General features: G+C 65.6%; 67 protein-coding genes and 1 tRNA gene (2 of these 68 running past the window's edge). 24 read left to right on the forward strand and 44 right to left on the reverse strand.

Annotation, left to right across the window (positions count from 1 at the left end):
* The 32 genes from SMAL_RS12670 to SMAL_RS20860 all read right to left on the reverse strand — a co-directional run.
* Positions 1-3692, reverse strand: partial view of a tape measure protein gene (locus tag SMAL_RS12670; RefSeq protein ID WP_012511471.1) — the 5' portion only. The gene continues 892 nt to the left of window position 1, outside the view; the window shows 3692 of its 4584 coding nt (coding positions 1-3692); the start codon lies at positions 3690-3692; its stop codon lies off the left edge, out of view.
* 418 nt (positions 3693-4110) lie between these two features.
* Complete coding sequence (locus SMAL_RS12675; protein ID WP_012511472.1) at positions 4111-4854, reverse strand: hypothetical protein; 744 nt, start codon at positions 4852-4854, stop codon at positions 4111-4113.
* Positions 4855-4876: 22 nt separating this feature from the next.
* A complete protein-coding gene (locus SMAL_RS12680; protein WP_012511473.1) occupies positions 4877-6844 on the reverse strand; it encodes an SPRY domain-containing protein in 1968 nt (655 codons plus the stop codon).
* Positions 6845-6846: 2 nt separating this feature from the next.
* On the reverse strand, positions 6847-7062 hold the full coding sequence (locus SMAL_RS12685) for a hypothetical protein (RefSeq protein ID WP_012511474.1): 216 nt from the start codon (positions 7060-7062) through the stop codon (positions 6847-6849).
* Between the two features lie 77 nt (positions 7063-7139).
* Positions 7140-7514 (reverse strand): hypothetical protein, encoded by a 375-nt coding sequence (locus SMAL_RS12690; RefSeq protein ID WP_012511475.1) that lies wholly within the window; start codon positions 7512-7514, stop codon positions 7140-7142.
* A 121-nt stretch (positions 7515-7635) separates the two neighbouring features.
* The gene (locus SMAL_RS12695; RefSeq protein WP_012511476.1) at positions 7636-8109 is read right to left on the reverse strand and encodes a phage tail tube protein; all 474 of its coding nucleotides are present in this window, start codon (positions 8107-8109) and stop codon (positions 7636-7638) included.
* Positions 8110-8187: 78 nt separating this feature from the next.
* Positions 8188-8550: a tail completion protein gp17 gene (gene gp17 / locus SMAL_RS12700; RefSeq protein ID WP_012511477.1), complete on the reverse strand. Its 363-nt coding sequence runs from the start codon at positions 8548-8550 to the stop codon at positions 8188-8190.
* The gene (locus tag SMAL_RS12705) at positions 8547-9050 is read right to left on the reverse strand and encodes an HK97-gp10 family putative phage morphogenesis protein (protein WP_012511478.1); all 504 of its coding nucleotides are present in this window, start codon (positions 9048-9050) and stop codon (positions 8547-8549) included. The genes gp17 and SMAL_RS12705 overlap by 4 nt, the downstream gene beginning before the upstream one ends.
* A complete protein-coding gene (locus SMAL_RS12710) occupies positions 9043-9378 on the reverse strand; it encodes a phage head closure protein (RefSeq protein WP_012511479.1) in 336 nt (111 codons plus the stop codon). Before SMAL_RS12710 ends, SMAL_RS12705 begins: the two co-directional genes overlap by 8 nt.
* Complete coding sequence (locus tag SMAL_RS12715) at positions 9375-9854, reverse strand: head-tail connector protein (protein ID WP_012511480.1); 480 nt, start codon at positions 9852-9854, stop codon at positions 9375-9377. The genes SMAL_RS12710 and SMAL_RS12715 overlap by 4 nt, the downstream gene beginning before the upstream one ends.
* A gap of 1 nt (position 9855) precedes the next feature.
* On the reverse strand, positions 9856-10326 hold the full coding sequence (locus SMAL_RS12720) for a hypothetical protein (protein WP_012511481.1): 471 nt from the start codon (positions 10324-10326) through the stop codon (positions 9856-9858).
* Between the two features lie 61 nt (positions 10327-10387).
* Positions 10388-11638, reverse strand: a complete 1251-nt coding sequence (locus tag SMAL_RS12725; protein WP_012511482.1) for a phage major capsid protein — start codon at positions 11636-11638, stop codon at positions 10388-10390.
* A gap of 11 nt (positions 11639-11649) precedes the next feature.
* Positions 11650-12492 carry a head maturation protease, ClpP-related gene (locus SMAL_RS12730; protein WP_012511483.1) on the reverse strand — a complete coding sequence of 281 codons (843 nt, stop codon included), beginning with the start codon at positions 12490-12492 and terminating at the stop codon, positions 11650-11652.
* Positions 12470-13732 (reverse strand): phage portal protein, encoded by a 1263-nt coding sequence (locus tag SMAL_RS12735; protein ID WP_012511484.1) that lies wholly within the window; start codon positions 13730-13732, stop codon positions 12470-12472. The genes SMAL_RS12730 and SMAL_RS12735 overlap by 23 nt, the downstream gene beginning before the upstream one ends.
* A gap of 8 nt (positions 13733-13740) precedes the next feature.
* Positions 13741-15531, reverse strand: a complete 1791-nt coding sequence (locus SMAL_RS12740) for a terminase large subunit (RefSeq protein WP_232273987.1) — start codon at positions 15529-15531, stop codon at positions 13741-13743.
* A 46-nt stretch (positions 15532-15577) separates the two neighbouring features.
* The gene (locus SMAL_RS12745) at positions 15578-15955 is read right to left on the reverse strand and encodes a hypothetical protein (protein ID WP_157628470.1); all 378 of its coding nucleotides are present in this window, start codon (positions 15953-15955) and stop codon (positions 15578-15580) included.
* A gap of 151 nt (positions 15956-16106) precedes the next feature.
* Positions 16107-16430 (reverse strand): HNH endonuclease, encoded by a 324-nt coding sequence (locus SMAL_RS21340; protein WP_012511487.1) that lies wholly within the window; start codon positions 16428-16430, stop codon positions 16107-16109.
* On the reverse strand, positions 16430-16720 hold the full coding sequence (locus SMAL_RS12755) for a hypothetical protein (protein WP_012511488.1): 291 nt from the start codon (positions 16718-16720) through the stop codon (positions 16430-16432). Before SMAL_RS12755 ends, SMAL_RS21340 begins: the two co-directional genes overlap by 1 nt.
* Positions 16721-16882: 162 nt before the next feature.
* A complete protein-coding gene (locus tag SMAL_RS12760; RefSeq protein WP_157628471.1) occupies positions 16883-17215 on the reverse strand; it encodes a DUF1064 domain-containing protein in 333 nt (110 codons plus the stop codon).
* A gap of 132 nt (positions 17216-17347) precedes the next feature.
* Complete coding sequence (locus SMAL_RS12765) at positions 17348-17944, reverse strand: hypothetical protein (protein WP_012511490.1); 597 nt, start codon at positions 17942-17944, stop codon at positions 17348-17350.
* 156 nt (positions 17945-18100) lie between these two features.
* Positions 18101-18559 carry a lysis system i-spanin subunit Rz gene (locus SMAL_RS20980; protein ID WP_041864553.1) on the reverse strand — a complete coding sequence of 153 codons (459 nt, stop codon included), beginning with the start codon at positions 18557-18559 and terminating at the stop codon, positions 18101-18103.
* On the reverse strand, positions 18556-18870 hold the full coding sequence (locus SMAL_RS12775; RefSeq protein WP_012511492.1) for a hypothetical protein: 315 nt from the start codon (positions 18868-18870) through the stop codon (positions 18556-18558). The genes SMAL_RS20980 and SMAL_RS12775 overlap by 4 nt, the downstream gene beginning before the upstream one ends.
* On the reverse strand, positions 18867-19355 hold the full coding sequence (locus SMAL_RS12780; protein ID WP_012511493.1) for a glycoside hydrolase family 24 protein: 489 nt from the start codon (positions 19353-19355) through the stop codon (positions 18867-18869). Before SMAL_RS12780 ends, SMAL_RS12775 begins: the two co-directional genes overlap by 4 nt.
* Before the next feature lie 96 nt (positions 19356-19451).
* Positions 19452-20156, reverse strand: coding sequence for a M24 family metallopeptidase (locus tag SMAL_RS12785; RefSeq protein ID WP_012511494.1), 705 nt, complete (start codon positions 20154-20156; stop codon positions 19452-19454).
* A 70-nt stretch (positions 20157-20226) separates the two neighbouring features.
* Entirely contained in the window at positions 20227-20430 is a 204-nt protein-coding gene (locus SMAL_RS21045; protein WP_012511495.1) for a hypothetical protein, read from the reverse strand.
* Entirely contained in the window at positions 20427-20795 is a 369-nt protein-coding gene (locus tag SMAL_RS12790; RefSeq protein WP_012511496.1) for a Ref family recombination enhancement nuclease, read from the reverse strand. Before SMAL_RS12790 ends, SMAL_RS21045 begins: the two co-directional genes overlap by 4 nt.
* A 189-nt stretch (positions 20796-20984) precedes the next feature.
* On the reverse strand, positions 20985-21623 hold the full coding sequence (locus SMAL_RS12800) for a hypothetical protein (RefSeq protein WP_232273988.1): 639 nt from the start codon (positions 21621-21623) through the stop codon (positions 20985-20987).
* Positions 21553-22539, reverse strand: a complete 987-nt coding sequence (locus SMAL_RS21120; RefSeq protein WP_198283142.1) for a helix-turn-helix domain-containing protein — start codon at positions 22537-22539, stop codon at positions 21553-21555. Before SMAL_RS21120 ends, SMAL_RS12800 begins: the two co-directional genes overlap by 71 nt.
* A gap of 31 nt (positions 22540-22570) precedes the next feature.
* Positions 22571-22915: a hypothetical protein gene (locus tag SMAL_RS12810; protein ID WP_041864556.1), complete on the reverse strand. Its 345-nt coding sequence runs from the start codon at positions 22913-22915 to the stop codon at positions 22571-22573.
* Positions 22916-22983: 68 nt separating this feature from the next.
* The gene (locus tag SMAL_RS12815; protein ID WP_012511498.1) at positions 22984-23295 is read right to left on the reverse strand and encodes a hypothetical protein; all 312 of its coding nucleotides are present in this window, start codon (positions 23293-23295) and stop codon (positions 22984-22986) included.
* A complete protein-coding gene (locus SMAL_RS12820; protein ID WP_012511499.1) occupies positions 23292-23822 on the reverse strand; it encodes a phage regulatory CII family protein in 531 nt (176 codons plus the stop codon). Before SMAL_RS12820 ends, SMAL_RS12815 begins: the two co-directional genes overlap by 4 nt.
* A 109-nt stretch (positions 23823-23931) precedes the next feature.
* On the reverse strand, positions 23932-24363 hold the full coding sequence (locus tag SMAL_RS20860) for a transcriptional regulator (protein WP_012511500.1): 432 nt from the start codon (positions 24361-24363) through the stop codon (positions 23932-23934).
* An 81-nt stretch (positions 24364-24444) separates the two neighbouring features.
* Between SMAL_RS20860 and SMAL_RS20620 the strand changes: the two genes are divergently transcribed.
* The 8 genes from SMAL_RS20620 to SMAL_RS20625 all read left to right on the forward strand — a co-directional run bounded on the left by SMAL_RS20620 (position 24445) and on the right by SMAL_RS20625 (position 27595).
* Entirely contained in the window at positions 24445-24942 is a 498-nt protein-coding gene (locus tag SMAL_RS20620; RefSeq protein ID WP_050767039.1) for a helix-turn-helix domain-containing protein, read from the forward strand.
* Positions 24884-25225 carry a hypothetical protein gene (locus SMAL_RS21235; RefSeq protein WP_012511501.1) on the forward strand — a complete coding sequence of 114 codons (342 nt, stop codon included), beginning with the start codon at positions 24884-24886 and terminating at the stop codon, positions 25223-25225. Before SMAL_RS20620 ends, SMAL_RS21235 begins: the two co-directional genes overlap by 59 nt.
* A 187-nt stretch (positions 25226-25412) precedes the next feature.
* Complete coding sequence (locus SMAL_RS21050) at positions 25413-25568, forward strand: hypothetical protein (protein WP_157628472.1); 156 nt, start codon at positions 25413-25415, stop codon at positions 25566-25568.
* Positions 25565-25780: a hypothetical protein gene (locus tag SMAL_RS12840; protein ID WP_012511503.1), complete on the forward strand. Its 216-nt coding sequence runs from the start codon at positions 25565-25567 to the stop codon at positions 25778-25780. Before SMAL_RS21050 ends, SMAL_RS12840 begins: the two co-directional genes overlap by 4 nt.
* A complete protein-coding gene (locus SMAL_RS12845; RefSeq protein WP_012511504.1) occupies positions 25777-26076 on the forward strand; it encodes a hypothetical protein in 300 nt (99 codons plus the stop codon). The genes SMAL_RS12840 and SMAL_RS12845 overlap by 4 nt, the downstream gene beginning before the upstream one ends.
* Positions 26076-26318, forward strand: coding sequence for a hypothetical protein (locus SMAL_RS12850; protein ID WP_012511505.1), 243 nt, complete (start codon positions 26076-26078; stop codon positions 26316-26318). The genes SMAL_RS12845 and SMAL_RS12850 overlap by 1 nt, the downstream gene beginning before the upstream one ends.
* Positions 26319-26405: 87 nt before the next feature.
* Positions 26406-26789 (forward strand): hypothetical protein, encoded by a 384-nt coding sequence (locus tag SMAL_RS12855; RefSeq protein WP_012511506.1) that lies wholly within the window; start codon positions 26406-26408, stop codon positions 26787-26789.
* 254 nt (positions 26790-27043) lie between these two features.
* Entirely contained in the window at positions 27044-27595 is a 552-nt protein-coding gene (locus SMAL_RS20625) for a hypothetical protein (RefSeq protein ID WP_012511508.1), read from the forward strand.
* Between the two features lie 25 nt (positions 27596-27620).
* Here SMAL_RS20625 and SMAL_RS12870 read toward each other — a convergent pair whose 3' ends face one another.
* The gene (locus SMAL_RS12870) at positions 27621-28367 is read right to left on the reverse strand and encodes a hypothetical protein (protein WP_041864557.1); all 747 of its coding nucleotides are present in this window, start codon (positions 28365-28367) and stop codon (positions 27621-27623) included.
* Positions 28368-28737: 370 nt separating this feature from the next.
* On the opposite strand from SMAL_RS12870, the gene SMAL_RS20865 reads away from it, so the two are divergent.
* A complete protein-coding gene (locus tag SMAL_RS20865) occupies positions 28738-29052 on the forward strand; it encodes a hypothetical protein (RefSeq protein WP_012511510.1) in 315 nt (104 codons plus the stop codon).
* Positions 29039-29254 carry a helix-turn-helix transcriptional regulator gene (locus tag SMAL_RS12875; protein ID WP_012511511.1) on the forward strand — a complete coding sequence of 72 codons (216 nt, stop codon included), beginning with the start codon at positions 29039-29041 and terminating at the stop codon, positions 29252-29254. The genes SMAL_RS20865 and SMAL_RS12875 overlap by 14 nt, the downstream gene beginning before the upstream one ends.
* A 65-nt stretch (positions 29255-29319) precedes the next feature.
* Here SMAL_RS12875 and SMAL_RS12880 read toward each other — a convergent pair.
* Positions 29320-29409, reverse strand: a tRNA-Ser gene (locus tag SMAL_RS12880).
* A 123-nt stretch (positions 29410-29532) separates the two neighbouring features.
* Here SMAL_RS12880 and SMAL_RS12885 point away from each other — a divergent pair.
* Positions 29533-30603, forward strand: a complete 1071-nt coding sequence (locus tag SMAL_RS12885) for a DUF4241 domain-containing protein (protein ID WP_012511512.1) — start codon at positions 29533-29535, stop codon at positions 30601-30603.
* Positions 30604-30684: 81 nt separating this feature from the next.
* Here the strand turns inward: SMAL_RS12885 and SMAL_RS12890 are convergent, their stop codons facing one another.
* Positions 30685-31677 carry a LysR family transcriptional regulator gene (locus SMAL_RS12890; protein ID WP_006375981.1) on the reverse strand — a complete coding sequence of 331 codons (993 nt, stop codon included), beginning with the start codon at positions 31675-31677 and terminating at the stop codon, positions 30685-30687.
* A gap of 127 nt (positions 31678-31804) precedes the next feature.
* Between SMAL_RS12890 and SMAL_RS12895 the strand changes: the two genes are divergently transcribed.
* Positions 31805-32392 carry an FMN-dependent NADH-azoreductase gene (locus SMAL_RS12895; protein ID WP_006375983.1) on the forward strand — a complete coding sequence of 196 codons (588 nt, stop codon included), beginning with the start codon at positions 31805-31807 and terminating at the stop codon, positions 32390-32392.
* 231 nt (positions 32393-32623) lie between these two features.
* On the forward strand, positions 32624-32980 hold the full coding sequence (locus SMAL_RS12900; protein ID WP_012511513.1) for an SH3 domain-containing protein: 357 nt from the start codon (positions 32624-32626) through the stop codon (positions 32978-32980).
* 42 nt (positions 32981-33022) lie between these two features.
* Here the strand turns inward: SMAL_RS12900 and serS are convergent, their stop codons facing one another.
* On the reverse strand, positions 33023-34303 hold the full coding sequence (gene serS, locus SMAL_RS12905; RefSeq protein ID WP_006376047.1) for a serine--tRNA ligase: 1281 nt from the start codon (positions 34301-34303) through the stop codon (positions 33023-33025).
* A gap of 113 nt (positions 34304-34416) precedes the next feature.
* Here serS and SMAL_RS12910 point away from each other — a divergent pair, with 113 nt between their 5' ends.
* Positions 34417-35055, forward strand: coding sequence for an energy transducer TonB (locus SMAL_RS12910; protein WP_012511514.1), 639 nt, complete (start codon positions 34417-34419; stop codon positions 35053-35055).
* Positions 35056-35174: 119 nt separating this feature from the next.
* The gene (locus tag SMAL_RS12915; protein WP_006376051.1) at positions 35175-35747 is read left to right on the forward strand and encodes an energy transducer TonB; all 573 of its coding nucleotides are present in this window, start codon (positions 35175-35177) and stop codon (positions 35745-35747) included.
* A gap of 292 nt (positions 35748-36039) precedes the next feature.
* Here SMAL_RS12915 and aroA read toward each other — a convergent pair whose 3' ends face one another.
* The 4 genes from aroA to SMAL_RS12935 form a co-directional block, all read right to left on the reverse strand.
* Complete coding sequence (aroA, locus tag SMAL_RS12920; protein ID WP_012511515.1) at positions 36040-37347, reverse strand: 3-phosphoshikimate 1-carboxyvinyltransferase; 1308 nt, start codon at positions 37345-37347, stop codon at positions 36040-36042.
* 76 nt (positions 37348-37423) lie between these two features.
* Complete coding sequence (gene pheA / locus SMAL_RS12925) at positions 37424-38623, reverse strand: prephenate dehydratase (protein ID WP_006376055.1); 1200 nt, start codon at positions 38621-38623, stop codon at positions 37424-37426.
* Between the two features lie 51 nt (positions 38624-38674).
* Positions 38675-39760 carry a 3-phosphoserine/phosphohydroxythreonine transaminase gene (serC, locus tag SMAL_RS12930; RefSeq protein WP_012511516.1) on the reverse strand — a complete coding sequence of 362 codons (1086 nt, stop codon included), beginning with the start codon at positions 39758-39760 and terminating at the stop codon, positions 38675-38677.
* 180 nt (positions 39761-39940) lie between these two features.
* Positions 39941-40747, reverse strand: coding sequence for an FHA domain-containing protein (locus tag SMAL_RS12935; protein ID WP_012511517.1), 807 nt, complete (start codon positions 40745-40747; stop codon positions 39941-39943).
* A 125-nt stretch (positions 40748-40872) separates the two neighbouring features.
* Between SMAL_RS12935 and SMAL_RS12940 the strand changes: the two genes are divergently transcribed.
* From SMAL_RS12940 to SMAL_RS12950, 3 genes are all read left to right on the forward strand, one after another.
* The gene (locus tag SMAL_RS12940; RefSeq protein ID WP_006376114.1) at positions 40873-41148 is read left to right on the forward strand and encodes a polyhydroxyalkanoic acid system family protein; all 276 of its coding nucleotides are present in this window, start codon (positions 40873-40875) and stop codon (positions 41146-41148) included.
* A gap of 80 nt (positions 41149-41228) precedes the next feature.
* Positions 41229-41720 (forward strand): phasin family protein, encoded by a 492-nt coding sequence (locus SMAL_RS12945; protein WP_006376116.1) that lies wholly within the window; start codon positions 41229-41231, stop codon positions 41718-41720.
* A 236-nt stretch (positions 41721-41956) separates the two neighbouring features.
* The gene (locus tag SMAL_RS12950) at positions 41957-42967 is read left to right on the forward strand and encodes a restriction endonuclease (RefSeq protein ID WP_012511518.1); all 1011 of its coding nucleotides are present in this window, start codon (positions 41957-41959) and stop codon (positions 42965-42967) included.
* A 120-nt stretch (positions 42968-43087) separates the two neighbouring features.
* Here the strand turns inward: SMAL_RS12950 and SMAL_RS12955 are convergent, their stop codons facing one another.
* The 4 genes from SMAL_RS12955 to SMAL_RS12965 all read right to left on the reverse strand — a co-directional run bounded on the left by SMAL_RS12955 (position 43088) and on the right by SMAL_RS12965 (position 45872).
* Entirely contained in the window at positions 43088-43465 is a 378-nt protein-coding gene (locus tag SMAL_RS12955; RefSeq protein WP_232273989.1) for a type II toxin-antitoxin system HicB family antitoxin, read from the reverse strand.
* 23 nt (positions 43466-43488) lie between these two features.
* Positions 43489-43671, reverse strand: coding sequence for a type II toxin-antitoxin system HicA family toxin (locus SMAL_RS20870; protein WP_012511520.1), 183 nt, complete (start codon positions 43669-43671; stop codon positions 43489-43491).
* Between the two features lie 73 nt (positions 43672-43744).
* Positions 43745-44473, reverse strand: a complete 729-nt coding sequence (gene hutC / locus SMAL_RS12960; protein ID WP_012511521.1) for a histidine utilization transcriptional repressor HutC — start codon at positions 44471-44473, stop codon at positions 43745-43747.
* 28 nt (positions 44474-44501) lie between these two features.
* Positions 44502-45872 carry a formimidoylglutamate deiminase gene (locus SMAL_RS12965; RefSeq protein WP_006376125.1) on the reverse strand — a complete coding sequence of 457 codons (1371 nt, stop codon included), beginning with the start codon at positions 45870-45872 and terminating at the stop codon, positions 44502-44504.
* A gap of 67 nt (positions 45873-45939) precedes the next feature.
* On the opposite strand from SMAL_RS12965, the gene hutI reads away from it, so the two are divergent.
* From hutI to SMAL_RS12995, 6 genes are all read left to right on the forward strand, one after another.
* Positions 45940-47163, forward strand: a complete 1224-nt coding sequence (gene hutI / locus SMAL_RS12970; RefSeq protein ID WP_012511522.1) for an imidazolonepropionase — start codon at positions 45940-45942, stop codon at positions 47161-47163.
* A complete protein-coding gene (hutH, locus tag SMAL_RS12975; RefSeq protein ID WP_006376129.1) occupies positions 47160-48701 on the forward strand; it encodes a histidine ammonia-lyase in 1542 nt (513 codons plus the stop codon). The genes hutI and hutH overlap by 4 nt, the downstream gene beginning before the upstream one ends.
* Positions 48698-49552, forward strand: a complete 855-nt coding sequence (gene hutG / locus SMAL_RS12980; RefSeq protein WP_012511523.1) for an N-formylglutamate deformylase — start codon at positions 48698-48700, stop codon at positions 49550-49552. The genes hutH and hutG overlap by 4 nt, the downstream gene beginning before the upstream one ends.
* Positions 49549-51216: a urocanate hydratase gene (gene hutU / locus SMAL_RS12985; protein WP_012511524.1), complete on the forward strand. Its 1668-nt coding sequence runs from the start codon at positions 49549-49551 to the stop codon at positions 51214-51216. Before hutG ends, hutU begins: the two co-directional genes overlap by 4 nt.
* Before the next feature lie 188 nt (positions 51217-51404).
* Complete coding sequence (locus SMAL_RS12990) at positions 51405-52841, forward strand: serine hydrolase domain-containing protein (RefSeq protein ID WP_012511525.1); 1437 nt, start codon at positions 51405-51407, stop codon at positions 52839-52841.
* 331 nt (positions 52842-53172) lie between these two features.
* Positions 53173-53563 carry the beginning of an IS110-like element ISStma4 family transposase gene (locus tag SMAL_RS12995; protein WP_012511526.1) on the forward strand. Its footprint extends 575 nt past the window's final position, so 391 of the gene's 966 nt are visible here — the first part of the coding sequence; the start codon lies at positions 53173-53175; the stop codon falls past the right edge of the window.

Here is a 53563-nt window from a genome sequence, read left to right on the forward strand (position 1 = left end):
CTGAGCGCGGTGAACACGTCCGCCGACTCGAAGTAGCCGTCGAGCTGGCCACCGAACCCTGCCGCCTTGACCGCCTCGGTATACAACCGATTGGTCATGTCGCTCAGGTAGGCCTCCAGCTGCGCTTTGGCCTCCGTGGAATCCGCCGACAACTGGAGCTTGCCCAGGTCCACCTTCACGCTGCCGAGCTTCTGGGTAAGGTCTACGCCCAGTTGCTTGGCCAAGTCCGTTGCCACACCACGCACCTGGCGCGCGGCCATATCGAACGTGCGATCGATGCCCGGATCCAGCGCGCCGAACTGCGTCCACTTCTTGTCGCTGCGGAACAGGCCGCCCTTGGCCTTGATATCCGCATAGCTCTGGCCATCGAAACCGCCGAAGCCATAGCTGCCGGTGATGCCCTGACCGGTGACCTTGGGCGCCTGGCGTCCGAACAGCTTGGCGTGGATGCTGGAGCCGGACAGGATAGAAGCAACCTTGTCGTTGAAGCCCAGCCCCCGGAAACCCTTGTCCGCAAGCCCCACAGCGCCGGCAGTGGCGATCTTTCCGGCCCAACTCTCACCGTTAGCGATGTTCCAGCCCTGGTCGAACAGCTGGGCGTTCTTCATCATACCGGCCACGATCCAGCCGATGATCGGCACCGCCGCCGCCGCGGAACTTGCCGCGCCAGCCGCACCAGCACCAGCGCCGGCACTACCTCCGCCAACCAGACCCGAGAAGCTGGAGCCGGTCATTCCGGCCATGCTGGTAACGTCACCGAAGCCGGTAAGGGTGCCCGCCGCGGCACCGGCCGAGCGACCGAAGCCGAACAGGCCCTGCCCCTTGGAGAGCAGGCCGGCCACAGTGCTCAGGTTCTGACCTCCCGCCGCCGAGCCGTTGCCGCCGAACAGACCCATCAAGCTCTGCAGGTTCAGCCCACCGCCCTGACCGTTCATCCCGTTGAGGATCTGCGTCTGGATCGGGATCACCAGCTTCTGCTGCAGGAACTCGCGGGCGAGATCGCGCAGGCCGCGCTTGGCGGCGTCCTTCAGGTCGTCCCACAGATTATCGAAGTCGCGCATTCCCCCGGCGACGAAGTCCGCCATGGCATCGGCAGCATCGCCGACGCCATACACCAACACGTTGGCCCATGCCTCCACATTGGCCGCCGCTTCTTCCACTCGCAGCGACAGATCGGCCGACGCCCGCGCTGCGGCGAGCATGGACTGCTCATACGCCTCGTAGGAGGCAACGCCCTTCCTCCTGGCCAGCTCCTCCTTGCTACCCGCCACCTCTACGGCCTTCTGCAGCTCCTGCCGCATGTCGCGCTCATTCATCATCTGCCGACGCGACAGCTCCCGCGCACGCCCGACCTTGCCGAGCATGGCTACCTCGGCGTCCATGGTCGCCAGCAGCGATTCCGGACTGGCCAGGGCCTTCTTGATCTCGGCGCTGGACTGCTCCAACGCCTTCTGCGACTCCAGCACCAGCGTGTTGTACGCAGCACGCTCGATGCGCCCATCCTTGAGCGCTTCCTTCAGCCTGTCCTCGAGCTGCTTCTGGCGCTCAGTGGCCTCTGCCAGCGGACCGGACATGGTCGCCGCAGCCATAGCCGCCTGCTCGTTGTAGCGCTTGATCGCCTCAGCATCGGCCTTGCGGTCCTTCGCGCCGGCACGCTCTGCGGCCGACGACGCCTTGCGCGATTCAGTGAAGTTCTTCTGCGCCGCGGCCAGCTCGGTCTGCAGCCGGATGTACTGGGCACCCTGTTCAAGGTACTGCTTGACCTTCGGGTCGTCGCGCTTGGAGAAGTCGACGCCGCTGGCCTGGGCCTCCTTGAACCAGTCGCCCACGTCCAGCTTTGCCACCTCTGCGGCACTCTTGCCGACGCGCGCCAGCTGGCCAGGCAGCGACTGCATCGCCGATGCGATCCGCTTCCCAGCAGCGCCGGCCGAGTCCCCCAGTGCATTGAAGGAGCCCGACAGCGCGTCGGTGGCACCCTTCGCCTGAGTGCTGCTGCCAGTGAACGCATCCAAGATCGCCCGCTTGCGATCGACTTCCCGACCAGCGGTTGCAGCGGCGGCGGTCTCTTCCGTGAGGCTCTTGGCCACCGTAGCGGCGGCTGGCGAGCCAGCAATCATCGCCCGCCATGCTGCCTCCAACCCGCTGGAGAATTCATCGGCGCCGATCTTTCCAGCCTTGAAGGCAGCATCGAGCCGCTGAGTTTCTTGAATGAACTCCGAAGCTTGGCTCGCAGTAGCGAAGTTTGTCGCCGCCGCAACCATCTCAGTGATCGAACCTGTGATGGTCCGATAGTTCTCATCGATCTCCTTCTGCAGGCGCAGGATTTCACCGGCCTGCATCTGGGCGTTGAGGGTCTTGAACTTCTCGATGGCGGTGTCAGCTGCGCCACCGAAGTCGACCAGCGCCGCTGATGCAACCTTGGTGTTGTCGCGGAAGATCAACCAGCCGGCTGCGGCGGTGGCCAGCATCGTGACAATGCCTGCCGGACCGCCCAGCATGGCGAGAGTCGAAGAGCCAGCACGCGCCAGCCATCCGGCATTGGCAGCTGCAGCCTGCGTTTGCGCCTGAGCCAGCAGCAGCGTCGCCTGGCGGTGCTCCAGAGTCGCCGCGGCGGCCTTGCTGCTCACCGATACGCTGCCGCCGATCGCAGCCGCGCGGCGTACCTCCGCTGCCGCATCGAGCATCGCGGCGCGGGTCCGTAGCTCCAACTGCTGGGCAGCAGCAAGGTTTTGAGCAGCAGCAGCGCGGTCGGCCACCAGCGCAGCATTTGCAGCAGCCACGCGTGATGCCAGCACCTTCGTCAGCTGTCCAGCAGCGACCGCCGCCCCCGCAACCGCCACGATCTGCAGATTGTTGCCGAGGGCTGCAATGCCGGCAGCGAGTAGCTTGGAGGCGCCTGCGGCCTGATCCGCCTTGCCGATCATGATCTGCAGGCTGTTGCTGAACAGAGTCGCGGACTGACTGACAGTCCCATCCATCTTTCCGAAGGCTTCATCAACCGCCAATGCCTGCCTCTGCAGGGCACCGATAACCTGGTCGGCGCTCAGCTTCCCCGCTTGGCCAAGCTCCCGTAGCTTGCCCATGGGGACGTTCAAACCCTTCGCGATCTCCTGAGCAAGCGCAGGCGCGCCCTCAAGTACAGAATTCAACTCCTCCCCGCGAAGGGCGCCGGAAGCAAATGCCTGGCCCAACTGGATCAGGGCTCCTTCCGCCGCCGCGGCGCTACTACCGCTGATCACCATCGCCTTGCTGATGGTTTCGACCACGCGGGCAAGCTCGGTGCCAGACAGGCCCAATGTCTCTTGGTTCATTGCAATCCGCTGGTATAGCTCTGCGGTAGCACCAAGCGGCTGGCGCGACGCTTGTGCAATCCGGACAACGTCGGCCTGCGCTGCTGCGAACTGCGCCTGCCCCTGAGTGACCAAGCGCAGCCGGTTGTTGAGGTTTGTCCACTCGTCGGCCGTCCCGATTGCGGACTTGACAGCAGCAAGCGCCGACGTGAGGCCAATTGCTTCCGCTGCAACCCGCCGGAAGCCAGAGGCAACTTCATCAGTTCCCTTTCGCGCGGCTTCTGACATGGAGGACTGGATGGTTGCCATGTCGCGCTGGACAACTCGCGCGGCCTTTCCGCTATCGCGCTCGAAGGAACCCGACTTCAACAACAGGTCTACTGTCAGGGTATACAGGCTCATGGTTTCTCTCAAAAAAAAAGCCCGCGCGGGGCGGGCTTGTGGCTTCGAATTCGGACTATCTGATTGGTATGTCTACTCCGTTGATCGTGACGGAGGTTACTGCTCCTACTGCGTCAGTGATGCAGGAAGCTGAATCCGAATCGCGAGTGCGATCGCGTTTGGCAACAACTAGCCCTGACCCGATCGGCCATGCAAAGTAGTGCTCCCCGCCAGTCCCCCAATCTTTCGCATGCGGGACATTGGTTGCTGCCGGGTTGTCTGAAGCGCCCTTGATCGCAGACGTGCAGTTCAGCAGTGCCTTATTAGATCCATCATCCTGCGGTGTCGAGCAGCCAGCGAACAGCGAAAGCAGAAGCGCCGGCGTGAACCTGATTACATGCTTCATAGAACCTCCCGAATTTTGTCGGGATCATGCCAGCTACGCGGGGATTTCCTCAAACTCCATGTATCCCGAGAAGTACTGCCGGCTGATGTTTTCCGCCGACGGCAACTGCGTCGGGTAGCCGTAGAGCGCCGACCGAGCTGCCAGCGCTGGATCAAACGCCTTCGTGACCATATCCCGGTACTGGGGCACGACACAGGAGCGCCGCCGGCCCGACAGAGCGGCCCCGATCATCTCCCAATCCATGCCGCCAAGGCCGTTGCCGCGCACAACCGGTGTGGAACGGCCGGACAGAGTGCAGGTCAGCCTCCGGTACAGCGCGCCGGGAACCGTGTTGACCTGGCCGCCCTTGGTCCGGGCATGGACACTGGCGTCGATCGTGGCCACGGCCCAACCGTCCTTGATACCAACGTCCACCGCCCGGAAGATCGCAATCTCGCCCACGTCCACGTTGGTGGCGGTGGTGGCGATCTCCACGGACACCACCGAGACCAAGGCGCTGGCCTGCGGGAACAGCCAGGCGCAGACGCTGCCGTCCGGCAGACGCACAGTGGTTCCGGTCGCGCCGGCAGCGCTGACCTGCACGCCCGGCGGAATGTTGAGGCCGAGAATCGCGATGATCCCCGGGACGACAGCGTCGGCCAGGGTGATCGTGATCGCCAGCGAGCCTGTGCGTCGGATCCGCGAGGCCCTGCCGGGCTTTCCATCGAAGAGTGCCGCGCCCTGGTCAGCGCTGAGCCAAGTTCCACCGGTGAGCGTCACTGTCGTGACTGCCGGCATGCCATATCCAATCAACACGTCATCATCCCCACACCGTCAGCACCACGCCCCCCGTGGCAGGGTTGCGCTCTACCCGACGCACCAGCACCGGCTTACCGTCCTCAAGGCCGTAGCGACCGTAGGTAAGCCGACCGATCTGCCCGGGCAGCGGCGCCAGATCCTGATCACCACGGACCGCGAGCTGGTAGAAGTGGCGCTGCACCTGGTACATGCCCAGGACGCGCTCAATCTCCTGCTGCGCGTCGGCCGCGTGCCAGAACAACGAGATGACCGGATCAGCAGCCTCGGCCCGCTGGTAGTGGGCATGCAGCGGGCCAGCACCATACACCTGCCCCCGATAGAGGCCGGTCAGCTCATCGCGCCGGGACTGAGGCACGTCGACAACGTCGGTGACCAGGTCCGATGCGCCCAGCGCCTGGCCGTTGGGCCGGTAGGCCATGCGTCGGGTCAGGTTGGGAGCGTCATCGGGCACCATGACCAGGTCAGCCGCCAGATCATCCTCCGACAGGTCGAAGGCGAACGCACCGGCATGTGTCTCGGGCGCGGTCACGCGGACAAAGCGCAACACGCCAGCAGGATCCTGGTAGCAGCCGGCGCCGTAGCTCGGCAGGAGGGAATTCAGCGCCGCGCGGCCGGTGATGGCTGTACCAGCGTAGTAGCCGATCCCCATGTAGCCCGTGGCTTGGTCGATCACCGCGCAGTCGCTGGCCGACCACGCCGCTCGGCCCAACCGGGCCATCACATCACCCACCGCCTGCTCCAGCCGCGCCGGCATCATGCCCGCGCCGACGCTGGAGGCGTCAACCACCACCGGCGTCACCGGTGGCGACTTCAGCAGCAGCTGTTGCCCGTCCGGCGCCTCGTTATAGGTGTTGATCTCCATCAGGTCGCCGCGGTCCATCACCGCATTGACGTAGACCCGGCTGTCAGCGACGAACATCGATGTTGCGTCCGAATTGGCGGCCATGGCAGGGATGCTGGCCACCGCGCCAATCACCACCGGCTGGGGCTTCCAAGCCAGTGACGCGACATTCGGCAGGAACACGCCCCGGTTGATCGTCTCGTCCAGGTAGTCGTGCGCATCGCGCAGGTGCAGCGTCTTGGTGCCATCGTCGTTGATCTCGATCTGCTCGATCGCGCAACGGAAGGCTGAGACCGCGTCGGCCCGCATGCCGCTCTCGGGTGCCAGCAGGATCTGCACCGAACTGCCAGAGGCACCAGTGCCCGCCATCCCGTCCAGCAAGCCTTCCGCGTCCACCACGACGCACTCGGCGGCCGCTGCCTGGGACACCGGATCACCGCCCCACGGCCAGAACGCAAGCTCCTGAATCAGGCTGACGCCCTCGGCCACCACCCCCTCATAACGGGCATTGGCCGGGCTGTCGCCCGGCGCGGACAGCCAGTCCACGTCGGCCAACCGGGTCGGGCTGACGGATGCAGTGGGCAACCGCCAGCCAGCGGCCGCCGCCTCGCTTCGTGGCCCCCACTGCCCAGCGTTGACAGCCAGGCAGAGGCCACCCGCCTTCGAAGCGCCCAGCGAAGCTGCGAAGAACAGCGGACCGGACAGTTGCAGCTCGCGCACGAGGATCTGTGCGCCATTGAGGTAGAGCCGCAGCTGACGAGGGGTCGAGAACACCACCTGCAGCCCGACAATGTCGCCATGGGCCACCGACGGTAGGCCCGTTGCGATCGCACCGCCCGCCTGCAGCAGTCGCCCGGCGGCGAGGTCCCAACCGATACTGGCGAGGTCTGCACCCAGCGCCTTGTTCAGCGCTGCCGCGCCGGTGGCGAACCCTACGAGTGCTGCAACGGCGTCATCACCCCACACGGCGAACTCCACGCCCACCGTCCCCGCATCAAGGCTGAAGTCGGAACGCGCGTGACTGGCCTGCGTCGTGGCGCCGGTGGTGGCCAGGGTAAGTCCGCCATCTCGCGCAGCGAGTACCGGGCCAATGGGTGTGGCAGCGAACCGCCCGAATGTGTCGGTCATGGTTATCCCAGTCCGTCGAACCAGTCCTGCGCCTCGTCCTCATCGGACCGCGGCACGAGGGCGTCGAGGTAGTGCTGAAAGGAGCGCTTGGTGCCGCCCTGGCTGTGCGAGGCGGTGATGTACGCGGCGAAGGCAGCGGGCTTGATGTGCAGGCTCACGGGGTCGATGGGGTTCCGCTTGTGGAACTCCCACCATTCCAGGAACTCGCGGCGCGACATGGTGGCCCGCAAGTCCGACACCGTCCGGTGCAGGTGACCGGCGAGGACCTTCCAGAACCAGTCCTCACCACGCTGCCTTAGCCGTTTCCCGCGTCGGCCTGCGCCTGGGCGGCGTCGTCGCCGAACCCGGAGTGCTTCATGGCCACGCGCTGCAGCTCAGCAGCCACCAGTGGCTTGAGCTGGGCGGCCTGCGTCACGTTCATGACCGGCTTGCCGTCCTCGTCACAGATGGTTGCCGCGATCAGCTTGGCGCGGTCGCCCTCGCCCCACAGCTTGCGGAACTCCGCGTCCGGCAGCTCGCGCACGTGGAACTGTGCCTTGGCGCCGTTCGGCAGGGTGATCGTGTCGGCATGCACGTCCTTGGACGCGAACATGCCCAGGTCAGTGAACGACTGCAGGAGGCTCACTGGCTGCTGCGGCTGGGTATCGGTGGTTTCGTTGGTCTTGATCATTGGCCGTTTCCTTGAATGGCGACAGGGCGCGCGGGCCGCGCACGGCTAACACGCGGAGGATCCGCGCGCCCTGCCAAAGAGAAGGCCCGCCGAAGCGGGCCGAGTTGCGCCGTTAGCCAGATCAGGGCGCCGGGCGATGGGTGAGGACTTCGCCGGAGCCGCGGATCGTCAGCGTCGCCTTCCACACATCGTTGTCAGCAACCGTCACCGCGAAGTTCTGTACGAATCCGTTGAACTGCTTGCACAGAACGGTGGTGGGCGGGGTGATGACGCCGTCGACTGCAACCGGCTTGGCAACGCCCGCCGTCTCGCTCGCCGGCGCGGTGACCAGGAAATTCACCACAGCGCCTGTCTTGTGCAGCTGCTCCAGCGCCTCGGAGTCGACGGAGTCATAGATCACTTCGATGCTCGTACTTCCGGTCGCCTTGCGACCAGCCACGAACTGGTCCCAGTCGTCATCGAAGTCGGAGATATCGATCTCCGACGCCTGACCATCGGGGAATCCAACCGAGCGAACTCGGGTGACTTTGATGACCTCCGCTGCACCGATGGCGATGAACAGCTGGGTGTGCTTGGACTTCAGTACCTGTCCCATAGGGGGTTCCTTGCGTTGTGCCCGTCGCCGGGCATGAAAAAGGCCCCTTGCGGGGCCGGTGGGTTGCCGTTGTGTGGATCAGCGCAGCTGCAACAGCCGCACGTCGAATGAAATGCCTATCGCATCCGTGCCGTCGCTGTCGGGCGTCGGGTTGTACGACTCAACGCTGCCCACGCGTTCGACCACATCGCGGATGGCAACAGCAACCCCGTTCGTCTGGGTCAGGGTATTGCCCCATACGGTCATGCGGACCCGCCAGCCGTCGGCCGGCGGTGCCTCAGACAGCATCGCCATGGGCGAACCGCCGACAACCTCCCACGTCGCGTAGGGCAGCGCCGCGTCCTGCGGTGCAACGCCTGGCCACAGCCTGATGGGATCGCCGAGCACCTGGCGGACGGCCGCTGCGTCCTGCAGCAGGGATTGGATCAGCGGGACCATCATTTCCAGCCACCCTTTTTCAGTTGCCTGTCCAGTGCGGCCCAGGTCTCGTTGATGATCACCTGCGCCGCCTCCGGTCCCTTGGCTTCGCCGGCCGGCGAGAGGAATGGCTCGGCCCTCATCTTCCTGGTGCCGAATTCCTTGAAGCGCCAGTAATAAGCCCAGCCCGCCTCCTCGTAGACCTTCCCGACGCGGCCGCGGCGGCGGTTGCGCTTGGTGTTGGCGTACTTGCGGCGGCGGCCGGTCTTGACGCCTACGGTGAAGTACTCGCCACCTGTGCCCACGCCTGCACGCTGCCGGCCCTTGGCGTTGGCTCTGCGCGTCACGATCTGCGATGCCATGAACCCCGATGCTCTCGGCGCCCGGCGCCTGGCGTCGTCCCGGATGAAGTTGCCACCCTTGCGCATGCCCGCCTGCACCGCCCTTCCCTGGATCGCCTTGGGGGCCTCCCGCAGTGAGCGCAGGAGGCCGTCCAGACCGTCGATCTTTACCTGCTCAGACATTGGTCAACCCCGCCACGGCGATGATCGCCACCTCACTGCGGTCGTTGCTGGGTGCGATGCTTTTGATATCGAAGGCGCGGCCACGGAACACGATCCGCCACTGAGGATCAACGTCACGGGGACGGATATCGAACCGAACCTGCTCCCGGTAGCGATCCGCGCCTGCGGCGACCGCCTCTGTCGTTGCCGCAAGATTGTTGGTGGCCTTGGCCCACACACTCACAACCTCGGCCCACACCGGCTTACCCGGGCCGCCCAGTGGATCGCGCGAATCGGTCTTGTGCTCGAAGCGAATACGGTGCTGCAGATCGCCGTCTAGAAGCGTCATGGCATCATCACCCTTCGGTATGGGCGCAGCAGGCTCTTGGCACCATTGGGTAGCTCTACCGCCTGAGCCCCCACGATCACGTCCGTGCGGTTCGCGTACAGGTGACCGAGCGTCAGCAGGATGGCGGAGAAGATGCTCGCATTCACAACAACGCCGTGGATGCAGGCCTCCGCCTCTGCTGTCGCCTCGCGATGGGTGACAACCGCCAGCCGTATCGCGGCAGTGCGCTCTTCGCCATCCTCAATGAACACAGCGTCTGCAAGCGCCTGGCTTTTTGCAAACGCAGCGGCCTTCATTGCGGCTGGATAGCTACTCCGTGCCAGAGCCAAGGCGTCGGCGTCCTTGTAGATCCGCCGATTAAGGTATGCCTGCGCTGCATCCTGCGCGCCGGCAATGGCGGCCTGCAGCTGTTCTTCGGGGTAATCGGCCTCAACTCGCACATGCGAGCGGGCTTGTGCGAGTGAGACGATGGGCATATCAGTCCTTCTTCCCTTCAGCCAGAGCAGCGGCCAGCTTCTCCGCGCCCCAGCGCTTGTCGAACGGGATACCTGCGGCTTCAAGCTGCGCCATCAAAGCTGGCTTGTCTTCGGCAGCGACCTGGCCCTTGCCGTCCTCGTCGGACAGCTTGTCGACGGTCTCGGCGATCAGCGCCTCGCGTGCGGTGTCCTCGAGCGCGTTCCAGTCCTCCACCGACAGCCCAGAGGCTGCGAGTGCGCGGCCAACCACGTCGCCCAACGACAGGACACTGCCGTCGGAAAGCTCGAAGCTCTCCGGCTGAACACTGGATCCCAGCAGGAACGGGGGCGGTGTGTCTGCCATCAGGCTGAGCGCACCGACAGAGAGTGCGCCGGCCTCCAGCTCGGGCGGGCAGTCATCGCCGGCAACGAACTGGACGGGATAGATCTCGCCTTCCGGAACTCCACGGAAGGGCTTGATGAACTTTGCCATTGCGGCTCCTCGATCACAGGTTGAATGCCGGGCGGCGCGAGGCCGCCCGGCGGGTGGGTGATCAGGCCGAAGCCGCGATCTTGAGGGCGCGCATCGGCTCCGGGTTGTGCACACCGCCACCCACGCGCTTGGTGGTGTAGAACATCACGTAGGGCTTGTTGGTGTACGGGTCGCGCAGCACGCGTACGCCCTTGCGGTCGTACACGGTGTAGGTCTGCTTGAAGTCGCCGAACAGCGCGGCAATGGCGTTTGCTGCCACGTCCGGGATCGCAGCCACGTCCTGCACCGCAAAGCCGGCCAGGGTCGACGGCTGACCCGCCACCAGCGACGGCTGCCACAGGTAGTTGCCCTGGGCATCCTTCAGCTTGCGCACCACACCCTGGGTCTTGCGGTTCAGCGCGAACTTGGCGCCCGCGGTGAATGCCGACGGCAGGTCATAGACCAGGTCCAGAATGCTGTCACCGTTGATGCCGGCCGCCAGCCCGCTGTTCACCACCTTGATCGCACCAAACGGGTGCTTGCCCGCGTTGGCGCCACCGTCCACGTAGGTCAGGATGCCGAACGGCTTGTTGACGCCATTGCCGGAGAAGAACGCATCGCCCTCCTGCTTGGCGAACTCCAGCTCGACCTCGCCGGCCAGCCACGCCTCCAGGTCAATCTCGGCATCGTCCAGCAGCTGCTGGGTCGCTGCCGGGTTGGCGTAGATCTCACCCCAGCCGAAGCTGAGCGGGCGCAGCTTCGCAGTCGCGGTCTCCGGGCGCGGATCCTCTTCGCCCACCCAGCCCGAGGAAGTGCCGCCGGTGTTGTAGAGCTTGGTCAGGCCTGCGCCGGAGCAGGGCTGCACGTTGGCCAACTGCCGCATATCCGACACGATGACCAGGCGATCGGTGATCGAACGATCCCATTCGATCGGCGCCAGATAGCCACCTTCATCGGCAGCACCCTTGTTCAGGGCCGCCTGCACTTCACCCTTTCGGAAGTGGGCGCGGAACGACTCGGTGTACTCGGCGTCGGCGACACCGCTGCCGGCGCTACCACCGCCCATCTGGAACGCGGCCATTTGGGTGTTGGCCTGGTCGACCGCGGCCTGCAGGCGGGTGATGTCGGCATTAATGTTGTCGACCTTCAAGGCCTGCAGTGCATCGGCGCTGCCCTTCTTGATCTCTTCCAGCTGCTTGGTGTGCTCGGCCTTGAAGTCGGCGAATGCCTTGTTCAGCGACTCCACCAGCGCCTTCACGTCGGGCTGGTTTGCGCCTTCGGCGCGCACGGAAACGAGGCCGCGCGGGACGCGGCCGTGGGTCATCTTGGTCATGTGTTGGCCTCTTAGGCTTTGATGTTGTCGAGAAGGCCCTGCAACAGGGCCGAGGTTTCGTTGCCGCCAGCGCTCGGCGTGGCGGACTCGGCAGCGCTCGGCTTGCCGTTGAACAGCGATTTCAGGGTGTCGCGTCGCATGGAGCGAGAGTGGCCGGCCTTGGCCATGGCCGCTTCAACCAGTGCAAGGGCCTTGCGCCCACCTGATGGCTGCTTGGCATCCTTGGTGGCGGCCGCTCCATCGAGCAGACCATCGGCAAAGCCGTCCTCAACTGCCTGAGCGGCACCGATCCAGGTCTCCTCGTCCATCATCCGAGCCGCTTCGGCCTCGGTGACGCCCGAGCGGGCCGCATAGACCTTGGCCATGGCCGTGTCGAAGGGCTCCAGCAGCTTTGCCGCGTCGGCCATGTCGTGTCGATTGCCGATCGCCACCGCCCAAGCGTTGTGGATCATCAGGAACGATCCGTCACCCATCAGGATCTCGTCGCCGGCCATCGCGATCACCGACGCCGCCGACGCCGCCAGCCCCATAACCTGGACGGTCACCCTGCCCTGGTGCTCGCGCAGCAGGTTGTAGATCGCGACACCTTCGAAGAAGTCACCGCCGGGCGAGTTGATGTTCACCACCACGTCCTTGTCGCCAATGGCGCGAAGGGCGGCGCTGATCCGCTTGGCGGTGACGCCGGTTCCCTCCCAGTTTTCGCCGATGGAGTCATAGATCGAGATGCTGTTCGCGTCGTTGCCGGCGGCGCGAACTTCGGGCTCCCAGCGTTCGAGCGCGTCTGGACGCATGTCGAACTGGGCGGCGCCGAGCCGTCGCTCGGCACGGATTTCAGGCAGCTGCCGGAGGCTCATTGCTCTTTCCCTTCTCTGTCATGGGGTTGATCAGGTCGTTGGCCCCGGGCTGATCCGATTCGGGGTAATCCAGCAGGTCGCGGACCTCGTTCTGCGTGTGGAACGGCTTCGTACCGCCCGCACCCAGAGCCGCCTTGAAGAACTCGGCTTGATCCTTGAGCGTGCCGCGCATCAGCGCCCGCACGTTGAACTTCGGCTGGTAGCGCTCCAGGTCCCGCTCATCGATCAGCGATCGCGCGACCGCCTGCTCCCAGTTGGTGAAGTGCTCCAACATCGTGTACTGCAGGAAGAAGATGCCCAGCTGCTCGATGCCGGTGCCCCAGCTGGTATCGCTCAGGAACAGAAGCGGTCGGGGGACGCCGTAGAGCCTGGCCACCTCCTCCACCTGTGCGCTTCGGTTCTCGACGTGCTGGGCCTCTTGGGCGGTGCTGCCGAACTTGTTGGCCTTGGCGTTCTCCTCCAGCAGCATCCAGCGCTGTGCCGCAGCGGCGCCGGCATATTCGGTGTCGAGAGACGTGCGCATGCGCTCGTAGGCCACGTCGCTGAGCGCATTTGGCACCTCAATGGCGCCGCCGGCCATGTTGCCGGTCTCAAAGATCCGGCTTGCTGCCTGTTCCGCATCCAGCGCCAGGCGAATAGCCCGATCTGCCAGCTTCATCCTGGACAGGCTCGTCACGCCGTCCACGGACAGGTCGCGGATGTGCAGCACTTCCTCCTGCTTGAGGATCACCTCGCCGCGCTTCTTGCTGTTGTACCTGTAGATCATCCGCCAGTCGTCGCCAAGCTCAGCTCGAACTGCGAGGGAATCCATCGGGATGAGGTGGATTGGCCGGCCGGCGGACCACACGATCCTCGCGTAACCATCGCCATGCCGCTGCCGGGCCAGCTCCATCTGCCGCTTGAACTCCAACGGCGTCTGCCATGGGTTTGGCTTGATCTTCAGCAGGCGATGCGCGGGATGCTCGGTGGCTATCCGCTTCTTCCCGCCCGACTCAACCAGGTTCAGCGGCAGCATGCCGATGGTCCCGCAGATCAGGGAAAGGCACCGGAGCACTGCCATATTGCGCAACTGGTAGCCACCACCGCCGTGGCCGCCCTGTGATCGGATGAACTCCAGCAGTGCTGGGTCATTCATCCCCGTGAACTGGCCAGCCTCAGCGCGTGCACCTGGTGGCGCCGCCGGTGGTGGATTCCAGAGCCGGTCCAGCGACTTGATATCTTCTTCGTTGAACCTGGACATTGCGTTTCCTATAAGAATCGGATGCCCCGCTGCTCATAGACAGAGGCGGGCGCGACCGATGAATGTGCGGAGCCGAAGGCCATCACCACGGCGACCGCGGCGTCGATCTTGTTGACCGAACGCGCCTTGGACAGCCAGCGGTTTTCCCATTTGTCGCTCTCGATGACGGCCGACATGATTGCGGACACCAGAACAGGGTTTCCGAGCAAGCGGACGCGCCCTTCCAGTAGAGCCTCTTCGAACAACCGGAGTGACCCGGGCATCCAGAGCCCTTCCGGCGGCGGCTTGCCGGCTGCGGCGGCTGCCTTTACTGCCACCTCCGTGGGCTTGCCCTTCTTCAGGCCACCCTGCGGGTGCTCCACGAACGAGACGGAAAGCCCCAGCTCCTTCACTTCCTCTTCGAACTGTCGGAACGCGTACCGGTCGTAAGCCACTTGGACAACTTCGAAGTCCCGGTCGTACTCGGCCACCGTTTGGGCGACGTGCCGGTAGCTGATCGTCTGACCCTTCGGGGCGTGCAAGTGACCCTTGGCAATCCACGTGTTGTAGGGGAGCTTGTCGCGCAGTTCGCGAGCCTTGACCGTATCTCCCGGCGTCCACGCCTCCACCCACGCATCAAACGTTGGCTTGTTGACCAGGGTCTTCTTGCCCTCAACCTCTACCAGGACCTCCTTAGATCCGGTCTCTACCACCGCACCCAGAGCCGTAATGTCGCGGTTCTGCGACAAGTCCAGCCCGAGATGGAGGCGCTTGCCATGGTGCTGCGCCTTGTCGAACGACTGCATCGCAGGCTCGACAATTTCGCGACTCATCCATGCGTGGTCGGCGTCGGTCCACATGCAGAAGTTGAGCCGCAGGATCTCGTTGAGCTTGCTCGGGATCTGCTTGGCCAGGTCAACCCGGCCCTGCAGGTATTCATCCGTGATGGTGATTCCCAACATCGGGTTTGCTTTAACCCAGCAGGCCGGATCCTCGAGCGGCTCGTCGCCATCATCAAGCCCGCACACGAACGAGAACGTCCGGTCATCAATGACTTCGCCGACGAAGGTCGGATCGTTCACAGCCTCGTGGTGGCCAGCAGCCACCTTGACCGCATGCTCATGCTCCGCCCAGGCGACACTGTTCCGGTCGCTTCCCGAGTTGGTGATCATGAACAGCAATGGGGAGCGGCGGAACTTGAAGCCGTTCTCCATCATTTCGATGATCTTGCCGTCCGCCATCTCGTGCACTTCGTCGGCCAGAACGAAGTGCGGCCGGTAGCCCGAGCCAGTCTTGCCAACGTCGCGGGACGCCGGCCGGAAGTAACTCTGCGACTTATGGTGGGCGATGTTGTATTCCTTGCCCTCACCGCCCGAGAACTCCAGCCGCTTCTTCAGCGCCGGCGACGCCTTAACCATCTTGACGGCGTCCCGGAACAAGATGCCCGCTTGGTCCTTGTGCGAGGCCACCGCATACACCTGGGCGCCGGCCTCCTGATCGGCGCACAGCCCTATCAGGGCGATCCCACCGGCCATCGGTGACTTGCCGTTACCCTTGCCTTCCTCGATGTACGCGCGACGGAAGCGCCGGGCGCCGTCCGCCTGCTTCCAACCGAAGAGGCTGCCAATCTTGAACGCCTGGCTGGGGTGCAGCTGGAACGGCTTTCCCTCGAACTGCCCCTCACTCAGGCGCAGCACTTCTTCGAAGAAAGCGATCTTCTTGTCGGCAGCCTCCTGGTCGAAGTACAGGCCGCGCTCGTGAGCGTCCTCCAGGTCTTTCAGGTGGCGCCGGCAGGCGTTGCGCACATGGGGACCGGCCACGATCCGGCCCTCTACCACCGCCAGCGGATACTCACTGGTCCGGCAGCTAGAAGTGCTTGTCGTCCGGGTCTTCGTCCTCTTCGCCGCCATGGTTCACTTTTGTCTCGTCTACCGGCGTTGCGCCGAGCTTGGAAAGCAGAGAGCCCAACGCCTGAAGGGCCGAAACCCCCATGTCGGGGTCGGTCTCCATCCGGGCCGCCAAGATGCAGACCTGGCGCAGCAACAGCCGGTGGCCGGCATGCAGCCACGGCATGTTTCCGACCTGCTCACGCCATACCGCGATCTGCGGTTTGGTCATCCCCTTGTAGGGAGGTCCGACCGCCTTGGCCTTTTTCGGCGTCTTGCGGTCCTTGTGCCGTTTTGGGTTCTTGGCCGCTGCGCCAGAAACTGCCGCTTTTGCGGCTGGTGTCCTTGGATTTGCCATTTTCTGCCCCGGTCGGGGGTCGTCTTTCCAACTGTGGATGCGCGAAGAACAGGGGGCGCACGTATCGCCGGGTGATCGGCCCAAACTTTTGAGCCCCCCCTCCCCTTTTCATTCAGCTTTCTGTGGATAACCCCACGCAGCGGCAGTTGGCCTACTTGATCGGCCAACCGTCGGCGTCGCACCCCACAACCACGTGCTGGGCATTCCCAAAGCCGCCGTCCTCGCGGGCCGTCTTCCGGCTATGGCAGCTGATGCACATCGTCCGCAGGTTCTCCGGGGCGTTGTTGTTGGGGTTACCGTCCACGTGGTCGACGTGGGCTTGGCCTCGTCCGCTGCAGAGAACACCGCAGCCCTGCTCCTGGCATCGGTACAGGTCCCGAACCAGAATGGTCTCTCGCAGCGCGCGCCAGGCTCGACTGTTCGTCGGCAAGGCGCGCTTGGCTTGCCGGTTGCCTGCTAGCCCACGAGCGCTCATCAGTATGGGTTCCCGTCCAGGTCCACTCGCTCGGGCTCGGCACCTTCGTCTTGCACCGGTGCTCCGGCCTCCTCACCCAGCAGCTGCGCCACCGCTTGCACCAGCAGCCCAACGTGCATGGCCAGTTCGGCAATCTGCTTGCCCTGCTGCTCAATGATCCCGACCAGACGGTCGATGCGGCTGTCGGTACTGCCTTCGATGAGCGCCGCCAGGGCAGCGTCAGCACCAGCGCGTGCCGCCTGCTCAGCGGACAGTGCAGCCGCCACTTCCTCAATCCGTGCAGCGTCCATCACCAACCCTCTTCGTTCGCAGTACCAGGCCGCGGCGTATCCACCGCTCGACCCGCTCCCAGTTCGGCTCCAACCCCGTCGCCCGGGCAGTCCACACCACGGCAACCAGATAGCACCGCAGCCACCAGCGCATGCGGACCGACGCAGTCACTGTCGCGTGCATCAGAACTCCTCCACTTCCCAGCCACCGCCGTCGCGCTTACGCCGGACCTTCACCGCGATGAAGCGGAACGGGTACATGGCGGCGGCAATCTTGATCTTGGCCCTGGCATCGTCCTGCCAGTGGCCCTTCACCTCGTGGCACTCCATGACGCCATCGGCGGCCATGACGGCAAAGTCCGGGGTGTAGAACGTGTTGTCCGCCAGGCGCAGCTTCAGCCCTTCGAACCGATGCCACTGGATCTCACCAGCTGACTGCAGCGCGCGCAGCCGCTCGGCGTACGCAGCCTCGGTCTTGTTCATCTCGCCGGTCTTCAGCCGGCCGAGCGCCAGCATTCGATCGACGCCCTCTCGCTTGACCATCAGCGTCCACCTAGTTCGCCTAGTGCTATACCCGTTGCACAACAACCAGGCGCAGCTCGTAGCTGCGCCCAGTCGTTCGGCTACCTTCCTTGGCAGCCGCGCTTCTTAGTTGGCGTTGAACACCAGATTGAAGCGGGCGTCCACGCTCCAGCTACCGCCAGAGTTGGTGGCTCCCAACGAGAACGAGAAGCCGCTGCCACCACCCCAGTTGCTGCCACCGAAGCTGACGGTGAGACCACCGTTCATCGAACCACTGATGCCGGCAGTGATGCCGCCCCCGAAGTTGTAGGTGGCACCGATGCTGTTCTGGTTGAAATCAACCGTGGTGCTGCCGAACTTCAGCTTGCCGCCAATGGCCAGACCGCTGTTGGTGTCATAGACGGTGGTCACATTGGCGTTCTCATTGCCGACCGTGTAACCGACCGAGGCCGAGACGTGCTCGTTGTTGTAGCTCAGGCCAACGTTGGTCATGCCCTCCTTGACCTGCAGGGTCGCCGACCCGGTGCTGACCTTGCCGCCGACCTGGAGGCCGTCGACGTTGCCCTTGTAGTTCACGCCGATGATGTCGGCGCCCCGGAACAACGGATTGCTCTCGATGTACCAGCTGTCATCGGGCACCGGCTCGGTGTCGGTCGGATCCTTCGGGCCCATCGGTCGGATATCCGGCAGGTCACCGATCTTCAGTTCTTCTTCTTTGCTCATGGTCTTTCTCCTTGGTTGGCCCTTTCGGGCGGTCGATTCAAGCCCCGGGCTCCATGCCCGCTCCCGCGCGTGAACAAGCGCGGGGCCCCTGACCTGAAATGCAAAAGGCCGCTTTCGCGGCCCCTAATCTCTGAATCGGCTAGCTCTCTGTTGCCGCTAACGCACGCTGATCACCGCTTGGCAGGCACGGACGTGGTCGTCGGCGTCGCGGCCGATTTGAACAGCAGCTCCCGCAACCTCTGCTCGTAGTTCGGCGTACGCATCACGTTCGACGGCGCCGGCGACGGCTTGGGACAGGAGGCTGGTGCTACAGGTGGCGAGGTCGTCGCGCAGCTGGAGACGACCAGCGCGCAGGTCAGCCACAACAGCAGCAGGGACGGCCTCGGCCGCAGCGCGGTCTTCTTCATGCTTTGCTCCGATGGTGGCCAGGCTGTCGGCTTGGCGGTGTTCGACGGCGCGGGTTTGGTTAACTTGTTCGGCCACGACCACGGCTCCGGCTGCGCGCTGGTTGGCTTCGCTCCCCTCTGCCCGGTCACCTCGCCAAGTCCAGCCGACGCCGAACATGGCTGCGGACCAGAGCGCGAAGGCGGCGACTGCGATGGCTATGCGGTTCACTCCGAACCTCCTGCCTTGATCGTGTCGCTGTCCGGGTCGAACGGCGGCGGCTCCAAACCAGCCGCGCGCATCAGCCCTTCGAGCCGGTAGATGTGGCGGATGAGCCGCAGTTCTCGCCTCTCCATCCGGCCAACCCGCTCGCCCAGCCGGGTCACTTCCTCGCGCATCAACTGGATCACGTTGACCTCGGCCCCTTCCCTGGCTGTCTCTACGAACTGCTTGCGCCACCACAGCGCCACGCCGCCGGCGCCGACCATCAGGCCGCCGACGGCCGTGCCAATGGCCTGCCAGTCCACGTCGACCCCGATCATGGCGCCACCGTCCCGCCGGCCTTTCGGTACACGGCCAACAGGTCGGCAAGCTTGTGTTCGTGCTGACCGTAGCCAGCGCCTGGCAGGCTCGCCCAGATGTTGCGCACCGCCTTGATGGCTTCGGGAATCTTGCCCGCCTGGATCAGCGGCAGCGCGCGGCGCTCCCGGATCTGCTGCAGCGCGATCAAGTCCTGGCTCAGCGGCGAGAAGTCCTTCAGGCCCAGCGTCTTCTTGTAGGCATCGTAGTAGCGGCGCAGCAGCTGGTAGCGGCCGGCTCCCGTGGACTGGATCTTCAGCTTCGGCAGGTCCACCAGCACTCGCGGGTGGTCGCGGTAGCCGTTGAACAGTTGGCCGCCCACGATCACGTCGTAGCCGCGGTCCTTGGTGGACTGCTTGCCGTTGTCCGTACCTTCGGACCACGCCAGCATGTCGAGGAAGGCCACGACGTTCACGCCGCCTGCCTGTTGGGGTGTGATCTGCGCCATAGCGTCTCCGGGCAAGAAAAAGCCCCGGCTGGGCCGGGGCTTGCGATTGGATGGTGGCAAGATTGCCGTCTTTTTCGATGACCTAGGAAGTCATCGCTATGCGGCCTGTGTGAGTGCCTTGCGGAACTGCCTGGCAGCGCGCGCCTCGGATGCACGGAAGTTGAAGAGCATCCACTCATAGACTGGCCGCCAGAAACGGCTGTAGGCGGACCAATCGGCACCGATGGCGGTCGCACGCTTTCGGCCGCTGAGCGGATCGAAGCCACTCCCCCCGCAGCTGTCGCAGTTCACGATTCCCGCAATCGAAGGGTCCAGAAGAACCTTCTTTCCTCCACAGCGGGAACACTCGCACGCCCCGGCCATCTCATTGATCACCGCCCGGGCTAGCACCCCAAGTTGCTCCATCGTGTTGTTCGGCCACGCCGCCGCCCGTGCATCTTCCAGCGCCTGCTCGGCACGTCGCAGTTCCCGTCGCTGCACATCCGTGGTTGTGCCTCCACACCAGCCCATGCTGGCCTTGGCGATCCCGAACTCCGTGCGTGCATCTGTAAGGGCGTGCATCTGGCGGGTGAACTCGGGCGCGACCAAGCCAACCACCGCCTGGCGCAACTGCTCGCGGCGGCGCTGGCCGCTCTCCGGCCACCACAGTGCCTGCAGCAGCTCATGCCCCAGCCCATGCGGAACGTATGCCAATGCAGCGACGATCTCCTGGGTGGACGGGCCACCGGCAGACCCGTCAAAGCTCATTGTTTTTGGGCCAGTCCGGCTGGACAGCAGTTCGCGGGCATTGTTCATTTGCATGCGCCTTCCCCTTGTTGGTTTGCTCGTGCAGCGCGCGATCGCGCCAAGTGGCCTTTGAGGCCGGCAATGTTCATGCCGCGTACTCCCAGCTGGCAGAAATTCGTTGAATTTGACCGCCGCGCGCTTCGAACTGTTCGACGGTCTCGGCTGCTACACGGGTGATGGTGCCTTGCTTCAGTCGCTTAGGCCGCGACACCGTGTTGTGGTCCATGCGCCGCTCTCGGGGAGCAACCTGGGGATTCAACCTTGGCGCCATGGCCTTCGTCTTCTTCATGCTGCCGCCCTCAGTTCGTTGATGTAGGTCTGGTTCGCAATCAGCTCGTCGTCGGAGCCGTACGTCTCGTGGAAGGTCCGCGAGCCGTCCATCAGGCTCGGGCCGTAGATCTGGCGCATCGTCGCGAAGGTGTTCCCCTCCATCGGATGCCGCATGTGGTGCCACTTGCAGAGCGCGTAGCCGCACATGTGCCCGCGCCGCACGTTCCCGCTCTTGGCGTGGTTGTAGTCGCAGCCGTAGACCACCAGCTCCGCTTCCAGCAGCTGCAGCTCCAGTAGCGCCAGGCACGCCATGCACGGGCCGGTCTTCGCCAGCTCGATACGGGTGGCCTCTTCCTTCGTCGGCGGCGGTGCCTTCGACCACATCAGCGTCTCTTCCTCGTAATGCTGCGGCGTGCCGCGCCAAGTTCCTGGTCCCGCTTGTCCCATCCGGACTGCCAGCGGCGTCGCCGCGTCAAACCGTCCTGCCCCATCTCGTACCGCGGTGCCGATTCCCGGCTGCGGCAGGCATCGCGTGCCCAGCGCCCGGCCTGCTCCGCCTGGGCCAGCTCCGCTTCAGTCACCATCGAAGTTCAGCTCGGCCGCTGCCCGCTCCATCGCAGCGCGCGCCGACTCACGGTCACGCACCGGCCGCACGCCGTGCTTCTCCTGCTCGATCGCCAGCACCGGTTCCGGCACCGGCTTGCCATCGACGACGTGCTGTACAGCGCGCGTGTAGGCTTCCTCCAGCATCCGACGCTGCTGCGAGCCGTGGTCAGCGGTGGCGTACACGTGCAGGTCCAGCAGAGAGCGCACCAGCACCGTGAAGCCGCCCTGCGGCCGGCCCGGCGCCATCTCCCGCTCCACCGCCGCCATGACCGGAATGTCCAGGCACATCGTCAGGAACCGCGGCGGGTTCGGCGGCCACTCCCGGCCCTCAGTCAAGCAGCAGGCCATGCCACGCGCGTGCTGTGCCCGGCTGCGGCCCTTCAGCACCTGGAACCACGTGCCAGCCGCGATGGTCAGGCTGCCGTCCTTCTTGAACGGTGCCGCACCATTCTCGCGCTCCCATTTCCCCGGAAACATGGCCGTCATCTGCTTCCAGAACTCCCACAGGTAGGCCGACTGCGCCTCGCTCAGCGGCTCAGTCGACGACGACGAACTCGGCGTCGACGACACCGCCTGGCCCGAACACAGCGCCGCCACCGTGGCCACCGCCTCCGCGTTGGGCGTAGAACTGCTGTTCGAGCTGCTCGGTGCGGTCGGCAGAACCGTGTTGAGGGCTTGCATGGGTTGCTCCTGCAAATTGCTGGGCGACAGGGATCACGGGCAGGGCCAGGCCGGCGGCCATCGTCTGTTTCAAGGATTCGTTGGAGTCGTGGCCGGCGGCGATCAGGTCCAGTAGCTGCTGGCGCACCTGCAGCCAGCCCTGGACCGACAGCGGGCGGCGGATCGCGGCGCGGTGCCGGACAAACCTCGCCAGCTGCTCACGGTCGACGCCGGTCGGCGTGGCGCCGAAACCGGCCAGGTCGCGATCGACCTGCTCAGCGGTCAGCGCCAGCGGATCGGCGTCCCGCTCACACTCGCGGTGTGAGGGTTGCTCTTGGTTGCTTTTGGTTGCTCTTGGTTCGGGTGCAATAGCTGTTGCACCCTTCGAGGGTACTTTTTGCACCCTTTTCGACGATTTTTTGCACCCTTCATGAGGGCTTTTTGCACCCTTCGAGGTCTCCGCAAAGGGTGCAGAATCTGCACCCTTTTGGACGACGGATTGACCTTGTATCGAGACCCCGAGATGTTCCACGGGCGACTCATCAAAGGGTGCAAATTCTGCACCCTTCAACCAAGCCGGATTAATCCGATACTCGCGGGTAACTCCACCTTCGTCGAAACCCCTTCGGCGGCCACCGCGGCCAGAGTTGACCAGCAGCAACCATCCGGCCTGTTCCATGCGCCGCAGCTGGTACTGCACGGAACGCTCAGACTGACGGGTCTTGTGCGCCAGCCTGGCGATCGATGGAAAGATGTGCGTTCCATCATCATGCGCGTGGTCGGCCAATGCCAACGCAAGCAGCAGCTCCCCACCACTCCCCGGATACCTGGAGAACACCAGGCCCGTTACCCGGGCGCTCACATGGCACCCCAGGTGTTCTGCTCAGGGCAAACTACTCCCCGCCGTGAACTCGGCAGTAGGGCTGCTTGTCGTACAGCGACTTCCATCGAGCGGGCAGCTCGTCCGCCGTTCCGGTCACAGTGTTCCGGCAGCGTTTTCCGGCCCCAGTGTGGGCGCTGCATTGCACACGGCCTCCCCACTCGATCCAGTCGTAGTACTCGGAAGGCGTCAGGCCCAGCAGAGCAGATGTATGCAACTCCCCGGCCGCTATCGCTGCGGCTTGTTCGGCGGTTGCGAATGCCTCTCTCGCACCGAACGGTGCCTCGATGCTGAAGAGGAACATGCCCCCTGCGCTCGCAACGGTCTGCAGCGCTTTCAGAATGGTTGGGTCGGCCAAGGTCTCGCTCCTTCGAGCATTGAGGTACGGCAGATCCTAGCGCCGATGCTGTCATCTGGATCATTTCTTCAGACTGCCAAGTTGAAGTTGGAGCCCGGCGCCACTGGCCACCAGGTGCATGCGGGCTTGCCGGTGGTCGCGCATGGGGCACTCGGACCGCGCCAGATCCGGCCCTCTCGGGCCAGCTCAGGAAGGCGGCGACCCAGCATGTGGCGGTCCAGGCCGGTCAACGTTGAGAGGTGCAGACTGCTGTGGCCGGGATAGCGGGCAACAGCGGCTTCCGTCTTGGCGTGCTGGACACGAAGCGCGCCGCTGGCTGCGAGGTCGGCGGCGGCGATGTGGCTGGACTTCGGATCAGTGGAGCGGGCCTGGTGGTTCATCGACGTGCCCTCCCCTTCGCCGCAGCGCGCGATACGTTGCGGATCAGCCGGTGCGCCATCGTGATCAGCGAGTTGGCCTCTTCCACCATCAGCCTGGCTTCGTCGCTGTCGATGTGGCGATCAGCCATGGCCTCCACCGCAGTGCCCGACAGCCGCCCCACCCGCGTGGTGATCTCCAGCAGCTTTGTCTGGATGGCGCCGATCTCGTCCGACCAGCCACCCTCCGGCGGCGGCGGAACCGTGGCGACGGCCATGCCGAACTGCCCGGCCAGCGCCTGCATCCAATCCAGGGCGTAGTCGTTGCCGCCGGCTTTCTCCTGCATCCACTCGGTCAGCAGTTCGGCGATTTCCATCGTCACGGACTCCCCTTCCAAGCCGCGCAGCTTCGCGCGCAGCGTTTCCGGGTGCATGGACTTGCCGCGGCGGTCGGCCAAGAAGGCGGCTGCGTCAGCGACACCGCCCGGCGTCTTGCGCACGGAGTTGTAGAGAACGTCGAGCCAGTTGAGAGCGGATGTACGGCAGGTCATGGGTCACCTTGGGGAAGGCTGTGTTTCAAGGTTTCGGGCGGGGCCCGGGTGGCGCACGATGGGCGCCATGGAGATCAACAAGTCAGGGACGACGGCCAGGGATGGCCTTTCAGGCGGTGTCGACCGGGCCAATGCGGTCAGCGTCCGGATCGGCTTCGACGCGCGAAACAGCGCCGGTTGGGGCGGCACCGAGGACGGCGAGAACACCGGGCAGGGCCGGTACAGCTGCGTCCAGGTCCCAGGATGCGACGCGGTCCGCCGGGAGGGCCAAGATGACGGCCAGGTGTGCGTCACTGGAGAGGCCAAGCTTTGCCAGCAACTCCCGCTTGGTCACTGGGGCCAGACCACCCAAGGGGCCGAAAATGTCGGGGCACAGGTCATGGCGGGAAACGCCGGTGACGGATTCGATGGGAATGGCCATGGCCGGGGGCACGCGGCCCCGGGAGCGCCAATTGCTGACGGCGCTCTGGCGTACACCAAGGTGGGTGGCAAGGGATGTAACCCCGCCGGCAGCTTTCACGGCTCTGTCGAGTGCGTCCATCTGGCGAGAATCACATATCGTGATCCTTTGTGCAACACAAATCGTGTTAGCGCCACATCACAGACCGTGAAGAATTGGCCCATGGCCTTCTCCGACAACCTCCGCTCCGCCCGGCTTCGAGCCGGCCTGACTCAAGAAGCCTTGGCCTTGGCCTGCGGCTGGTCGGGCCAAAGCCGCATTGCGAACTATGAGTCGTCTGCGGACAGCGCGCGCGAACCGAAGGTCTCCGAGGTGCCCCGCCTGGCAAAAGCGCTCGGCGTCAGCATCGCTTCACTGTTCGGAGAAGCGCCGGAGTCTCAGTCCCAGCGACCCGAGCCTGCAATCCTTGCCGAAACCCACCGGTTCCTCGACAAGGCATTCGGCACGCTCGGCAAAGCCTTCGATATTGAAGCGGAGGCTGATCTGTTTGCAGACGTGTACGAATGGATCGTCTCTGATGATCGCCCCGCAGAACAGCGGAACCTGGTGGATTTCGCCGCATGGCGCGAGAAGCGCGATCTACACAGGGGAAGGACAACAGATGAGCAAAACGGAAGCGCTGCTAAGCAAGCTGGTCGAGCGCATAAACGCAGCGCCTGATCGAAAGCCTGCGCTCTACGCAGTGCCCAACAAGCGCTCGCCGCACTTCGATGCAGTCGCTCGTGAGAGCCACATCCGCATGATCCGTAGCTTGGCCAAGGCTTACCGGCACTTTGGCGTGCAGATCATCATTGACCAAGCCACGATTGGTCATGCGTCGATTGAAGACCTCGGCGATGACGCCCTCATCGCACTCCATCGTGACCTGGACCGCGCCCGCGAGTGCATCCGCGATGACGTTTCCTTCGAGGAAGCTGGCCTGATCCGCCACTCGTTCGACTGAGCACCAGCCCAATTTCTGAACGGAAATAGCTCGGTTCAGAAATACACCGCGCAATCATCACGATATGTGTTGCATACACAATCACAATATGTGATCTTACTTGCGTCGCCGACTACCGCCTCATCCCGGGGCGCGGCGCAGGAGATCACGCATGGCCACCCTTTCCCTAGGCTGCCGATCGGCAGAGATGAAAGTCATCGCTGACCACGTCAGCGAGCGCGTCATCGCAGACATGGGCGTTGCCCGCCTGCACCTCACCGCCGAAGAGGCCGAGCAGCACGCGCACCAGCTGCTGGCAGCAGCCAAACAGCTGCGCGCCGCGCCGCAGGACGCTGCCGCATGAGCGCCGCCCTCGCCCACCACTCCAACGCTCAGCGCGCCGCTGCTGCCGCTGGCATCGTCGCCCGCGCCGGTCGCCGCTGGGGTCTCCTCCCCTACCAGGTCGTCATCGCCTCCAGCATCGCCGCCAATGCCGTCCTGCGGCAGGGCAAGAGCGCTGCAGGTGCTGTCGCCGCCGCTCGCCGCGCAGCGCGCGCGCAGGCAGGTGCTGCATGAGCGCGTCCACCGCGCCGAGCTTCGCCATCATCGAAGTGCCAGGCTGCGGCATGCGCCTGCGCGCCATGAAGGATGAGGGCGGCTGGAGCATCTCCGGCTGGCGCCGAACCCAAGGCGCAAAGGCCATGGTCATGTTCGCGGCTGCGGATACCACACCGACCTTCAGCGAGACCGCCGGCCAGCATCACGTTATTGCCGGCCGCACGTACATCGCAGTACCACCCGCGAGTAGGAAGAAGCTGCAGGAATTCATTGCGTCCGCTGAAGCCGGCACTGGCACCACCGGAGGCACCTGATGCGCCACCTGGCCATGCCCTTCTTCTGCGCCGTCGTCGTCGGCCTGCTGATGGCGCTGCTCGCGCGCGCCTTCTACACCGGCGCCGCCTCGTTCCTCCTGCCCTTCGCTGCAGGCGTCGTCTTCTTCACCTGGTGCGGCGTGCGCGACCTCGTGCGGAACTGGCCTGCCTTCCGCAAGGAAATGCGGCAGCGCGCGGCAGAGCGACAGCGCGCGCCGATGCCCGCTGACGACACCCACTGAGCAACCGCCCGCCCGAGCAACCGGGCTCCGCGCCGGCCGGACTTCCACACGTCGGCTACCCACTTCCGCCATTGATCGAGAGCAGCCATGACCGCTTCCGTCGTTGTCGATTTCCACCATGAAGCCGAATTCCCCAAGTTGGAGAACGGCGAGCGCCCACGGGTCGAGCTGATTCGCGAACAGGTCGCAAGCTACGTCGAGGGTTACACCGTAGCCAAGGGACAGAAGCCCGCCCGCATCGTTCTGCAGGCTTCGGACCTCTTGCATTGCCAGCGCAGGGTGCGGGCCCGCATGCAGAAGCCCCACCGCGACAAGGCAAAAGCCGAGTGGCAGGAGCGCCGCAAAGCCGGGTCGAAGGAGCGTTGGCGAGACGCCAAGCCCGAGCCCGTCGCGCTGGACGGCATGACCTGGTGCGGGATCCCCATCGAAGGCGTCGGCTACAGCCGCCATCGCGCGGTCGACAAGGCCTGATCCATGGCGAAGTCCGCGCAGCTGGACATTTTCGATGACGACCCCGGGCGCGAAGCACGCGCATGGCGGATCCAAGCCGAAGAGGCGCTGCGGGCCTTCCAGTTCCCAGACGCCGTGCGCTTGGACCGACACGCCTATTACGTGGCCAGGGCCGAAGAGCTGGAGAAACGGGCCGGCAGGCCAGATCCAGCGCCACCCACGCTTTCAACCGTGCGCCCGGGCGGGTGCATTCAACTTCCAAAGGACGAACGCTGATGACCAGCGAGAAAAGCGCCACCCCCATCTACAACGCAGGCGGTATCGAACTGACCGCATGCCAGTTGCATGAAGCACTGCTGATGGCAGGAACTCCGGAACTCGGTGTGCCATTCGAAGATCGCGGCCGCGTCCGCATTTTCCAGAGCGAGACAGGGCATAGCGGCCCTGGACTGTATTGCGAGTGCGTTGATGTGGAGGAGGAGGGCTGCATCCTGTTGGATGGATCCTCTCCAGCCATCGCGCCGACCGCGCAGGCCGTGGACCTGGACATGTTCTACATCCAGGACACGCGACAGTTCGTCGGGAATTGCCCCATGTGGTGGGGCCCGAACGGAAGTGGCTATGTAACCAGGCTGGATGAAGCTGGCCGCTACACCGAGCAGGAGGCGGTCAAGCAAAACCGAACGCGCAACACGGATGTGCCATGGCTTTGCGCAGAGATAGACGCACTCTCACGCCGTACAGTCGACTTTCAGCACATGCGCACTCGCGAAGAGCGCCTGGCCGAGCTAGCCCTGACCGACAACCAGGCAGTCGGAAATGACTAAGTCACTGGCAAGGTCGAGCATTCTGCTACTCAGCGTCGAACGCTGCAGCAGCGCGCGCAGTCATCACATCAGCCAATCCAAGGCGTTCCATAGCAACGGCACATGCCTGTTGAACAACTACAAGATCAGTTCGGATCAGAGGCAACAAGAACTGAAGGGCTTCATACAGCGCAGCAAGATCTTCCGCCGATGCATCATCGGGAAGGAGTCTGTAGCTCTCTTGTGCGATCACCATAAGCCCGTTTGCCCGCAACAGGCAGCCCGCGACTTTTCTATCCAAGTAGTGCAGCCGATCCCGCGCCGCAGCGGTCATTGGGAAAGTAAGCCGGTCAAGATCCTCGAAGAGCGGTCTCCGATATCTGCCATCTGTCATGAAAAGCTGCTTACCGACGCCGCCGCCTATAAGGATCCCAACAGCATTGCTGATGAGGCCAAAAGCAGTCGCAACTTCTCCGGTGATCTGAGCAAACAACAAGAGCTCTTCGGTTTCCTCTCGGTACTCCCGGCGGGACGCCTCACTGGCATTGCGGGTTGCTTCACCGGCAGCAATCCGCGTCGCCTCTGCACTAGCGCTGTTCGCGGTAACGCCGAGCTTCCACACCGCAAAGGCAGACGCCGTGGTGACGCCAATGCCAATCCAAGCGACAACCAAGGCAGCTATGGCGATCCCGGCCGCACTTCCACCAAACAGCGCCGCCCAGGCGTCCCACCACACAACGCAGTCGCCCTCGCCCGGCGGCCAACATGTACTGAGGCCATTCCACCAGCTCATTCCGTGATCCCCCTGTGGACTGGCCGGCATTCTGCCATGCCGCCGCGGTCGGCGGAGATCACCCATGGCTGACCAGTTGCTCACCGCTGCACCAGTACGCAACGTCACCAGCGCGCAGTTCGCTGCTTCGCCGGGCGCAAGCGTCCTTTCCGCTCGGTTCCAATGTCTGTTGTCGTGCGGCCACGTCGTGATCCGCCCAGGTGAGCACGTGCGCGGCACCAGGTTCTCTCTGCGCGCACCCCACACAGCCCCGTGCAACCAATGCCCGAAGGAATCCACCTATGGATGACGGTCGCCGCGTGATTGGCGCCGCGCAAGCGGCCTTCCTTCTGGAACAGCTCGAAGCCCACATCGAGGAGTGCAACAAGCCATGACCCAGGAACATATCAGCCACCCGGAAGGTTTGCCGAACTGCGCCGCCGGCCACCGCGCGCGCCACATTCACGACAAGCGCTGCGCTTCCGCCGGCGGTGGTCACCTGGTCGAGTGCGCCTGCAGGTCGACCAGCAGGCATGCCGATCCCGACAAGGCCATCGCAGCATGGCGCAGACTGAATCGGCCAGCGCGCAGCGCGCGCGCCGCATCAGTCGATATGTCGGCCGACAACGTTCTGCAGTTCCAGCTTGGGCTGCCCGATCGTCCTAAGAAGGCTCGCCGCATCGGAGGCCATCATGGGCGCGGCTGAGAGACTGGAAGAGCTGCTATCACTCGATCGCGTTCGCCAGATGACCGGGATGGGCACCACCTTCATCTACGGAGAGATCAAAGTCGGCCGCTTCCCGCGCTCTATCCGCATCGGTCGCCGCGCACTCTGGATACAATCCGAGGTGCAAGGCTGGGTTCGGCAGCAGATCGCGCAGAATCGACCTTTGCAGGTGGATGGGTAAGCGGGCGGGTAGCTAAGGCTGTAGAAGCGAAAAAGCCCCTATTTCTAGGAGCTTTTTGCAAAGACTGGCGGAGAGAGTGGGATTCGAACCCACGGAAGGTTTAACCCTTCGCCGGTTTTCAAGACCGGTGCCTTAAACCGCTCGGCCATCTCTCCAATCGGGTCCCGGACGCCCGGGCAGCGGCGTATTCTCGCACGTGAAGGGCATTTGCCCAAGACCACCTTGCCCCTGCCCTTCGCATCCGGCACGGTGGTGCCTTCACTGCAATCGGAGCCCCCATGGCCCACCTCGATCTGGCCAACCTGCGCACCACCCTGCTGGACGACACCCAGCTGGCCGCAGTGGCCCTGCACCGCACTTTCGCCGGGCACCTGCCGGTCAGCAGTGGGCATCTGGTGGTCTGCGATCCGCTGGTCCAGGCCGAGGCGCCCGCGCTGGCCGACTACACCGCCCCGCTGGGCCGGCATCCGGTCGAGATCATCGTGCACAGCGGCCGCCCGGCGCTGGCCGTGGTCCGGTTCAAGCCCCGCGAAGACCTCACTGCGTCTGCCCTGCACTGGCAGATGGCGCGCTGGACCACGCAGGACCTGACCGGCCTGGATGAGGACAGTTTCATTGGCTATCCGGTCGACGCCGGCATCGGCTGCTTCATGGACACCGACACCCAGCAGGCGCTGCTGGCCTTGATTGAACAGGCCGGTGGCGACGAAGACAACGCGTGGTCGGATGCGCTGATCGACCATGACGGCCTGGATGACGGCGCCGAATACCGCCCCTGGGGCGAGGACTCACCACACGGCCTGGTCGTGTTCACCAGCGGCTGGGGCGACGGCGTCTATCCGAGCTACTGGGCGCTGGATACCTCCGGCATTCCGGTCGCTCTGGTCACCGATTTCCTGTGCATCCAGGGCGGTGATGGGCGCGACGAGCGCGAGATCGCCGACCAGGCCTATCGCGACAGCCTCCCACCCGAAGAAGCTGAAGCGCTGGCACGGCTTGTAGCGGCCGTGGACCGCGACGACCCGGATGCGCTGCGAGAGCTGTTGAAGGATGCGCCGCAGCGCGCCAACCAGATCGAGCCGGGCTGTGGCGGCACCGCCCTGTTCGAGGCGATCCGCCTGGACCGCCCACAGGCACTGCGGGCGCTGCTGCAGGGCGGCGCGTTGCCGGCAATGCCCGAGCGCCTGCACATGAGCAAGGTGACCAGCTACATGGACTACGCCCGGTTCCTGAAGAAGCCACGCAGCGCGGAACTGATGGCGGTGCTGGAAGCGCCAGTCATTGCCGAGCCCAGACCAGCCGCACCGCCGCGGCGCAGCTTCTGGGATCGGCTGTTCGGCAGGAAGTGACCGGGGCCGGAAAGCAGCAACGCCGGGCATGGCCCGGCGCTACTGTTTCACAGATCGGCGGTGCAGTCGCGGGTAGGCGCCTCAGCCCGCATCCACTGCCAACGCGCCCAGCGCACTGGCCTTGATCCGCTCCTTGGCCTTTTCACAGGCGCCACCGCAATCCAGGCGCGAGGCCTCCAGCTGCGGCGGCAAGTGCTCGGCCAGGAAGTCGATGAACACGCGCACCGCCGGCAGCAGGCCGCGGCGCGAGGCGAACACGGCATGGCACACACCCTGCGGCAGCGACCAGTCCGGCAGCACCACTTCCAGTTCGCCGTTGCGCACCGCATCGGCGCACACGGTTTCCGGCAGCATGGTGATGCCGAAACCGTCCTTCACCATGCTCTGCAGCAGCGGGAAGTCGAAACCGGCCACGCGCGGCTGCAGGTCGACCCGGCGCACTTCGCCTTCCGGGCCGTGCAGCTCCCAGCGCTGGCGGGCTTCGTCTTCGCTGATGCTGAGGGTGACGTGCTGGGTCAGCTCTTCCGGATCCTTCGGCCGGCCAGCGCGATCCAGGTACTTCGGGCTGGCCACCAGCAGTTCCTGCACTTGGCCGAAGCTGCGCATCACCAGGCTGCCATCGTCGTCCAGGCGCGAACGCACGCGCAGGGCCACGTCGTAGCCTTCATTGATGATGTCCACGCGGCGGTTGCTGATGTTCAGCTGCAGCCGCACCTTCGGGTACTGCTCAAGGAACTTGGGCAGCAGCTTGGGCAGCTGCATCTGCGCCAGCGATACCGGCACGCTGGCACGCACCAGGCCGCGCGGTTCCGCACTGAGGCGGTCCACCACTTCGCGTGCGGCCTGTGCCTCGGCCAGCATCGTCTGCGCGTGACGATGCACGCTGGTGCCGACGTCGGTCACCGCAAAACGGCGCGTGGAGCGCTGCAGCAGGCGCACGCCCAGGTCGGTTTCCAGCTGGCTGATGCGGCGGCTCAGGCGCGACTTGGGGATACCCAGAGCGCGTTCGGCGGCAGCGAATCCACCGTGGTCGACCACCATCGCAAAGTAGTACAGGTCATTCAGGTCATGCATGCCCGAGTTCCATATCTAGAACAATACGTGGCATTCAACCACCTTTATCCCGCCTTTGCAACAACCTATCGTTCTCTCCGTCGGCGGGGCCTACCCGCCCCTTCCTCCCAGAACATAGGTGACTGCCATGAAGCTTCTGCATCTCGACGCCAGCGTGCTTGGCGAGAACTCCGTCTCCCGCCACCTGACCGCCGCCGTGGTGGCCCGGTTCAAGCAGCAGGTTGAAGGCCTGCAGGTTGATTATCGCGATCTTGACGCCAATCCGGTACCGCATCTGCGCAGTGGTTCGCTGGCCAAGACCGACGCGGCCGAAGCTGCCGAGGCTGAACAGGTGCTCGAGCAGTTCCTGGCGGCTGACATCGTGGTGATCGGTGCGCCGATGTACAACTTCAGCATCCCCTCCACCCTGAAGGCCTGGATCGACCGCGTCGCCGTGGCCGGCCGCACGTTCAAGTACACCGAGAACGGCCCGGTGGGCCTGGCCGGTGGCAAGCGGGTGATCGTGGTCAGCAGCCGTGGCGGCATCTATACCGATTCGCCGGCCGACTTCCAGGAACCCTTCCTGCGCCAGACGTTCGCCTTCTGGGGCATCAACGACATCGAGTTCGTGCGTGCGGAGGGCATTGCCTACTCGCCGCAGCACCGCGAAGACGCCATTGCCGGCGCACTGGCCGCGCTGCCGTCTCACGAAGCGGCTGAAGCCGCCGCGGCGTAACGCGTTCCAGCGTTCGGCGCCGCTCTCTCTCCTCGTCGAGGCGCTGAACGCGGGCCGGGATCCCCTCCCCCATCCCGGCCCACCCTGGCGGCCCCGCTTAGCGGGGCCGTCTTTTTGCGTGCCGATTCTTGTCCGCCGGGCATGGCCCGGCGCAACCCGTGCAGGTGCCGGCATGGTCCGGCCGGCTCCGGTAGCGCCGGGCCATGCCCGGCGGAAGCGGTACAGTGGTTCATGAACTACATCGTGACCACTGCACATCGCAGCGAATTTCCGCACCCGATCACACTGCGCCGAGGCCAGGCACTGGTGGTGGGCGAACGTTATGAAGGCCCCGAGGGCTGGGAAGACTGGTTCCTGTGCGAAGCCGAGGGCCAGCAGCCCGGATTCGTGCCGGCGCCGGTGATCGGCCGCGATGCGCAGGGTGGCGCATTTGCCACGGAAGACTACTGCGCGCGGGAACTGGATGTGGATCCCGGGCAGCTGCTGCGCGGGCAACGCACGCTCAATGGCTGGGCGTGGTGCGCGCCGGAGACGGGCGAACCCGGATGGGTGCCGTTGGAGAAGCTGCGGGCTGCAGAAACCCCGTAGCGCCCGAGCCTGCGCTCGGGCGGCAGCACAAAGCGCAGGCTATCAGCCGATGGTTTCCAGGCCACCCATGTACGGGCGCAGGGCCTCCGGCACGGTGATGCTGCCGTCGGCGTTCTGGTAGTTCTCCATCACCGCGATCATCGCGCGGCCGACGGCCACGCCCGAGCCGTTCAGCGTGTGCGCCAGTTCCGGCTTGCCCGTGGCCGGGTTGCGCCAGCGGGCCTGCATGCGGCGGGCCTGGAAGTCACCACAGTTCGAGCACGAGGAGATCTCGCGGTAGGTCTCCTGCGACGGCAGCCAGACTTCCAGGTCGTAGGTCTTCACCGCCGAGAAGCCCATGTCGCCGGTGCACAGCAGCACCTTGCGGTACGGCAGGCCCAGCTTCTCCAGCACCACTTCGGCGCAGCGGGTCATGCGCTGGTGCTCGGCGTCGCTGTCTTCCGGGCGGCTGATCGAGACCAGCTCGACCTTCTCGAACTGATGCTGGCGGATCATGCCGCGCACATCGCGACCACCGCTGCCGGCCTCGGCACGGAAGCACATCGAGTGAGCGGTCATGCGCAGCGGCAGGCGTTCGGCATCGACGATCTCGTCGCGCACGATGTTGGTCAGCGGCACTTCCGAGGTCGGGATCAGGTAGCGCGTAGAGTCACCCACGGCAGTCTTGAACAGGTCGTCCTCGAACTTCGGCAGCTGGCTGGTGCCGCGCAGCGAATCGGCATTGACCAGCAGCGGCACGTTGGTTTCCTCGTAGCCGTGCTCACCGGTGTGCAGGTCGACCATGAACTGGGCCAGCGCACGGTGCAGGCGCGCGATCGGGCCGCGCAGCACGGTGAAGCGCGAACCCGACAGCTTTGCAGCGGTTTCGCCGTCCAGCCAACCGTTGCGTGCGCCCAGCTCAACGTGGTCCAGCACCTTGAAGTCGAACTGGCGCGCAGTGCCCCAGCGCGCCTGCTCGACGTTGTCGTTCTCGTCGGCACCGGCCGGCACGTCATCGGCCGGAAGGTTCGGAATGCCCATCGAAATGGCGTCGATCTTCTCGCGCAGCTCGTCCAACGCCACTTCCGAAGCCTTCAGCTCGTCGGCGAAGGCGGCGACCTCGGCCATGATGGCCGAGACGTCCTCGCCCTTGGCCTTGGCCTGGCCGATGGCCTTGGAACGGCTGTTACGCAGGCTCTGCAGCTCCTGGGTCCGCACCTGGATGCGCTTGCGATCGGCCTCCAGGGACTCCAGGGCAGACACGTCGAGCTCGAAGCCGCGGCTGGTGCGCAGGCGTTCGGCGAGGTCGGCGGGCTGGTGGCGGAGCAGGGCTGGATCAAGCATGGCAGGTGTCGTGGTGGGTATCAGGAACGGGATTATCGCTTGTTATACGGATTTCTGCCGCCCGGTTCATTCCCGCCGTGGCAGAATCGGGCTATTCCGTACTGGTCCGGTCCATGTCTGCACCCCGCTCGTCGTCCGCCAAGTCGTTCACTGTGCATATCCCGCGCAACGCCCTGAAGATCGCCGGCATCGCCTTCGGCGTGGGCGTGCTGCTGTTCGTGCTGGTCTGGCTGACCGGCCGTGACAAGGAGTTCTTCCGCGCCGACCCGGCAGCACAGACCCCGCAGGAAACCGCCCAGGTGGAGCCCCTGCCGGAACCGTTGGCCGCTGCGGCCGGTTCCAGCGACATGCCAGACGCCAAGCCGGCACCGGTGGAGGAAGAAGCGCCGAAACTGGTCGAAACCGCTCCGCCACCGCCCGCGCCGATCGCCGAGCCGGCCCCGGCCGCCCCGGGCGCAGCGCCGGCCGCGACCGGCAACAGCCAGCCGATGCCGATTGCCGGCCAGTCGCCGCCGCCGTCCTATCCCGCCGCGGCACTGCGCGCCGGTGAAACCGGTACGGTGGTGGTACGCGTGGATGTGGATGCCACCGGCTACCCGAACAACACCACGCTGATCCAGCGCAGTGGTTCACGCGAGCTCGACCGTGCCGCCACCGACGCCGTGCGGCGCTGGCGCTTCACTCCGGCACAGAGCAACGGCCAGGCCGTGCCCGGCAGCATTGAAGTGCCGTTCGACTTCAAGACGCAGTAACTGAACGCTTTCCGGCAGGCAAACTGAACCCTGCCGGTGGCGTTGACGCAACGCTGACACTCCTCGTCCGTGGCTCGGGCAACACTTCCCACGTCGTCAAGTGACGGAAGGAGTTTGCGATGACTGCCACCACCCACGAGAACCTCCACTCGCCGCATCTGCCGCAGGATTCCAGCGCGCAGCACACGCCCACGTCGCCCTGGATGTGGATCGCGCTGATCGTGGCGATGTTTGCTGCCGCCCTGCTCTGGTTGCGTTACTCCAACCAGGAAGATGTGGCGCCGGCACCGGTCGGTGAGCGCATGTTGCCGGCCCCTGAGCAGGCTGCGGCGATCGATGCAGCGGCACCTGCAACGCGCCAGGCCGCCCCGGCCTCAAGCCAGCGCAAGGCTGCGCCAGTGGTGCGTAATCGTGAAGCACGCCCGCTGGCCAGCAACCGCATGCCCACCTACCCCGCTGCCGCACTGCGCAGTGGCGTACAGGGCAGCGTGATCGCCAGCCTGAATGTCGACACCCGCGGCAATGTCGCCAACGCTGCGATCGTTTCGCGCAGCGGCGAGCGCAGCCGTGACCTGGATCGTGCGGTACTCAACACCGTGCAGAACTGGAAGTTCCAGCCGGCAATGCATGAAGGCCGTGCAGTAGCAAGCGTGGTGCGGGTTCCGGTGGATTTCCGTACCGAGCAGCGTTGATCGCGGACGAGGGGTTCGTGATGTTTCGACGGAGGCTTCGGCCTCCGTCCTTTTATGCGGAGAAGCGTGCCGACCAAGGTCGGCACCTACCGGGCGATGTGAGCGTGCCGACCAAGGTTGGCACCTACCGGGCGATGTGAGCGTGCCAACCAGGGTTGGCACCTACCGGGCGATGGAAGCATGCCGACCAAGGTCGGCAGCTACCAGGGCGCGCCATCCGCCGGGCATGGCCCGGCGCTACCCATGCGTTGTCCCGGTAGCGCCGGGCCATGCCCGGCGGATTCGGTGCCGCTCAGCCCAGATTGAACCCGGCGCCGCGCGCCAGACCATCGAAATCCGGGAAGGAAGTGGCGACGTTGGCGATGTCGTTGATGCGCACTTCGCCGTCACTTATCTGGCCGGCGATGGCGAAGGCCATGGCGATGCGATGGTCGCCGTGGCTTTCGATGGTGCCGCTGCCCAGGCGCACACCGCCGTGCAGGGTGGCGCCGTCTTCGGTTTCGTCCACCTGCATGCCCAGCGCACGCAGGCCGGTCGCCATCGCGGCAAGACGGTCCGATTCCTTCACTCGCAGTTCGGCGGCACCACTCACCACGGTCTGCCCTTCGGCGGCCGCAGCGGCCACGAACAGCGCAGGGAACTCGTCGATCATGTCCGGCACCAATTCCTCCGGAATGCGCGCGCCCTTCAGCGGCGCGTAGCGCACCACCAGGTCCGCCACCGGTTCACCGCCCTGCTCGGCCGGGTTCTCTTCGCTGATGTCCGCACCCATCAGGCGCAGCGCGTGCAGCAAACCGGTGCGACGCGGATTCAGGCCGACCTGCTTCAGGCGCAGTTCGGAGCCGGGAATGATGCTGGCAGCCACCAGATAGAACGCGGCCGAGGAGAAATCGGCGGGCACCACGATGTCGGTGGCACGCAGGCGCTGGCCGCCACGCAGCCGAGCCTTGCCCGGCGAGAATTCGATCTCCACCCCGAATGCAGAGAGCATGCGCTCGGTGTAGTCGCGGGTCGGGTGGGGTTCCACCACGCTGGTTTCGCCCTGCGCATACAGGCCGGCCAGCAGCACCGCCGACTTGATCTGCGCGCTGGCCACCGGCGAGGCGAAGTCGATGCCGTGCAGCGACTGGCCGCCATGCACGTGCAACGGCGGCGTGCCATCGCTTTCGGTGTCGATCTTCGCACCCATCTGCGACAGCGGGCCAGTGACGCGGCGCATCGGGCGACCTGACAGCGACTCATCGCCGATCAGCGTGCAGTCGAACGCCTGGCCCGCCAGCAGGCCGGCCAACAGGCGCATGCCGGTACCGGCGTTGCCGCAGTCCAGCGGCGCATCCGGCGCCTTCAGGCCGTCGATGCCGACGCCGTGCACGATGCGCTGCGACGGGCTGGGGGTTTCGATGCGCACGCCCAGCTGGCCGAAGATGCGCGCAGTCGCGCGGGTGTCCTCGCCTTCCAGGAAGCCTTCGATATGCGAGGTGCCATCGGCCAGCGCGGCGAACATCACCGAGCGGTGCGAGACCGACTTGTCGCCGGGAATGGTCAGGCTGCCCTGCAGCGGCTGGCCCTTGCGGGCAATCCAGTGTTGCGCGTTGCTCATCGTTCGATCATTCCGTAAACGCCGGCAGCACCGGCGATGCATCAGGGGGCGGCAGCCGCAGCCACCGCAGCAGCAATCAGGGCACGGCCACCGGATAGGAGCCGAGCACCTTGATCTGCGCCGAGTGCGCTTCCAGTTCGGCCAGCGCGGCCTGCATCGGCGCGTCGTCGATGTGGCCGGCCAGGTCGATGAAGAAGCCGTATTCCCACTTGCCGTGGTGCGACGGACGCGACTCGATGCGGTTCATGCTGATGCCGTGGCGGGCGAACGGGCTGAGCACGTCGAACAGCGCACCGGGCTTGTCATGGATGAACACCAGCACCGAGGTGCGGTCATGGCCGGAGGTCGGGAAGATGTTGCGACCCACCACCAGGAAGCGGGTGGTGTTGTCGGCGTCGTTCTGGATCGGCTTGGTGACCACCTTCTTCAGGCCGTACACATGGCCGGCACTCTCGCCACCGATGGCCGCTGCGTCGTCGGCGTTGCGCGCACGGCGCGCGCCTTCGGCATTGCTCGACACTGGAATCTTCTCGGCCTTCGGCAGGTTGGCGCGCAGCCACGCCGAGGTCTGCATGAACGACTGCGGGTGCGCATAGATGCGCTCGATGTCCTCGATGCGGCCGCTGCGCGACATCAGGTACTGCTGCACTCGCAGTTCCACTTCGCCACAGATCTTCAGGTTGGAGGTCAGGAACATGTCCAGGGTGATCTGGATGGTGCCCTGCCCGGAATTCTCCACTGGCACCACGCCGAAATCGGCGTTGCCCGCTTCCACTTCCTGGAACACTTCTTCGATGCTGGCCATCGGCAGGCCCAGCGCCGAGCGGCCGAAGTGCTTGAGCACGGCCTGCTGGCTGAAGGTGCCTTCCGGGCCGAGGTAGCCGATCTTCAGCGGCTCCTGCTGGGCCAGGCAGGCCGACATGATCTCGCGGTAGACGTGCACCAGCAGCTCGTCGCTGAGCGGGCCTTCGTTGCGGTCCACCACCATGCGCAGCACCTGCGCTTCGCGCTCGGGCCGGTAGTAGTCGACGGCGGCGGCGAGCTTGCCCTTGGCCTTGCCGACCTGATGGGCAAAGCGTGCGCGCTCGGCGATCAGGTTCTGGATGTCGCGGTCGATCTGGTCGATCTTCGAGCGCACATCGGCCAGCGCCAGCGGCGCCAGGGTGGGCGCCGGATTCGAGGCGGCCTTGGCCTTGCTCTTCGCCTTGGTGGACGCGCTATCCTTGGCCGGTTCGGCCTTCTTCGGCGCCTTCTTGCTGGATTTGCTGCTTGCCATCGGAGTTCCTTGTTACGGGGCCCGCACCCAACGGTGCGCGCCGTTCATTGCTCAGCCGTGACGCTGCTGGAAATCGGCCATGAAGGCGACCAGCGCCTCGGCCCCGGCCAGCGGCATGGCGTTGTACAGCGAGGCGCGGATGCCGCCGACCACCTTGTGCCCCTTCAGCGCCAGCAGGCCAGCGGCCTTGGCTTCGGCGACGAAGCGTGCATCGAGCTCGGCATCAGGCAGGAAGAATGGGATGTTCATCCGCGAACGTGCCGCATGCGCGACCTCGTTGCGGTAGAAGCCACCGGAACCGTCGATGGCGCCGTACACCAGCGCAGCCTTGGCGGCATTGCGCTTGGCGAACTCGGCCACGCCGCCTTCGGCCAGCATCCACTTGAACACCAGGCCGGCCAGATACCAGTTCCAGGTGGGCGGGGTGTTGAGCATCGAATCGCGGGCAACGTGCGAGCGGTAATCGAAGATGTCCGCACGCGGCTGGCCGCTGCGCTCGAGCAGGTCGAGGCGGATGATCATCACCGCGATGCCGACCGGGCCGAGGTTCTTCTGCGCGCCGGCGTAGATCACGCCATAGCGGCGTACGTCCAGCGGTTCGCTGGCGATGGACGAACTGAAGTCGGCGATCAGCGGGACGTTTCCGGTATCGGGCACATCACGGAACTCGACACCGTGGATGGTCTCGTTGGCGGTGAGGTGCACGTAGGCGGCATCGGGCGACAGCTGCCAATCGGCACGCGCCGGCAGCTCGCGGTAGCCGTTGGCCTCGCTGCTGGCGGCGATGTTGACGTCGACGTAGACGCCTGCCTGCTTGACCGCGGTCTTGCCCCAGTGGCCACTGACCACGTAATCGGCACGCTGGCCCGGGGCGGCGAAGTTCAGCGGGATCAGCGCCTGCTGGGTGGTGGCGCCACCTGACAGGAACAGCACCGCATAGTCTTCGGGGATGTCGAGCAGGCGCCGCAGGTCGGCCTCGGCTTCGGCAGCCACGGACATGAATTCCGCGCCGCGATGGCTCATTTCGACGATGGAGGCACCGCTACCGTGCCAGTCCAGCATTTCCGCCTGCGCCTGGCGCAGGACCGATTCCGGCAAGGTTGCAGGGCCGGCACTGAAGTTGAACGCGCGCGTCATGTCACACCTGTGGGGCAAGACCCCTAGTATGCCGCAGTGCACCAGCCTTGCGGCCTTGTGCGGCAAGGGAAATTTGGTTTCATTGGAATCCATTGGCGACGCGACCGGGTAGTGCCGGCCGCTGGCCGGCAACCCCAGGGATACGGGGCGGCGGCTGCCGGCCAGCGGCCGGCACTACCGTCACCGCGCGCCGAACCAGAGCAGCAGGCTGAGCACCGCCGCCAGCAGCAGCGCACTCACCAGCAGCCACGGCCAGCGCCGGACCTTGCGCGGCGCGGCCGGCAGCACCGGTGCCTGCTCGGTGTCCTGGCTGGATTCGTCTTCGTCCGGCAGCGGGCGCCGCCGCGGGTCGTGCGGCACTTCCAGCACGAAGCGGTGCTGGCCATCGAACACTACCTGGTCACCGGCCTGCAGCCAGCAGTGGCGCACGGCCACGCCGTTCACCCGGGTGCCATCGGCACTGCCCAGGTCACGCAGCAGCACGCGCTCGCCATGCACTTCCACGCGGGCGTGCTGTTCGGCAAAGGCCGGTTCATTGATCTCGATGTCGGCGTCACTGCCGCGCCCGACCAGACGGGTTCGCGACAGCGTGAAGCTGCGGCCATGGTGCAGGCCGCCGACGCCGCGCAGCAGGCGCTGCTGCTCGTTGTTGCCATCATCGCTGCTGGGCGCGGGCGCCTGCAGCAGGCTCTCGACCTCACCCTGCAGGACCATCTCCACGCCATCCACGTACACCGCATCGCCTGCACGCAACAGGGCCATGCGCCGCACCGGGCGACCGTTCACATGGATGCCGCGGATGCCATTGCCGACCTGCAGCCAGAGACCGCGATCGTCCATGCAGAACTGGGCCAGCAGCAGGGCACCGTTGCCGGCATCGCCCAGCCGCACGCTGCCGTTTGCCTGGCGCACGATGCGTTGCACCCCGGGCCGCAGCGGCTGGTCGGGCTGTTGTTGTTGGCTGAAGTGAACAAGCAGGTTCTGCACGCGGCGCAGCCTAGCAGGTTGGTCGCCCACGAAGAAGAACCCACGATGAGCGCTTGGCGCGAAGGCCCTCGATGCGCACAATGCTCGCCCTCATTGATCATCCCCGCTTTGCGCCAGGAGCCTGCATGTCCAACATCGATGTCCGCCACGCCCACGCCCTGCCCGACGCACAGGCGCGCGCTGCGATCGAACAGGTTGCCGCCAAACTGTCCGAGCGCTTCGGCCTGAAGTCGTCCTGGTCCGCCGACGTACTGAACTTTTCCGGCAGCGGTGTGGACGGCGCGATCGAACTGCAGCCGGGCGCCGTGCGCGTGACCGCCAAGCTGGGCTTCCTGCTGTCGGCGATGAAAGGCATGGTCGAAGGCGAGATCCAGCGCGTGCTGAAGGAAAAGCTGGGCTGAACCCCGGCGGTGACCGTCACGACCGTGCAACGCCATCACGCGCTACTCTCGGGTCAGGCCCAACTCCCACGGGAAGTGCGATGAACCGCTACGAAAATGACGACCGCCGCGACGACGACGCCTCTTTCGGTGACCAGGCTGAGCGCTTCTCGCGCAGGCTGAGCGACTCGGCACAACAGGTATGGCTGGCCGGCCTGGGTGCCCTGGGCCGCGCCCAGGCCGAAGGCGGCCGATTCTTCGATGGCCTGGTCAAGGAAGGCGAAGCCTGGGAGGCCCGCCGCCGTGAACGCAATGGTGAACAGCCCCCCGGTTGGCGTGACAACGTTGAATCGTCGCTGGACGAGGCCCGCGAAAAGGCCTCCGGCACCTGGACCAAGGTCGAGAAGGCCTTCGATGACCAGGTACAGGGCGTGCTCAAGCGCCTGCATGTCCCCACCGCCGATGAAGTGACCGCGCTGGAGGCCCGCATCGACGCGTTGCAGGCACGCTTGGCCAAGCTGGAAAACCGCGCCGCCTCCGACATCGACGCACCGGCACCGGGCAGCCATCAATCCCCTGGCAGCGTGCCCTGACGGCAATTGTTGCAATGCAATAAAATTTGATCGACAATCGCGAGCAACCCGCCAATCGCTTCGGCTGCCGTTTGTTCCCTCCCCTCACGGCTTCAGGATTGGCGGGTTTTTCGTGCCTGCTCTACACCGATCTGCGCGTTCCATCACGCTTCCTGTCAGGATCCTCCTGACCCAGCGGCACGGTGCGACCTTTACACTGTCGTTCTCCGCATTCGCCCCTTCCGCGCACCTCCTGCATGCTCCCTTGGATCCTGGCCCTGCTGTCGGCCCTGCTTACCTGTTCCCTGGCCGTTGTCTATCTGTGGTGGATCAAGCGGCGGCAAAAGGAGATGCAACTGGGCCTGCAGGCCCTGGCCGGCATGCATTGGCGCGAGTTCTCCGTACTGGTCAAGCGGATGCTGCGCGAGCAGCGCGGCCTGCGCGAGCTGAACGACCCCACCGAGGAGTCACGCGAACCCAGCAGTGATTTCCTGCTGAGCGACGGCCCCAACAGTTGGCTGGTCTCGTGCAAGCATGGCTTGGCCTATCGCATCGGCACCGCCGCAGTGAACGAACTGGGTGCGGCCGCGCGCCTGGCCGGCGCCCGCGGCGGCGTGCTGCTGACTGAAGGCCGGATGGAACGCGACGGCCGCAGCGCCGCCGAAAAGCAGGCGGTCGAAGTGCTGGATGGCCCACGCCTGTGGCCGCTGCTGCAGCCCTATCTGCCGGTTGATATCGAAGCCCGTGTGCGTGCCAGTGCCCGTCATGAGGCTCTGCGTCGCATTGCCATTGCCGCATTGGGTTCGGTGACGCTCGGCCTGCTGGTGGGACTGAGCCTGCAGGGCCTGCATGTGCAGGAAACCACGGCCGCTGCGCAGGTTCCCGCGGTGCCAGCACCGGTTGCGTCTGCACCAATGATTGAACCAGCCCCCGAACCGGCCGCGAACGCCGCGCCGCCAGCGGGTGCCTCCTCGCCGGCGGCACCCGCAGCCGACGCTCGCAGCAACCCCAACCCGGACGCGGCCACACTGGATCGTTTCCAGGTTGAGTTGGCCCGAGCCCTCGCCGGCAAGCCCGGTATCGCCAGCGGTGTCTGGCTGACCCGGCAGACCCTGGCGATCAACCGCACCGGCGAGCTGGAAGCGGTGTGGCCGCGGGTCTGCGAGGAAGTGCTGCACTACCCGGCCCTGCGCAACGTGCGCATCCAGCTCAACGCCCGCCCCGGCGTGGATGAGCCGGTGCGCTGGCGTCAATGCGCCACGTATTGATTGGGGTGTCCGTAGATCAACGCCATGCATGGATGCCCTTGTAGCGTCGAGCCATGCTCCACTCATCGCGCATCGCGCAAAAAGCAGCCGAGCATGGGCTCGGCTCTACATGGCGCCTGCTCAGCCCAATGCTGCGAGATGGGCGATGTAACTGGAGCGCGATTCACCTGCCGCTCTGGCCTGCGCATCCAGCCTCGCCAGGATCCGGCGTGGCAGGCTGATATTTACCCGCTCGATGGTGTCGTCCAGCAGGGCCGGATCAATGCAGATGTACGCAAGAATCCAACGGATGTCCTTGGATGCCTCGGCGGCGATTTTCTGTGGCGCGGAAGGTGTCGGAATCGAGCGCCCGTCATCCAGGGCCGCATCAATCCAGGCGAGCGCAGCCTCCTCGGCAGCGCTGAGCGCATCCTCAAGCGTGTCGGCCGCCGAGAAACACCCAGGCAGATCCGGAACGACTACACCCCACGCGGTGCGCTCATCGCCTGCCTCGATCAAGACTGGATATCGCATGGGCCCTCCTACGTCAGTCCCGCGAGCTTCCGCAACGCCTGCACCAGCCCTTTCCCCAGATCCTTCCTTGGGTGAGGCACGGTGATGATGTGGGGGTGCTGCGGGTGCACGAATACATGATGGGATCCGCGAATCCGACGACAGCTCCAACCCGCTGCCTCCAGATCCCGGATGAGGTCCCTGCTCTTCATGAGGGGACGATACACATCGTACACACGTCCCGACAGAGTTCAAGGCGACAGCGTGTCCCGAGCGGGGCCGACCCTACCTTGCCCCAGGCGCGAAGCGCGCCACCAGGTCCCAGGCATCCCCCAGGAACACCTGGCGCACGCGGGTAATGGGCTGCTCACCGCGCCAGGTCAGGCGCTCGATCACCAGACAGGCGGTGCCGGGCTTCACATCGAGCAGCTTGGCAGTGGCAGTATCCGCGCCCCAGGCGCTGATGCGGTGCTGGGCGCGGGTCCACGACACGTTCTGCAGCAGCCAGCTGCCCGGTGCGGTGGTGTTGAAATCGACGTCCAGCACCTCGGGCACGCCCACCGGGCTGATCAGGCGATGTTCCAGTGCCAGCGGGCGGCCGTCGGCCAGATGCAGGCAGCGCATCGCCAGCAGCTGTTCGCTGCCGGCCAGCTCCACTTCGCCAACATTGCCGGCATCGGCCAGGCGCAGCTCGCGCTGCAGCAGGTGGTAGCCGTACTGGTGGCCACGCGAACCGACTTCCATCGCGATATCCGGAATCTCAAGCGCCACCTGCTCCAGGTGCGGCGGCTGCCGCGCCACGAACGAACCGGCGCGGCGGCGGCGCTCGATCATGCCGCTCTCGGCCAGCGCGGTCAGCACCTTGTTCACCGTCATCCGCGAGCAGCCGTACTGCTCCATCAGCTCGTGCTCGTACGGAATACGAAAGCCCGGCGCCCACTCTCCGCTGAGGATGCGGCTTTCCAGATCGCTGCGGATACGCTGGTTGAGCGTGGCGGACTTGCTGGCCTTCACGTAATGGGATCTCGGTGGCGGGAGGCGATCAGCCCAGCACGCCACGCAGGGCGGCAGCGAAGGCGGTGGTGATCGCCTCGCGCTGCAGGTGGCGGCCCTCGGCCACGCATTGGCGGCCATGACGCCAGACCGATCGCAGCGCGCCATTACGTGCGGCGAACACCCAGCTGTCAAGCCATGCGTCATCCTGTCGCGCCTGCAGCGCGGGGTGTGCGGCATCCAGTTCGACCAGATCGGCGCTGGCGCCAACCTGCAGCCCGGCGGCCACGCCCAACGCCTGTGCACCGCCCTGCAATGCACCTTCGAACAGGAAGCGGCCGCTGCTGCGGGTGGCATCCGGCGCCAGTACGTTGCGCCCGCGCAGGGTCAGGCGCTGACCGTACTCAAGCAGGCGCAGTTCTTCAGCCGCGTCGATCAGCACATTGGAATCGGAACCGACACCGAACCGACCGCCCTCCCGCGCGAACGCCTGCATCGGGAACAGGCCGTCGCCCAGGTTGGCCTCGGTGATCGGGCACAGGCCGGCCACGGCCTGGCTGGCCACAATGGACGCGCGCTCGTCATCGGTGATGTGGGTGGCATGCACCAGGCACCAGCGCGCATCCACCGGCGCATGGTCGTACAGCCACTGCACCGGGCGCTGGCCGCTCCAGGCCAGGCAGGCCTCGACTTCACGTACCTGCTCGGCGATATGGATGTGCACCGGGCCGTCAGTCAGCGGCAGCAGGGCGCTCAGCTCCTCCCCCGTGACCGCACGCAGGCTGTGCGGCGCGATACCGAGCACGGCGTCGGGCAGCGCGGTCAGTGCCGGCTTCGCGGCATCCAGCAGCTGCGCGAAGCCGTCCACGTCGTGGATCAGGCGGCGCTGCGCCGGATTCGGGGCCGCACCGCCGAAATCGGCATGCGCATAGAACACCGGCAACAGGGTCAGGCCGATGCCGGTCTGATCAGCCGCCGCCGCGATCCGCGCACTCATCTCGGCGCGGTTGGCATAGGGATGGCCATCGGCGTCGTGGTGCAGGTAGTGGAACTCGCCGACGCGGGTAAAGCCGCTTTCCAGCATTTCCATGTAGGCCTGGGCGGCGATGGCCTGCACCGCGTCCGGGCGCAGGTGGGCCAGGAAGCGGTACATCAGCTCGCGCCAGCTCCAGAAACTGTCACCGTCGCCGCCGCCGATCTCGGTCAGCCCGGCCATGCCGCGCTGGAAGGCGTGGCTGTGCAGGTTGGGCAGGCCCGGCACCAGAATGCCGACGCGGTTGTCGCCGTGCTGGGCGCCCTGCCCCGTGTGGATCGCCGTGATGCGACCGTCCCGCACCTGCAGGCGGACATCGCGGGCCCAGCCGTCGGCCAGCAGGGCGTGGGCGGCATGGAAACTGTGCGGGGAACGCGAATCGGACATGGCTGGACAACCCGAAATGGACACCTATATTGTATAGACATATAAGCACAGCCGCGTTGTGGATGCCATGCACGTCGATACCCTCTGGTCCAACGTTCACCTGATCACCCTCGATGGCGAGGGGCTGGGTGTCATCCGCGATGGCGTACTGGCCTGCGCCGACGGCCGCATCGTCCATGTCGGCCCGGCCGGCAGCGATGCCAACCTGCGGCCGACTACCCGCATCGATGGCGAAGGCCGCTGGATGTCGCCCGGCCTGATCGACTGCCATACCCACCTGGTCTACGCCGGCAACCGCGCCAACGAATTCGAGCAGCGCCTGCAGGGCATCAGCTATGCCGAGATCGCCCGTGCCGGCGGCGGCATCGTCTCCACCGTGCGCGCCACCCGCGCCGCCACGCCGGAACAGCTGGCCAGCGAAAGCCGGCCGCGCCTGCTGGCGATGCGCGCCGAGGGCGTGACCACCCTCGAGATCAAGTCCGGCTACGGCCTGACCCTGCCCGACGAGCGCAAGCAACTGCAGGTGGCGCGTGCGCTGGGCGAGGGATGCAGGGTCAACGTGGTGACCACCTTCCTCGGCGCACATGCGATTCCGCCCGGCCGCGAAGCACAGGAGTACACCGACGAAGTGTGCAATGTGATGATTCCGGCCATCGCTGCCGAAGGCCTGGCCGAAGCGGTGGATGTGTTCTGCGAGAACATCGCGTTCTCACCCGCGCAGGCACGGCAGGTTTTCGAAGCCGCGCGCGCGCACGGACTGGCGATCAAGATCCACGCCGAGCAGCTGAGCAACCAGCATGGCGCCGAACTGGCCGCCAGCTTCGGTGCACTCTCGGCCGACCATATCGAACATCTGGACGACGCCGGCATCGCCGCGATGGCCGCGGCCGGCACTGTCGCCGTGCTGCTGCCGGGCGCCTTCTATTTCACCCGCGATACCACCCTGCCGCCGATTGCCGCGCTGCGCGCGGCCGGCGTGCCACTGGCGCTGGCCACCGACAGCAACCCCGGCACATCACCACTGACCAGCCCGCTGCTGGCCATGAACATGGGCGCGACCCTGTTCCGCCTGACCGTGGACGAGTGCATCGCCGGCTTCACCCGTGAAGCAGCGCGCGCACTGGGCCGTGGCGATCGCATCGGTCGCCTCGCCATCGGCATGGACTGCGACCTGGCGATCTGGGACATCGACGCCCCCGCCGACCTGGTCTATCGCATTGGATTCAACCCGCTGCACGCGCGCGTGGTGCGCGGACAGCCCGACCTGCCTGCCTCCTGGAGCAACACATGAGCAACACCCTGGTTCTTCGCCCCGGCCATGTCACCCTCGCCCAGTGGCGGCAGGCCTATCGCGGTGCACCGCTTGCACTGGACCCGGCCGCGCTGCCGGCCGTGCGTGCCAGTGCCGCGACCGTGGCCGCCATCGTCGCCAAGGGCGCACCGGTGTATGGCATCAACACCGGCTTCGGCAAGCTGGCCAGCGTGCGCATCGAGCGCGAAGACCTGGCCACCCTGCAGCGGAACATCGTGCTCTCGCACGCTGCCGGTGTTGGCGAGCCGATGCCCGCCAGCGTGGTGCGCCTGATGATGGCGCTGAAGCTGGTCAGCCTGGCGCAGGGTGCTTCGGGCATCCGCGAGGAAACCCTGCTGCTGCTGGAAGCAATGCTGGTCAAGGGCGTGCTGCCGGTGGTGCCCGCACAGGGCTCGGTGGGTGCCTCGGGTGACCTGGCGCCGCTCTCGCACCTGGCCAGCGTGATGCTGGGCGTGGGCGAAGCCTTCATCGGAGACGAACGCCTGCCGGCGATCGATGCACTGTCACGTGCTGGCCTGCAGCCCATCGAGCTGGGTGCGAAGGAAGGCCTGGCGCTGCTCAACGGCACCCAGTTCTCCACCGCCTATGCGCTGGCCGGTCTGTTCGAGATCGAGACCGTGTTCCAGGCCGCACTGGTCACCGGTGCGCTGTCGGTGGAAGCCGCGAAGGGCTCGGATACGCCGTTCGATCCGCGCATCCATGCCCTGCGTGGGCAGCGCGGTCAGATCGCAACCGCTGCCACCCTGCGCAGCTTGATGCAGGACTCGGGCATCCGCGAATCGCACCGCGACAACGACGTGCGCGTGCAGGATCCGTACTGCCTGCGCTGCCAGCCGCAGGTGATGGGCGCGGCGCTGGACATCCTGCGCCAGGCCGCGACCACGCTGGAAATCGAAGCCAACGGCGTCTCCGACAATCCGCTGGTATTCACCGAGACCGGCGAAGCACTGTCCGGGGGCAACTTCCACGCCGAACCGGTGGCCTTCGCCGCCGACATGCTGGCGATGGCGGTGTGCGAGATCGGTTCGATCAGCGAGCGCCGCCTGGCGATGCTGGTGGACCCGGCGCTGTCCGGCCTGCCTGCGTTCCTGACCCCGCGCCCAGGCCTGAATTCCGGCTTCATGATCCCGCAGGTGACGGCGGCCGCGCTGGTCTCGGAAAACAAGCAGCGCGCCTACCCGGCCAGCGTTGATTCGATCCCGACCTCGGCCAACCAGGAAGACCATGTGTCGATGGCCGCGCATGGCGCACGCCGCCTGATGCAGATGGCCGAGAACGCCGCCAACGTGATCGGCATCGAGCTGCTGGCCGCCGCGCAGGGCTGCGACTTCCACGCGCCGCTGCGCTCCAGTGCCGCGCTGGAATCCGTGCGCGCCACCCTGCGTGCGCAGGTGCCGACGCTGGAAGAAGACCGCTACTTCCACCCGGACATGGTGACCGCCACGAACCTGGTGCGCAGCGGCGCGCTGGCACAGGGCTTGGCGGAGCTGCTGCCGACCGTGGAACCGCAGGCATGAGTGCCCATCCCGAATGGCTGACGGTGCACGAAGGCGATGCCCCGCTGATCGTCAGCTTCCCGCATACCGGCAGCGAGCTGCCGCACGACCTGATCGGCGACTTCCACTCGCCGTGGCTGGCCCGCCGCGACGCAGACTGGTGGGTGCACGAACTGTACGACTTCGTGCGCGGCATGGGCGCAACCACGGTGCGCTCGGCGATCTCACGTTCGGTGATCGACCTCAACCGCGATCCCAGCGGCGTGTCGCTGTACCCGGGCCAGAACACCACCGGCCTGTGCCCGCTCACCACCTTCGACAACCAGCCGCTGTATCACGCCGGCCGCGAGCCGGACGAAGCAGAAATTACTCGCCGTCGTGATACCTATTTCCTGCCCTACCACGATGCATTGGCCACGCAGATTACGCGCCTGCGTGCACGCCACGGCACCGTGGTGGTGTACGACGCGCACTCGATCCGCTCGCATATCCCGCACCTGTTCGAGGGTGAGCTGCCGCAGTTCAATCTCGGCACCGCCGGTCCCTCCGGTGCTCCGGACACCTCCTGCGACAACGCGCTGAGCGATGTGGTGGAGAACCTGCTGAAGATCAGCGGCATGAGCCAGGTGCGCAACGGCCGCTTCAAGGGCGGTTGGATCACCCGCCACTACAGCAACGTCGCCGGCGGCGTGCACAGCCTGCAGATGGAGCTGGCCTGCCGCGGCTACATGCACGAACCCCTGCCGGACCAGGTGGACGAACACAGCTGGCCCACCCCGCTCGACCCCGACCACGCCGCACCGCTGCGCCACACCCTGGCGCAGGTGCTCAACGCCTGCCTTGAATTCGCTACGAACCGGAGCGCCGCATGACCCGCAACGACCCGTCCCGCACCATCGCCGCGCCGACCGGCACCACGCTGAACGCCAAGAGCTGGCAGACCGAAGCGCCGCTGCGCATGCTGATGAACAACCTGCACCCGGACGTGGCCGAGCGCCCGCAGGAACTGGTGGTGTACGGCGGCATCGGCCGCGCCGCGCGCGACTGGGAGAGCTTCGATGCCATCGTTGAGACGCTCAAGCGTCTGGACGACGACCAGACCCTGCTGGTGCAGTCGGGCAAGCCGGTGGGCGTGTTCCGCACCCACGCCGATGCGCCGCGCGTGCTCATCGCCAATTCCAACCTGGTGCCGCGCTGGGCCAACTGGGACCACTTCAACGAACTGGATAAGAAGGGCCTGGCCATGTACGGCCAGATGACCGCCGGCAGCTGGATCTACATCGGCGCGCAGGGCATTGTGCAGGGCACCTACGAGACCTTCGTGGAGATGGGCCGCCAGCACTTCGGTGGCGACCTGACCGGCAAGTGGCTGTTCACCGGTGGCCTCGGTGGCATGGGTGGCGCACAGCCGCTGGCTGCCGTGATGGCCGGCGCCTCCTGCCTGGCCGTCGAATGCCGCAAGAGCAGCATCGACATGCGACTGCGCACCGGCTACCTCGACACCTGGACCGACAATCTGGACGAAGCGCTGCGCCTGATCGACGAATCGTGCAAGGCCGGTACGCCGAAGTCGGTGGGCCTGCTCGGCAACGTCGCCGATGTACTGGCTGAACTGCTCAAGCGCGGCGTGAAGCCGGACCTGCTGACCGACCAGACCTCCGCGCACGACCCGGTGAACGGCTACCTGCCGCAGGGCTGGACGGTCGAGCAGTGGGACGACAAGCGCGTGTCCGCACCGAAGGAAGTGGAGAAGGCCGCGCGCGCGTCGATGGCCAACCACATCCGCGCCATGCTCGGCTTCCACGCGCTGGGCGTGCCGACCGTGGACTACGGCAACAACCTGCGGCAGATGGCACTGGAAGAAGGCGTGGAGAACGCGTTCGACTTCCCCGGTTTCGTGCCGGCCTATATCCGTCCGCTGTTCTGCCGTGGTATCGGCCCGTTCCGCTGGGCCGCGCTGAGCGGCGACCCGGAAGACATCGCCAAGACCGACGCCAAGGTGAAGGAACTGATTCCAGACAACCCGCACCTGCACCGCTGGCTGGACATGGCCGCAGAGAAGATCAAGTTCCAGGGCCTGCCGGCGCGCATCTGCTGGGTCGGCCTGGGTGACCGTGATCGCCTCGGCCAGGCCTTCAACGAAATGGTGGCCAACGGCGAACTGAAGGCACCCGTGGTGATCGGCCGTGACCACCTGGACAGCGGCAGCGTGGCGTCGCCGAACCGCGAGACCGAGGCAATGGCCGACGGCTCCGATGCCGTGTCCGACTGGCCGCTACTGAACGCTCTGCTCAACACCGCCAGTGGCGCGACCTGGGTCTCGCTGCACCACGGTGGCGGCGTCGGCATGGGCTTCTCGCAGCACGCCGGCATGGTGATCGTCTGCGACGGCACCGAGGCGGCGGCGAAGCGGATTGGCCGAGTGCTGTGGAACGACCCGGCCACCGGCGTGATGCGCCATGCCGATGCGGGCTATGAGATCGCAATCGACTGCGCGAAGGAAAAGGGACTGGATCTGCCGGGAATTCTCGGCTGATCGCGGGGGTGCCGGCCAGCGGCCGGCACTACCGTAAGGCACCTGTAGAGCCGAGCCATGCTCGGCTTAATGCTTCCGGGTGCACGACACATGATCCGAATGCAGCCGAGCATGGGCTCGGCTCTACATGCTTGACCCCAACTCGCGCCGTGACCAACATGCGCCATCACCGCTGATGGAACACCGCGATGTACCGCACCCTTGCTGCCGCATTGCTCTGTTCCCTGGCCATCGCCCTACCCGCCTCGGCGCGTGACGTCCCTATCGGCCTCTCTTCCCGGCTCGACACCCAGCTGCAGGCCAACCGCGAACGCTACGGCATCGCCGGCCAGGCGGTGCTGGTCGCGCACAATGGCCAGGTGCTGTACCAGGGCGCCAGCGGCGAGCGCGATCCGGCCACCCATGCACCGGCCACCGTGAATTCCATCTTCGCCGCGCAATCGATGGCCAAGCTGCTGACCAGCACGCTGGTGATGCAACTGGTGGACCAGGGCAAGGTGGATCTTGACGCACCGGCCAACCGTTATGTTCCGGACCTTCCGGCTCCTTGGCAGGCAATCCACGTACGCGATTTCCTCAACCACAGCTCGGGTATCGGCGAGTACTACGACCGGGTGGACAACCGCTGGGTGAGCAAGGGCTACCCCGGTGTGGCGCCCGACCTTGCAGCTGCGCTGAAGGTGGCTGCGGCGGCGCCGATGCAGTTCGCCACCGGCAGCCGCGTGCAGTACACGCAGGCCAACTACCTGGTGCTGACCGCCTTGCTGGAAGCGCATTACCGCAAGCCCTACCCGGCCATTGCGCGCGAACGCATCCTGCAACCACTGAAGATGACCAGTACCTCATGGGGCGTCACCAGCGTGCCAGCCACGCGCGCGGCGGTGCCTTACATCGGCAAGGACGGCCAACTGCAGCCGGCCAATGAAGTTCCCTGGCCGGACTACGGTTGGGGCCACGCCGACCTGCAGACCACCGTGGGCGACATGAATCGATTCCTGCAGGCGCTGGCGACCGGCAAGCTGCTGCGCACGGCGACCCTGGAAAAACTCTGGCAGCCGCAGAAACTGAGCGGTGGCGGCAGCAATTTCTTCTCCACCGGTTGGGACACAACCCGCAGCGACGGCTACACCCAGGTCGGCCACGATGGCGGTACCCGTGTACGTGCGCGGCTGGCCTACAAGGGCTCGCTGGCCAGCGGTTACTGGGTGTTCGTGTACCTGACCAACGGCAGCGCACGCAATGTCTGGTCGAGCACGCTGGTGGAGAGCACGATGGCGGTCGCCGCACCGGAGGAGTTTCCGCATGCGGTGTTGTCCGAGCGGCTGATCGCGTATGCGCTGGATGACAGTGCCGATGCGACACTGGTGATGCGTAACTGGCTGCACGGCAACAATGGGATTCCCGCCGGCGAGCTGGAACGTACGATCAACGCCAGTGGCTATGCCATCCGCGAGAGTCTGGGTGCCGGCAAGGCGCTGAAGGTGTTCACGCTCAACACCGAGCTGTATCCGGATTCGGCCAACGCGTGGGACAGCTTGGCCGAATGCCATGCGGCACTGGGCGAGAAGGAAACGGCCGATCGGCTGTATGCGAAGGCCAAGGCGCTGGCCAAGCCCTCGCGGTAACCTTCTGTAGAGCCGAGCCCATGCTCGGCTGCTCTTCGTTTCGAGCGAAGGAAACCCGCGCTGCGCGCGATAGCCGAGCATGGGCTCGGCTCTTGTGTCTTGGATCGTGCCCTGATCAGGCACAATCCCCCGGTGACCCGGGAGGCTCCGATGACGCTGCCTCGGCTCTTAAGCCTTCGAGCTTGCAAAGTAGATTCAGCGCGTCGGCGGCCTGACACCGCCATGGAACTTGAACGGTATCTTAGGCCCGCCATCGGGTGAGAGCCTGTACTCACAAGGGCAAGTCTGGCGGCTTCCGATCACGATCGTAAGTTCAAGCTGGAGCGAAATCATGCAATTTATCGGCATCGACGCAGCCAAGGCGACTTTTGACATCGCCCTGCCTCTATCTCACGGCAAGTATCGAACCAAGGCCAAACTCCCCAATACGCCAAAGGGTTTTGATGAGCTTCTGGCTTGGCGCGCCAAACATGCGCCGAACGCGGCGGTAGGTATGGAGGCTACAGGCATCTATCACGAGGCCTTGGCTCAAGCACTGGTGGAGGCGGGGGTCGTGGTTCATGTGGCCAATCCCGCCCGAGTAAAGGCGTTTGGGCAGGCGGAGGGGATGCGGACCAAGACTGACCGCAGCGACGCCAAGCTGATTGCCCGGTTTTTTGAGGCACAACGCTCGGAAAAGCTGCATCCCTACGTTCCACCGACGCCCTCGGAGGTGAAGCTGC

It is taken from the genome of Stenotrophomonas maltophilia R551-3, assembly GCF_000020665.1.
Lineage (GTDB): Bacteria > Pseudomonadota > Gammaproteobacteria > Xanthomonadales > Xanthomonadaceae > Stenotrophomonas > Stenotrophomonas maltophilia_L.

Excerpts from the sequence above, each read along its gene's own strand:
- SMAL_RS12675 (WP_012511472.1), bottom strand. The coding sequence starts at position 4,854 with ATGCCGGCAGTCACGACAGTGACGCTCACCGGTGGAACTTGGCTCAGC.
- SMAL_RS12680 (WP_012511473.1), bottom strand. The coding sequence starts at position 6,844 with ATGACCGACACATTCGGGCGGTTCGCTGCCACACCCATTGGCCCGGTA.
- SMAL_RS12685 (WP_012511474.1), bottom strand. The coding sequence starts at position 7,062 with ATGTCGCGCCGCGAGTTCCTGGAATGGTGGGAGTTCCACAAGCGGAAC.
- SMAL_RS12690 (WP_012511475.1), bottom strand. The coding sequence starts at position 7,514 with ATGATCAAGACCAACGAAACCACCGATACCCAGCCGCAGCAGCCAGTG.
- SMAL_RS12695 (WP_012511476.1), bottom strand. The coding sequence starts at position 8,109 with ATGGGACAGGTACTGAAGTCCAAGCACACCCAGCTGTTCATCGCCATC.
- gp17 (WP_012511477.1), bottom strand. The coding sequence starts at position 8,550 with ATGATGGTCCCGCTGATCCAATCCCTGCTGCAGGACGCAGCGGCCGTC.
- SMAL_RS12705 (WP_012511478.1), bottom strand. The coding sequence starts at position 9,050 with ATGTCTGAGCAGGTAAAGATCGACGGTCTGGACGGCCTCCTGCGCTCA.
- SMAL_RS12710 (WP_012511479.1), bottom strand. The coding sequence starts at position 9,378 with ATGACGCTTCTAGACGGCGATCTGCAGCACCGTATTCGCTTCGAGCAC.
- SMAL_RS12715 (WP_012511480.1), bottom strand. The coding sequence starts at position 9,854 with ATGCCCATCGTCTCACTCGCACAAGCCCGCTCGCATGTGCGAGTTGAG.
- SMAL_RS12720 (WP_012511481.1), bottom strand. The coding sequence starts at position 10,326 with ATGGCAAAGTTCATCAAGCCCTTCCGTGGAGTTCCGGAAGGCGAGATC.
- SMAL_RS12725 (WP_012511482.1), bottom strand. The coding sequence starts at position 11,638 with ATGACCAAGATGACCCACGGCCGCGTCCCGCGCGGCCTCGTTTCCGTG.
- SMAL_RS12730 (WP_012511483.1), bottom strand. The coding sequence starts at position 12,492 with ATGAGCCTCCGGCAGCTGCCTGAAATCCGTGCCGAGCGACGGCTCGGC.
- SMAL_RS12735 (WP_012511484.1), bottom strand. The coding sequence starts at position 13,732 with ATGTCCAGGTTCAACGAAGAAGATATCAAGTCGCTGGACCGGCTCTGG.
- SMAL_RS12745 (WP_157628470.1), bottom strand. The coding sequence starts at position 15,955 with ATGGCAAATCCAAGGACACCAGCCGCAAAAGCGGCAGTTTCTGGCGCA.
- SMAL_RS21340 (WP_012511487.1), bottom strand. The coding sequence starts at position 16,430 with ATGAGCGCTCGTGGGCTAGCAGGCAACCGGCAAGCCAAGCGCGCCTTG.
- SMAL_RS12755 (WP_012511488.1), bottom strand. The coding sequence starts at position 16,720 with ATGGACGCTGCACGGATTGAGGAAGTGGCGGCTGCACTGTCCGCTGAG.
- SMAL_RS12760 (WP_157628471.1), bottom strand. The coding sequence starts at position 17,215 with ATGCTGGCGCTCGGCCGGCTGAAGACCGGCGAGATGAACAAGACCGAG.
- SMAL_RS12765 (WP_012511490.1), bottom strand. The coding sequence starts at position 17,944 with ATGAGCAAAGAAGAAGAACTGAAGATCGGTGACCTGCCGGATATCCGA.
- SMAL_RS12775 (WP_012511492.1), bottom strand. The coding sequence starts at position 18,870 with ATGATCGGGGTCGACGTGGACTGGCAGGCCATTGGCACGGCCGTCGGC.
- SMAL_RS12780 (WP_012511493.1), bottom strand. The coding sequence starts at position 19,355 with ATGGCGCAGATCACACCCCAACAGGCAGGCGGCGTGAACGTCGTGGCC.
- SMAL_RS12785 (WP_012511494.1), bottom strand. The coding sequence starts at position 20,156 with ATGCAAATGAACAATGCCCGCGAACTGCTGTCCAGCCGGACTGGCCCA.
- SMAL_RS21045 (WP_012511495.1), bottom strand. The coding sequence starts at position 20,430 with ATGAAGAAGACGAAGGCCATGGCGCCAAGGTTGAATCCCCAGGTTGCT.
- SMAL_RS12790 (WP_012511496.1), bottom strand. The coding sequence starts at position 20,795 with ATGTGGTCGAAGGCACCGCCGCCGACGAAGGAAGAGGCCACCCGTATC.
- SMAL_RS12815 (WP_012511498.1), bottom strand. The coding sequence starts at position 23,295 with ATGAACCACCAGGCCCGCTCCACTGATCCGAAGTCCAGCCACATCGCC.
- SMAL_RS12820 (WP_012511499.1), bottom strand. The coding sequence starts at position 23,822 with ATGACCTGCCGTACATCCGCTCTCAACTGGCTCGACGTTCTCTACAAC.
- SMAL_RS20860 (WP_012511500.1), bottom strand. The coding sequence starts at position 24,363 with ATGGACGCACTCGACAGAGCCGTGAAAGCTGCCGGCGGGGTTACATCC.
- SMAL_RS20620 (WP_050767039.1), top strand. The coding sequence starts at position 24,445 with ATGGCCTTCTCCGACAACCTCCGCTCCGCCCGGCTTCGAGCCGGCCTG.
- SMAL_RS21235 (WP_012511501.1), top strand. The coding sequence starts at position 24,884 with ATGAGCAAAACGGAAGCGCTGCTAAGCAAGCTGGTCGAGCGCATAAAC.
- SMAL_RS21050 (WP_157628472.1), top strand. The coding sequence starts at position 25,413 with ATGAAAGTCATCGCTGACCACGTCAGCGAGCGCGTCATCGCAGACATG.
- SMAL_RS12840 (WP_012511503.1), top strand. The coding sequence starts at position 25,565 with ATGAGCGCCGCCCTCGCCCACCACTCCAACGCTCAGCGCGCCGCTGCT.
- SMAL_RS12845 (WP_012511504.1), top strand. The coding sequence starts at position 25,777 with ATGAGCGCGTCCACCGCGCCGAGCTTCGCCATCATCGAAGTGCCAGGC.
- SMAL_RS12850 (WP_012511505.1), top strand. The coding sequence starts at position 26,076 with ATGCGCCACCTGGCCATGCCCTTCTTCTGCGCCGTCGTCGTCGGCCTG.
- SMAL_RS12855 (WP_012511506.1), top strand. The coding sequence starts at position 26,406 with ATGACCGCTTCCGTCGTTGTCGATTTCCACCATGAAGCCGAATTCCCC.
- SMAL_RS20625 (WP_012511508.1), top strand. The coding sequence starts at position 27,044 with ATGACCAGCGAGAAAAGCGCCACCCCCATCTACAACGCAGGCGGTATC.
- SMAL_RS12870 (WP_041864557.1), bottom strand. The coding sequence starts at position 28,367 with ATGAGCTGGTGGAATGGCCTCAGTACATGTTGGCCGCCGGGCGAGGGC.
- SMAL_RS20865 (WP_012511510.1), top strand. The coding sequence starts at position 28,738 with ATGACCCAGGAACATATCAGCCACCCGGAAGGTTTGCCGAACTGCGCC.
- SMAL_RS12875 (WP_012511511.1), top strand. The coding sequence starts at position 29,039 with ATGGGCGCGGCTGAGAGACTGGAAGAGCTGCTATCACTCGATCGCGTT.
- SMAL_RS12885 (WP_012511512.1), top strand. The coding sequence starts at position 29,533 with ATGGCCCACCTCGATCTGGCCAACCTGCGCACCACCCTGCTGGACGAC.
- SMAL_RS12890 (WP_006375981.1), bottom strand. The coding sequence starts at position 31,677 with ATGCATGACCTGAATGACCTGTACTACTTTGCGATGGTGGTCGACCAC.
- SMAL_RS12895 (WP_006375983.1), top strand. The coding sequence starts at position 31,805 with ATGAAGCTTCTGCATCTCGACGCCAGCGTGCTTGGCGAGAACTCCGTC.
- SMAL_RS12900 (WP_012511513.1), top strand. The coding sequence starts at position 32,624 with ATGAACTACATCGTGACCACTGCACATCGCAGCGAATTTCCGCACCCG.
- serS (WP_006376047.1), bottom strand. The coding sequence starts at position 34,303 with ATGCTTGATCCAGCCCTGCTCCGCCACCAGCCCGCCGACCTCGCCGAA.
- SMAL_RS12910 (WP_012511514.1), top strand. The coding sequence starts at position 34,417 with ATGTCTGCACCCCGCTCGTCGTCCGCCAAGTCGTTCACTGTGCATATC.
- SMAL_RS12915 (WP_006376051.1), top strand. The coding sequence starts at position 35,175 with ATGACTGCCACCACCCACGAGAACCTCCACTCGCCGCATCTGCCGCAG.
- aroA (WP_012511515.1), bottom strand. The coding sequence starts at position 37,347 with ATGAGCAACGCGCAACACTGGATTGCCCGCAAGGGCCAGCCGCTGCAG.
- pheA (WP_006376055.1), bottom strand. The coding sequence starts at position 38,623 with ATGGCAAGCAGCAAATCCAGCAAGAAGGCGCCGAAGAAGGCCGAACCG.
- serC (WP_012511516.1), bottom strand. The coding sequence starts at position 39,760 with ATGACGCGCGCGTTCAACTTCAGTGCCGGCCCTGCAACCTTGCCGGAA.
- SMAL_RS12940 (WP_006376114.1), top strand. The coding sequence starts at position 40,873 with ATGTCCAACATCGATGTCCGCCACGCCCACGCCCTGCCCGACGCACAG.
- SMAL_RS12945 (WP_006376116.1), top strand. The coding sequence starts at position 41,229 with ATGAACCGCTACGAAAATGACGACCGCCGCGACGACGACGCCTCTTTC.
- SMAL_RS12950 (WP_012511518.1), top strand. The coding sequence starts at position 41,957 with ATGCTCCCTTGGATCCTGGCCCTGCTGTCGGCCCTGCTTACCTGTTCC.
- SMAL_RS20870 (WP_012511520.1), bottom strand. The coding sequence starts at position 43,671 with ATGAAGAGCAGGGACCTCATCCGGGATCTGGAGGCAGCGGGTTGGAGC.
- SMAL_RS12965 (WP_006376125.1), bottom strand. The coding sequence starts at position 45,872 with ATGTCCGATTCGCGTTCCCCGCACAGTTTCCATGCCGCCCACGCCCTG.
- hutI (WP_012511522.1), top strand. The coding sequence starts at position 45,940 with ATGCACGTCGATACCCTCTGGTCCAACGTTCACCTGATCACCCTCGAT.
- hutH (WP_006376129.1), top strand. The coding sequence starts at position 47,160 with ATGAGCAACACCCTGGTTCTTCGCCCCGGCCATGTCACCCTCGCCCAG.
- hutG (WP_012511523.1), top strand. The coding sequence starts at position 48,698 with ATGAGTGCCCATCCCGAATGGCTGACGGTGCACGAAGGCGATGCCCCG.
- hutU (WP_012511524.1), top strand. The coding sequence starts at position 49,549 with ATGACCCGCAACGACCCGTCCCGCACCATCGCCGCGCCGACCGGCACC.
- SMAL_RS12990 (WP_012511525.1), top strand. The coding sequence starts at position 51,405 with ATGTACCGCACCCTTGCTGCCGCATTGCTCTGTTCCCTGGCCATCGCC.